General features: G+C 34.5%; 48 protein-coding genes and 2 riboswitches (1 of these 50 running past the window's edge). Of the genes, 31 read left to right on the top strand and 17 right to left on the bottom strand.

Annotation, left to right across the window (positions count from 1 at the left end):
• Positions 1–930, bottom strand: the 5' portion of a protein-coding gene (gene purH, locus ACNQGG_RS15280) for a bifunctional phosphoribosylaminoimidazolecarboxamide formyltransferase/IMP cyclohydrolase (RefSeq protein WP_417965388.1). The gene continues 597 nt to the left of window position 1, outside the view; the window shows 930 of its 1,527 coding nt (coding positions 1–930); its start codon is at positions 928–930; the stop codon falls past the left edge of the window.
• A 165-nt stretch (positions 931–1,095) separates the two neighbouring features.
• Here purH and ACNQGG_RS15275 point away from each other — a divergent pair, with 165 nt between their 5' ends.
• Positions 1,096–2,346 carry an ABC transporter permease gene (locus tag ACNQGG_RS15275; RefSeq protein WP_417965386.1) on the top strand — a complete coding sequence of 417 codons (1,251 nt, stop codon included), beginning with the start codon at positions 1,096–1,098 and terminating at the stop codon, positions 2,344–2,346.
• 134 nt (positions 2,347–2,480) lie between these two features.
• On the opposite strand, the gene accD is transcribed toward ACNQGG_RS15275, so the two are convergent.
• The 3 genes from accD to tamL form a co-directional block, all read right to left on the bottom strand.
• The gene (gene accD / locus ACNQGG_RS15270; protein ID WP_417965384.1) at positions 2,481–3,335 is read right to left on the bottom strand and encodes an acetyl-CoA carboxylase, carboxyltransferase subunit beta; all 855 of its coding nucleotides are present in this window, start codon (positions 3,333–3,335) and stop codon (positions 2,481–2,483) included.
• 103 nt (positions 3,336–3,438) lie between these two features.
• Complete coding sequence (gene fbaA, locus ACNQGG_RS15265; RefSeq protein ID WP_417965382.1) at positions 3,439–4,506, bottom strand: class II fructose-bisphosphate aldolase; 1,068 nt, start codon at positions 4,504–4,506, stop codon at positions 3,439–3,441.
• 59 nt (positions 4,507–4,565) lie between these two features.
• Positions 4,566–7,130 (bottom strand): translocation and assembly module lipoprotein TamL, encoded by a 2,565-nt coding sequence (gene tamL / locus ACNQGG_RS15260; RefSeq protein WP_417965380.1) that lies wholly within the window; start codon positions 7,128–7,130, stop codon positions 4,566–4,568.
• A 37-nt stretch (positions 7,131–7,167) separates the two neighbouring features.
• On the opposite strand from tamL, the gene ACNQGG_RS15255 reads away from it, so the two are divergent.
• Positions 7,168–7,899: a TrmH family RNA methyltransferase gene (locus ACNQGG_RS15255; protein ID WP_417965378.1), complete on the top strand. Its 732-nt coding sequence runs from the start codon at positions 7,168–7,170 to the stop codon at positions 7,897–7,899.
• A 19-nt stretch (positions 7,900–7,918) separates the two neighbouring features.
• On the opposite strand, the gene porT is transcribed toward ACNQGG_RS15255, so the two are convergent.
• On the bottom strand, positions 7,919–8,623 hold the full coding sequence (gene porT / locus ACNQGG_RS15250; RefSeq protein ID WP_417965376.1) for a type IX secretion/gliding motility protein PorT/SprT: 705 nt from the start codon (positions 8,621–8,623) through the stop codon (positions 7,919–7,921).
• A gap of 1 nt (position 8,624) precedes the next feature.
• A complete protein-coding gene (gene ubiE / locus ACNQGG_RS15245; protein WP_417965374.1) occupies positions 8,625–9,356 on the bottom strand; it encodes a bifunctional demethylmenaquinone methyltransferase/2-methoxy-6-polyprenyl-1,4-benzoquinol methylase UbiE in 732 nt (243 codons plus the stop codon).
• A 218-nt stretch (positions 9,357–9,574) separates the two neighbouring features.
• Between ubiE and ACNQGG_RS15240 the strand changes: the two genes are divergently transcribed.
• Entirely contained in the window at positions 9,575–9,892 is a 318-nt protein-coding gene (locus ACNQGG_RS15240; RefSeq protein WP_417965372.1) for a hypothetical protein, read from the top strand.
• A 52-nt stretch (positions 9,893–9,944) separates the two neighbouring features.
• On the opposite strand, the gene ACNQGG_RS15235 is transcribed toward ACNQGG_RS15240, so the two are convergent.
• Together ACNQGG_RS15235 and ACNQGG_RS15230 are read right to left on the bottom strand one after the other, a co-directional pair.
• Positions 9,945–10,427 (bottom strand): dihydrofolate reductase, encoded by a 483-nt coding sequence (locus ACNQGG_RS15235; RefSeq protein ID WP_417965370.1) that lies wholly within the window; start codon positions 10,425–10,427, stop codon positions 9,945–9,947.
• Positions 10,428–10,441: 14 nt separating this feature from the next.
• Positions 10,442–10,774 carry a 2TM domain-containing protein gene (locus ACNQGG_RS15230; RefSeq protein WP_417965368.1) on the bottom strand — a complete coding sequence of 111 codons (333 nt, stop codon included), beginning with the start codon at positions 10,772–10,774 and terminating at the stop codon, positions 10,442–10,444.
• Positions 10,775–11,010: 236 nt separating this feature from the next.
• On the opposite strand from ACNQGG_RS15230, the gene ACNQGG_RS15225 reads away from it, so the two are divergent.
• Positions 11,011–11,307 carry an isoamylase early set domain-containing protein gene (locus tag ACNQGG_RS15225; RefSeq protein WP_417965366.1) on the top strand — a complete coding sequence of 99 codons (297 nt, stop codon included), beginning with the start codon at positions 11,011–11,013 and terminating at the stop codon, positions 11,305–11,307.
• Between the two features lie 62 nt (positions 11,308–11,369).
• Here the strand turns inward: ACNQGG_RS15225 and ACNQGG_RS15220 are convergent, their stop codons facing one another.
• From ACNQGG_RS15220 to ACNQGG_RS15205, 4 genes are all read right to left on the bottom strand, one after another.
• Positions 11,370–12,194, bottom strand: coding sequence for a thymidylate synthase (locus tag ACNQGG_RS15220; RefSeq protein ID WP_417965364.1), 825 nt, complete (start codon positions 12,192–12,194; stop codon positions 11,370–11,372).
• 56 nt (positions 12,195–12,250) lie between these two features.
• Positions 12,251–12,880 carry a bifunctional nuclease domain-containing protein gene (locus ACNQGG_RS15215; protein ID WP_417965362.1) on the bottom strand — a complete coding sequence of 210 codons (630 nt, stop codon included), beginning with the start codon at positions 12,878–12,880 and terminating at the stop codon, positions 12,251–12,253.
• A gap of 138 nt (positions 12,881–13,018) precedes the next feature.
• On the bottom strand, positions 13,019–13,987 hold the full coding sequence (locus ACNQGG_RS15210) for an electron transfer flavoprotein subunit alpha/FixB family protein (RefSeq protein ID WP_417965360.1): 969 nt from the start codon (positions 13,985–13,987) through the stop codon (positions 13,019–13,021).
• Positions 13,988–14,048: 61 nt separating this feature from the next.
• Positions 14,049–14,795, bottom strand: a complete 747-nt coding sequence (locus ACNQGG_RS15205) for an electron transfer flavoprotein subunit beta/FixA family protein (protein ID WP_417965358.1) — start codon at positions 14,793–14,795, stop codon at positions 14,049–14,051.
• Positions 14,796–15,248: 453 nt separating this feature from the next.
• Between ACNQGG_RS15205 and ACNQGG_RS15200 the strand changes: the two genes are divergently transcribed.
• From ACNQGG_RS15200 to ACNQGG_RS15180, 5 genes are all read left to right on the top strand, one after another.
• Complete coding sequence (locus tag ACNQGG_RS15200) at positions 15,249–16,229, top strand: pyruvate dehydrogenase complex E1 component subunit beta (RefSeq protein WP_039110800.1); 981 nt, start codon at positions 15,249–15,251, stop codon at positions 16,227–16,229.
• Positions 16,230–16,362: 133 nt separating this feature from the next.
• Positions 16,363–18,849, top strand: a complete 2,487-nt coding sequence (locus ACNQGG_RS15195; protein ID WP_417965356.1) for a DUF5686 and carboxypeptidase-like regulatory domain-containing protein — start codon at positions 16,363–16,365, stop codon at positions 18,847–18,849.
• A 103-nt stretch (positions 18,850–18,952) separates the two neighbouring features.
• On the top strand, positions 18,953–19,603 hold the full coding sequence (locus ACNQGG_RS15190) for a DNA-3-methyladenine glycosylase family protein (RefSeq protein ID WP_417965354.1): 651 nt from the start codon (positions 18,953–18,955) through the stop codon (positions 19,601–19,603).
• A 106-nt stretch (positions 19,604–19,709) separates the two neighbouring features.
• Positions 19,710–20,240: an inorganic diphosphatase gene (locus tag ACNQGG_RS15185; RefSeq protein WP_417965352.1), complete on the top strand. Its 531-nt coding sequence runs from the start codon at positions 19,710–19,712 to the stop codon at positions 20,238–20,240.
• Positions 20,241–20,351: 111 nt separating this feature from the next.
• Positions 20,352–22,811: a sodium-translocating pyrophosphatase gene (locus tag ACNQGG_RS15180; protein WP_417965350.1), complete on the top strand. Its 2,460-nt coding sequence runs from the start codon at positions 20,352–20,354 to the stop codon at positions 22,809–22,811.
• A 107-nt stretch (positions 22,812–22,918) separates the two neighbouring features.
• Here the strand turns inward: ACNQGG_RS15180 and ACNQGG_RS15175 are convergent, their stop codons facing one another.
• The 3 genes from ACNQGG_RS15175 to metK all read right to left on the bottom strand — a co-directional run bounded on the left by ACNQGG_RS15175 (position 22,919) and on the right by metK (position 25,691).
• Complete coding sequence (locus ACNQGG_RS15175; RefSeq protein WP_417965348.1) at positions 22,919–23,533, bottom strand: deoxynucleoside kinase; 615 nt, start codon at positions 23,531–23,533, stop codon at positions 22,919–22,921.
• Entirely contained in the window at positions 23,533–24,324 is a 792-nt protein-coding gene (locus ACNQGG_RS15170; RefSeq protein ID WP_417965346.1) for a hypothetical protein, read from the bottom strand. The genes ACNQGG_RS15175 and ACNQGG_RS15170 overlap by 1 nt, the downstream gene beginning before the upstream one ends.
• Before the next feature lie 116 nt (positions 24,325–24,440).
• Entirely contained in the window at positions 24,441–25,691 is a 1,251-nt protein-coding gene (metK, locus tag ACNQGG_RS15165; RefSeq protein WP_417965344.1) for a methionine adenosyltransferase, read from the bottom strand.
• A gap of 1,188 nt (positions 25,692–26,879) precedes the next feature.
• Positions 26,880–26,988, top strand: a riboswitch (SAM riboswitch).
• Between the two features lie 79 nt (positions 26,989–27,067).
• On the opposite strand from metK, the gene ACNQGG_RS15160 reads away from it, so the two are divergent.
• From ACNQGG_RS15160 to ACNQGG_RS15140, 5 genes are all read left to right on the top strand, one after another.
• The gene (locus tag ACNQGG_RS15160; RefSeq protein WP_417965342.1) at positions 27,068–28,030 is read left to right on the top strand and encodes an alpha/beta fold hydrolase; all 963 of its coding nucleotides are present in this window, start codon (positions 27,068–27,070) and stop codon (positions 28,028–28,030) included.
• 27 nt (positions 28,031–28,057) lie between these two features.
• Positions 28,058–30,472 (top strand): bifunctional aspartate kinase/homoserine dehydrogenase I, encoded by a 2,415-nt coding sequence (gene thrA, locus ACNQGG_RS15155; RefSeq protein ID WP_417965340.1) that lies wholly within the window; start codon positions 28,058–28,060, stop codon positions 30,470–30,472.
• Between the two features lie 151 nt (positions 30,473–30,623).
• The gene (locus ACNQGG_RS15150; protein ID WP_417965338.1) at positions 30,624–31,049 is read left to right on the top strand and encodes an OsmC family protein; all 426 of its coding nucleotides are present in this window, start codon (positions 30,624–30,626) and stop codon (positions 31,047–31,049) included.
• A 72-nt stretch (positions 31,050–31,121) separates the two neighbouring features.
• A complete protein-coding gene (locus tag ACNQGG_RS15145) occupies positions 31,122–32,294 on the top strand; it encodes a trans-sulfuration enzyme family protein (RefSeq protein WP_416854381.1) in 1,173 nt (390 codons plus the stop codon).
• Positions 32,295–32,481: 187 nt separating this feature from the next.
• Positions 32,482–32,892 (top strand): RrF2 family transcriptional regulator, encoded by a 411-nt coding sequence (locus ACNQGG_RS15140; protein ID WP_417965441.1) that lies wholly within the window; start codon positions 32,482–32,484, stop codon positions 32,890–32,892.
• A gap of 160 nt (positions 32,893–33,052) precedes the next feature.
• Here the strand turns inward: ACNQGG_RS15140 and ACNQGG_RS15135 are convergent, their stop codons facing one another.
• The gene (locus tag ACNQGG_RS15135; protein WP_417965336.1) at positions 33,053–33,835 is read right to left on the bottom strand and encodes a sulfite exporter TauE/SafE family protein; all 783 of its coding nucleotides are present in this window, start codon (positions 33,833–33,835) and stop codon (positions 33,053–33,055) included.
• A 402-nt stretch (positions 33,836–34,237) separates the two neighbouring features.
• On the opposite strand from ACNQGG_RS15135, the gene ACNQGG_RS15130 reads away from it, so the two are divergent.
• The 11 genes from ACNQGG_RS15130 (at position 34,238) to metF (ending at position 48,692) form a co-directional block, all read left to right on the top strand.
• Positions 34,238–35,149 (top strand): sulfite exporter TauE/SafE family protein, encoded by a 912-nt coding sequence (locus tag ACNQGG_RS15130; protein WP_417965334.1) that lies wholly within the window; start codon positions 34,238–34,240, stop codon positions 35,147–35,149.
• A 15-nt stretch (positions 35,150–35,164) separates the two neighbouring features.
• Positions 35,165–35,866 carry a phosphoadenylyl-sulfate reductase gene (locus ACNQGG_RS15125; RefSeq protein WP_417965332.1) on the top strand — a complete coding sequence of 234 codons (702 nt, stop codon included), beginning with the start codon at positions 35,165–35,167 and terminating at the stop codon, positions 35,864–35,866.
• Between the two features lie 63 nt (positions 35,867–35,929).
• Positions 35,930–36,829: a sulfate adenylyltransferase subunit CysD gene (gene cysD, locus ACNQGG_RS15120; RefSeq protein WP_039110818.1), complete on the top strand. Its 900-nt coding sequence runs from the start codon at positions 35,930–35,932 to the stop codon at positions 36,827–36,829.
• A 120-nt stretch (positions 36,830–36,949) separates the two neighbouring features.
• Positions 36,950–38,194: a sulfate adenylyltransferase subunit 1 gene (locus tag ACNQGG_RS15115; RefSeq protein WP_282728313.1), complete on the top strand. Its 1,245-nt coding sequence runs from the start codon at positions 36,950–36,952 to the stop codon at positions 38,192–38,194.
• Positions 38,195–38,282: 88 nt separating this feature from the next.
• On the top strand, positions 38,283–40,373 hold the full coding sequence (locus tag ACNQGG_RS15110) for a nitrite reductase (protein ID WP_417965330.1): 2,091 nt from the start codon (positions 38,283–38,285) through the stop codon (positions 40,371–40,373).
• Positions 40,366–41,139 carry a uroporphyrinogen-III C-methyltransferase gene (gene cobA, locus ACNQGG_RS15105; protein WP_417965328.1) on the top strand — a complete coding sequence of 258 codons (774 nt, stop codon included), beginning with the start codon at positions 40,366–40,368 and terminating at the stop codon, positions 41,137–41,139. The genes ACNQGG_RS15110 and cobA overlap by 8 nt, the downstream gene beginning before the upstream one ends.
• A gap of 86 nt (positions 41,140–41,225) precedes the next feature.
• Positions 41,226–41,807, top strand: a complete 582-nt coding sequence (locus ACNQGG_RS15100) for a precorrin-2 dehydrogenase/sirohydrochlorin ferrochelatase family protein (RefSeq protein WP_417965326.1) — start codon at positions 41,226–41,228, stop codon at positions 41,805–41,807.
• 107 nt (positions 41,808–41,914) lie between these two features.
• Complete coding sequence (locus ACNQGG_RS15095) at positions 41,915–42,967, top strand: NAD(P)/FAD-dependent oxidoreductase (RefSeq protein ID WP_417965324.1); 1,053 nt, start codon at positions 41,915–41,917, stop codon at positions 42,965–42,967.
• Positions 42,968–43,047: 80 nt separating this feature from the next.
• Positions 43,048–43,165, top strand: a riboswitch (SAM riboswitch).
• A 277-nt stretch (positions 43,166–43,442) separates the two neighbouring features.
• Positions 43,443–44,444 (top strand): homocysteine S-methyltransferase family protein, encoded by a 1,002-nt coding sequence (locus tag ACNQGG_RS15090; protein ID WP_416855445.1) that lies wholly within the window; start codon positions 43,443–43,445, stop codon positions 44,442–44,444.
• Positions 44,445–44,957: 513 nt separating this feature from the next.
• The gene (gene metH / locus ACNQGG_RS15085; RefSeq protein ID WP_417965322.1) at positions 44,958–47,639 is read left to right on the top strand and encodes a methionine synthase; all 2,682 of its coding nucleotides are present in this window, start codon (positions 44,958–44,960) and stop codon (positions 47,637–47,639) included.
• Between the two features lie 96 nt (positions 47,640–47,735).
• A complete protein-coding gene (gene metF / locus ACNQGG_RS15080; protein ID WP_416848935.1) occupies positions 47,736–48,692 on the top strand; it encodes a methylenetetrahydrofolate reductase [NAD(P)H] in 957 nt (318 codons plus the stop codon).
• Between the two features lie 85 nt (positions 48,693–48,777).
• Here metF and gldA read toward each other — a convergent pair whose 3' ends face one another.
• The gene (gene gldA / locus ACNQGG_RS15075) at positions 48,778–49,674 is read right to left on the bottom strand and encodes a gliding motility-associated ABC transporter ATP-binding subunit GldA (RefSeq protein ID WP_417965319.1); all 897 of its coding nucleotides are present in this window, start codon (positions 49,672–49,674) and stop codon (positions 48,778–48,780) included.
• A 147-nt stretch (positions 49,675–49,821) separates the two neighbouring features.
• On the opposite strand from gldA, the gene ACNQGG_RS15070 reads away from it, so the two are divergent.
• From ACNQGG_RS15070 to ACNQGG_RS15045, 6 genes are all read left to right on the top strand, one after another.
• Positions 49,822–51,075, top strand: coding sequence for a dicarboxylate/amino acid:cation symporter (locus ACNQGG_RS15070; RefSeq protein WP_417965317.1), 1,254 nt, complete (start codon positions 49,822–49,824; stop codon positions 51,073–51,075).
• A gap of 439 nt (positions 51,076–51,514) precedes the next feature.
• Complete coding sequence (locus ACNQGG_RS15065) at positions 51,515–52,342, top strand: prephenate dehydratase (protein WP_416848938.1); 828 nt, start codon at positions 51,515–51,517, stop codon at positions 52,340–52,342.
• A complete protein-coding gene (locus ACNQGG_RS15060) occupies positions 52,339–53,487 on the top strand; it encodes an aminotransferase class I/II-fold pyridoxal phosphate-dependent enzyme (protein ID WP_417965315.1) in 1,149 nt (382 codons plus the stop codon). Before ACNQGG_RS15065 ends, ACNQGG_RS15060 begins: the two co-directional genes overlap by 4 nt.
• 209 nt (positions 53,488–53,696) lie before the next feature.
• Positions 53,697–54,554 carry a prephenate dehydrogenase gene (locus ACNQGG_RS15055; RefSeq protein WP_417965313.1) on the top strand — a complete coding sequence of 286 codons (858 nt, stop codon included), beginning with the start codon at positions 53,697–53,699 and terminating at the stop codon, positions 54,552–54,554.
• 146 nt (positions 54,555–54,700) lie between these two features.
• On the top strand, positions 54,701–55,783 hold the full coding sequence (locus tag ACNQGG_RS15050) for a chorismate mutase (protein ID WP_379857184.1): 1,083 nt from the start codon (positions 54,701–54,703) through the stop codon (positions 55,781–55,783).
• A gap of 98 nt (positions 55,784–55,881) precedes the next feature.
• A complete protein-coding gene (locus tag ACNQGG_RS15045; protein WP_417965310.1) occupies positions 55,882–57,534 on the top strand; it encodes a hypothetical protein in 1,653 nt (550 codons plus the stop codon).
• The last annotated feature ends 137 nt before the right edge of the window (positions 57,535–57,671 follow it).

The following is a 57,671-nucleotide window of genomic DNA, read 5'->3' as shown; positions in this document are numbered from 1 at the left end:
CACATCAATTTTAGTATTGGAAATCAAAACACCTCCAAAGGCTGAAGTCGGGTCACAAGCCAAGGCAACATTATAAGCCTCACTAATTGTTTTTCTTGTTGCTAAACCACAAGCATTATTGTGTTTTAATATGGCAAAAGTAGGGCCGTCATTTTTGAACTCATTAATCAAATTCACAGCAGCGTCTACGTCTAATAAGTTGTTGTAAGACAATTCTTTTCCGTGAATTTTTTTGAACATGGCATCAAAATCACCAAAGAAAAATCCTTTTTGATGTGGATTTTCTCCATATCTCAAGACTTGACCGTGAGCAATACTTTGTTTATAAACGGTTTCATCAGTATTGAAATAATTGAAAATTGCAGTATCATAATGAGAAGAAACATGAAATGCTTTTGTAGCCAATAATTTTCTGTTGGCAAGAGTAGTAGCTCCGTTTTGATCTGTAATCAAGTCTAAAAGTAAGCTGTATTCCTCTACCGAAGCTACGATTACAGTGTCTTTAAAGTTTTTTGCGGCAGCACGAATTAAAGAAATACCACCAATATCTATTTTTTCAATAATATCTGATTCACTTGCTCCTGAAGCAACTGTTTTTTCAAATGGATATAAATCAACTATCACTAAATCAATTTGCGGAATATTGAACTCTTGCATTTGTTGTACATCACTTTCATTGTCCTGACGGTTTAGGATTCCTCCAAAAACTTTTGGGTGCAATGTTTTTACTCTTCCGCCAAGAATAGAAGGATAAGAAGTTACGTCTTCCACAGGAACTACAGGAATTCCTAGATTTTTTATAAAATCTTCGGTTCCTCCGGTAGAGTAAAGTATAACATTTTGTTCATGCAGTTTTCTTACAATTGGTTCAAGACCATCTTTTGAGAATACCGAAATTAATGCAGATTGAATAGTTTTTGTTGTGTTCATTGTGTAGTTATAATTATAAAGTGCAAAAATAGTTTTTTTTTGATTATAAAATTCAATGAATTTGTGTAACATTATCTTAAAAAAATATACCAATTGGTAGGTGGATTTTTATTAGGTTTATGAAAAATATAATGTAGAATTTTACCTTAACGTAATAAAGATTTTATGATAGTCTATCTTCGGTTATTAAAAGAGAGTTTTGGTTTTGCAATGAATGCTTTGCGAAACAATAAATTGAGGACTTTGCTTTCTTTATTAGGGGTTACTATTGGTATTTTTTCAATAATAGCTGTGCTTGCTGCCGTAGATTCTTTAGACAGGAAAATTACCAAAGATTTAAGCAGTCTTGATAAAAACACTATTTATTTAATGAAATTTTCTTTTGGACCGTCAGATATTCCACAATGGAAAAGAGAACAATTTCCTAATGTAAAGTACGACGAATATAGCTACATGAAAGGGGTTATGACAAATACTGCCCAAATGGGGTATCAAATATTTACCAAAAGAGAATCTATAAAATACGATTCAAAAACAGTTAGTGATGTTAATATTGTCCCGGTTTCCCACGAATTTATTGATATTCAGGGATTAGAATTTGAAGAAGGGAGATTTTATAATGAATCTGAAGCTAATTCTGGATCTACCGTAATTGTTTTAGGGGATGAAATCGCCAAATCCTTGTTTGATAATATTGATCCTATAGGTAAAAATGTGCGATTGTATGGCAAAAGATTTACCGTCATCGGTGTTTTGAAAAAACAAGGAGCAGGATTATTTGGTGATAGTAATGACACTTCCGCTTTTATTCCTGTTAATTTTGTTCGTCAATTGTATGGCGATAATAACACTTCTTTGACAAACGTAATCATCTTTAAGCCGGAAAGAGGTGTAGATATGGATGCTTACAAAGGTGAAATTTCTCAAAAATTGAGGAGTTTTAGAGGTTTAAAAGCAGGGGAAATTGATGATTTTTTTATTAATGTGTTGTCAGGTTTTACTGATTTTATTGATGGTATTATTGGTCAAATGAATGTGGTTGGATGGGTTATCAGTGGATTTTCGTTACTTGTAGGAGGGTTTGGGATTGCTAATATTATGTTTGTTTCGGTAAAAGAGCGCACGAATTTAATTGGAATTCAGAAATCGTTAGGTGCCAAAAATAAATTTATATTATTTCAGTTTTTATTTGAAGCAATAATACTTTCCGTAATTGGCGGGGTAATTGGACTTTTATTAGTTTGGTTAATTTCAATGGTTTTAACAAAAGTATTAGAGTTTGAATTTGTGTTAGGTGTTGGGAATATTCTCTTAGGAACTGGCTTAGCAGCTTTAATTGGATTGATTTCAGGAATTCTTCCCGCCATTGCTGCTTCAAAACTAGATCCTGTCGAGGCTATTAGAACAGGAATGTAAACCGGAATACTTTCGAAAAAGAATCTGGATTTCAAACAAAAAGGCTTTCAAATATTTGAAAGCCTTTTTGTTTGAATCTTAAAATAATAAAATTTAAATCATAAACGAAAATCCCGATTGCTCGGGATTTTCGTTTATCTGATATTATTGTTTTGAATCAAATCGATGTACAAGTTAATCTTGTCTTTCAATTCTTTTCTTGGTGTTATAAAGTCTAAGAAACCATGCTCGAGAACAAATTCAGCAGTTTGAAAACCTTCGGGTAAATCTTTACCTGTGGTGTCGCGTACTACTCTTGGTCCTGCAAATCCAATTAATGCGCCTGGTTCAGAAATATTTATATCTCCCAGCATCGCGTAAGATGCCGTTGTTCCTCCAGTTGTTGGATCCGTACATAACGAAATGTAAGGTAATTTTGCTTCAGCAAGTTGAGCCAGTTTTACGGATGTTTTAGCTAGCTGCATCAAAGAATAAGCTGCTTCCATCATTCTTGCCCCACCTGATTTTGAAATCATCACAAAGGGCAATTTGTTTTGAATTGCGTGATCGATTCCTCTTGCGATTTTTTCTCCCACTACTGCTCCCATAGATCCACCAATAAAGGCAAAATCCATACAGCAAATTACTAATTCTTTTCCTTTGGATTTTCCAACTCCGGTGCGCACTGCATCCTTAAGTTTGGTTTTTTCCATAACATCTTTTAATCGGTCTGCATATTTTTTTGTGTCAATAAAATGCAAAGGATCTTTAGAGGTCATATTTTTATCTAATTCAACAAATTCATTGTTGTCAAATAAAATTTGGAAATATTCAGCACTTCCAATTCTAACATGAAAACCATCTTCAGGACTTACAAATAAGTTACGAGCTAGTTCATCGGCATCAATAATTTTTCCAGTTGGAGATTTGTACCAAAGCCCTTTTGGGATGTCCATCTTGTCTTCAGTAGCAGTAGTAATCCCTTTTTCTTTTCTTTTAAACCAAGCCATTTTTCTAGTGTTCAGTGTTCAGTAATCCGTTCCTGTAGTTTCTGGTTTAGATTTTAAATCCCGATGGTTACATCGGGATTTAAAAACTTTAAACTTAATTTTATTATAGTGTATTCACATTGTTTAAGTCAGCAAATGCTTGCTCAAGTCTTGTGTTGAAAGTAACTTCACTTTCACGTAACCATTTTCTTGGGTCGTAATATTTTTTGTTTGGAGCATCAGCACCTTCTGGATTTCCAATTTGAGTTTTCAAATAGTCAATATTTGTAACCATATAATCACGAATACCTTCCGTAAATGCAAATTGCAAGTCAGTATCAATATTCATTTTTATTACACCGTAGCTAATACCTTCTCTGATTTCTTCCAATGTAGAGCCTGAACCACCATGGAAAACGAAATCTACTGGATTAGATCCTGTGTTGAATTTGTTTTGTACGAAATCTTGAGAGTTTTTTAAAATTTTTGGAGTCAATTTTACATTTCCTGGTTTGTAAACACCGTGAACGTTACCAAAAGCCGCCGCAATTGTAAATCTAGGACTTACCTTTGAAAGTTCTTCGTATGCATAAGCAACTTCTTCGGGTTGCGTATATAATTTTGAGCTATCAACATCAGAGTTGTCAACACCATCTTCTTCACCACCTGTAATTCCAAGTTCGATTTCAAGTGTCATTCCCATTTTGCTCATTCTTTCTAAATAGCCTTTGCAAATTTCGATGTTTTCTTCGATAGGCTCTTCAGATAAATCAATCATGTGAGAAGAGAATAATGGTTTTCCAGTTTTAGCAAAATGTGCTTCTGAAGCATCTAATAAACCATCGATCCAAGGTAATAATTTTTTTGCACAATGGTCAGTATGTAAAATTACTGTTGCCCCGTAAGCTTCTGCCAAAGTGTGAATGTGTAATGCTCCTGCGATTCCACCAGCGATAGCTGCTTTTTCACCTGCATTCGAAAGTCCTTTTCCTGCATTAAACTGCGCTCCTCCATTAGAAAATTGAATGATAACTGGTGCGTTTAATTTAGCTGCAGTTTCAAGTACACCATTGATGGTATTTGATCCTGTAACATTTACAGCAGGTAATGCGAATCCTTTTTCTTTAGCATAGTTGAAAATTTCTTGAACCTGATCTCCCGTAGCTACGCCTGGTTTTATGTTGTGTGCCATTGTAATTCTTTTTAGTTGTTTTTTAGTTTTTAGTTTGCAAAAATAAGAATTAATTAGCATTAGAACGGATAATTTATTCCAAAATTTAAAACAGAGTGTCCAAAATTGTATTCGCGAAACCATCGTTTGTTAGTTTCATTGGCTGGATTGTAGGTTTTAAACCCTAAATCAAATCGAATTACAAAAAAGCTTAAATCGTATCGCAGCCCAAATCCGGAGCCTAAGGCTATGTCTTTTAAATCGCTTAGATTCTTAAATGTCGATTTTTCATCTGTCACATTATCAAGTACATTCCAGATGTTTCCGGCATCGGCAAAAAGAGCTCCTTTTAAACTCCCTAATACTTTAAATCTAAATTCGCCACTAATGGCAAGTTTCATATTTGCTTCGTTAAAATCATTTGAGGCACCACTGCTTCCAGGTCCTAAGCTATAGGGTTGCCATGCTCTGTTATCATTGGAACCGCCAGAAAAATAACTTCTTGAAAACGGGACGTTATCCGAATTGCCGAAAGGAACTGCTATTCCGAAAAAAGTTCTAACAGCAAATACTTTCTCTTTCGTTAAATCCCAGTGTTTGATATAGTCGAACTCTGTTTTTATATATTCTGAATATTCTAAATTGAATATTTCATAATTGTTATCTGCGTTTTTAGGTAGACTTGCTGTTTTCGAAATTAAGGATAATAAAGTTCCCGCAGATTCAATCTTTGTTCTAAAGAGATAAAAATTATTGTCCAGAACATCTGTTTTGGTAGTTTTGGAAAAACTATAACTTGTTGCCAGAATAAAATCATTTTCGGTCAGTCTAACTCTTCGTTCTTCAATGCTTTTTACGTTTTTATAATTTTCATCCGATGGTGTTAATGGAGTATTTCCGTTCAAAACATCATTAGTGAATCCTAATGTTCCATCTTCGATTATTAAATCTTTATCAATGATATTATTGAAATAGTCTGGATTTGTATTGTATGTTTTTCCAAGATCATTCAGTGCATTATAAGAAGATCTGTATACGTTGAAATAATTTTGTGGATTTAGATTGCGTACAAATTGTGCGTTGAAAAGATCAAAACGAGCGGTATTGTTTCTTTTTGGCGTCCAATTATAGGATAATGCTCCAGTGAAATTCTCTTTGTCCAAACCAATATTTCTTTGTTTTGCGAAACCTGCCGTAATTAGCGTGGAAGGAATCATGCTTTTAGGAATGATTTTTTCAGTTTCAAAAGGCATGAAAATTCTTGGGAAGGTAAGTTTTAAATCCAGTCCGTATTCTGAAACATTAAAAAAATTATTATTTGGATTTGCTAAATCTTTTGAAGATCCGATGTTTCCACGAGCAGCAATTTCTAATGTTTCGGCGCCGTTAAATATATTTCTGATAGTTTCTGAAGCGCTTAGTCCAATACCAATATCCTGTATGTTTGAATGTGTAACATCCAGTGTAGCCCCAAAACTATATTTTTTTCTGGGTGTTAGATATACTTTTGCAATCAATGACTGGGCTGTTGTATCTCTTTTGTCGACTTCGTATTGTATGGTTGGATAATTGAAAATTTTAAGATTATTCAGATATCGGGTTGTTAACACCGTTTTATAATCTGCAAATAATGTCCCTTTGTTGATAAAGATGGCATTTGTTATAGCGCGAGGTTTGTATTTAATTTTTTCACGGCCGTACAAATTGAAATTATTATAAGAAATACTGTCAGTTATTTTTTGGTTATTGCCATTTGGTAAATAATCAGTATAAATATTTACATCACTTATTTTATACAACTTGAAAGGTTCTGTTCTACTGGAGTCCTGTTGTTGATAAGAATAATTATTGATGATTAGATTTACATTTGCTTTATTTATTTTTTTAATGGTATCTAAATCAAAAGTGATATAGTTGGGTTGAAAATAATACGCACCATTGTTTCTAAAGTTGGTTGTAATTCTGTTTTTTTCATCCTCAAAATCGGCTGTTTTATATTGATTTCCTGACTTAATTAAAGTTTTAGACTTGTTTGTTTCGTACAATGAGTCTAATACTGGTGTTAAAATGGTTGTTCTTAATGAATCTAACAGATAAGGCTCCTGCGTAGTTATTGCATATTTAATTTTGGCTCTTTTAGTTTTTAAAGTATCGATTGTATAGGTGGCTTTAACATTAAAATAGCCATTGTTAAAGTAATAGTACTTTAGTCTTAATATTGATTTGTCTGTTTTAGTTTGGTCAATAATTACAGGCGCTTCGCCAGTTTTTTTTAGAAAATCATGAATTCCATGATATAAAAAAGATTTTCCAAGTCGATCCACTTGTTTTGCGGACAACCAGTTTGCTTGTCTTTTGTATTTTCCAGGATTATTTGTAAACTTAGCCTGGTAGGTGGAATCTGGATTCAGATTTGCCAAATTATATAAATTCAAACGCAAACGCAAGCCCAAAAATAAGGTGCTATTTGGTTTTTGATACAATTGATTAAAAATGATTTCTTCTTTGGTGTTCTTATTATTTACTAAAACTTCGTTTTTTGTAAGCAATAGTTTGCCTTCTGGAACTCTTTTTTCAGCGTTACATGCACATATTAATATTGCAATTAGAATAAATGCTGTTATTTTTGTGGAAATGTTTTTCAAGTGTTTCAAAATATTTAATTCAAAAGTACATTATTTTATGGTTAGTAAAAACCAAATAAAACTTATAACGAGTTTACAGCAAAAAAAATATAGATTGATCAATAAATTATTTTTTGCCGAAGGCGTGAAAGTAATTCAGGAGTTATTGCAGTCAAATTTTGAACTGGAGCATTTGTACACCACGCAAAATGATTTTGAAGAAGTTCCAAATGCAAAAAAGACGGGTATTGATGAAAATGAATTAAAAAAAATAAGCGCTCTTTCCTCGCCTAATTCTTGTTTGGCAGTTTTTAAAATGCCGGTTGAGAAAAAAATGATTGAATCCGGATTGATTCTCGCTCTTGATAGTATTCGAGATCCAGGGAATTTAGGGACTATATTGCGATTGTGTGACTGGTTTGGAATTCATCAATTACTTTGTTCTAAAGAAACGGTTGATATTTATAATCCAAAAGTAGTCCAGGCTACAATGGGTTCAATTGCAAGGGTAAATGTTACTTATATAGATTTGGATGCTTTTCTAGCACAAACCAAATTACCTGTTTTTGGGACTTTTATGGATGGAGAGAATATTTACAAAACCAGCTTGCCTCAGGAAGGAATCATCATCATGGGAAATGAAGCCAATGGGATTTCGTCAGCAATTGAAGAACGGATTGAAAATAGAATTACCATTCCTCGTTTTGGAGAAATTCAAAAGACGGAAAGTTTGAATGTGGCTACTGCAACGGCCATTATTCTTAGTGAATTTAGAAGAAATTCACAATAAAATTTAAGAATAATTGATTTTAATGAAACGTAAAATTGATAAAAACAGCTCTTGATTTTATTGACTCTATGTCGCCAGTCCAAGGACTATTGGGGTCTTTATCTCTAATAAGTTCGTCTTTAAGTCCAAAAACACCTCTTATAGAAGGGGAAAATATAAAATAAGGAGAAAAGAAATCGATCCCCAAACCCATTTCATAATTTGTTGTCCAAGGTTTAACTCTAAAACGTTGTGCTGAATTATCGTCTATTGATTTTGAATTGCTCGATAAGTTTAAAGTTGTAGACAATCCTCCTACAATATATGGACGAATATTCCCGGTTCTAAGTGATAAGAATTTTAATAGTAACGGGAAATGAATGTAAGTACTGTTTACTTCTCTCAGAGCATCAGTTTTTGATGTGAAACCAGGATAGAGCAAATCTCTTTTAGTGTAATATAAACCGGGTTCAAATCGTAAACTGATATATTCATGAAGTTTTAAATCACCGACAATTCCCACATTAAAGCCCGTTGTTTTCTTTGTTTGGATATCAGGACCAACGGTCTTATAGTCAATTTTAAAATCATAAGAATTGAAACCTAAAAAATATCCAAAATAGAGCTTTTTATTTTGAAAATTTTCCAAGTTAATGATAGGGTCCTTGCTAAACATGTTTTTATTAAACTGTGCGAATCCGTTGAGATTGATAGTTAATAAAACTAAAACAACTATTTTTTTCATCTTATTTTTTAGAAGCAGAATAAATTGTGGCTACACCAAAAGTTTGTGGCATCGCTATTACATCTATAAACCCAATTTTTCTCAAAATATTGTTCAATTTTTCACCGTATGGAAATGCAGCCGAAGATTCAGATAAATAACCATAAGCTACATTGTCTTTGGAGAATAATTTTCCTATGAGTGGCAGTATGTTTTTACTGTAAAAAGTATATCCTTGTTTATAAGGGGTTTTTTCAGGGACTGAGGTTTCTAAAATCACAAAAATACCATTTGGTTTCAAAACTCTTAAAATTTCTGACAAACCTTTTTCTAGTGTTTCAAAATTTCTAACTCCAAAAGCAACTGTAATAGCGTCAAAATAGTTGTCCTCAAACGGCATGTTTTCAGAGTCACCTAAAATCATTTCAATAGTGTCAGACATGTTCCTTGCGACAATTTTCTTCTTGCCTACTTCAAGCATACCTGCAGAAATATCTAATCCGATAATTTTTTCAGCATTGGTTTGTGCCATCAAAATAGCCAAGTCACCAGTTCCTGTTGCAATATCCAGAATTATTTTTGGATTGGATTTGGCAACAATTTTTAAAACATTTTTACGCCATTTGATGTCAATACCAAAAGAAATGACACGATTAAGGTTGTCATAATTTCCAGATATGGTATCAAACATTTTTGCAACTTGTTCTTTTTTTCCTAAAGTTGAATTTTTATAAGGTGTTATATTTTTTGACATTTTTTTAATTTCCACAAATATAAGACAAACTATACAAACTAAAAATCAGTTTCGGGATTAGCGGTAAACTTTCTTTTAGTTAGAAAAAAGGATTAATTTTTTTCTTTGGGATGATAATAAAATAATTACACTAAATCGTAAATATCACTAAAAGTGGGTATTGCAACAAATGTTTTTATTGTTCAATTTTACATTATAATATTTTAAAATATTTATCAATGATTAAAAGGGATTTAATGACCCAAATCAAATGGTTGTTTCTTGCGTTAACAATATCATTTGTTCTTGTGAGCAGTTTTGAAAGTGCTATTTTGCAAAATAGTAATGTATTTAAAGCGCAACACACGTTCTTAGGATTAAATTTGTTTTTGGAAATTTTGATTTTCTTTGTCTTTAGTACCTTCGTGGTATTTGGTATTAAAGGCTTTTTTGAAATGTACGCTCAAAAATTGTCAAATATTATTATCTCCATCTCTGGAGTGTTACTGGTATTTGTGATTTTTATTTTGAGTTATCAAATATTGTTTCAAGAATAGGTCATTCCCTTGTCATTGTTAAATAAAAAACATCCCATTTCGGGGTGTTTTTTTATTTTCGGGAAAAAGTTTGATACGTATAGTCGTAAAGGTGTTTTTCGTCTTTTTTATTAAATTCATATGCTGTAATTTCCCATTCTTTAAGATCGATTTCAGGAAAAAAAGCATCTGCTTTAAAATTATTATGAACCCTTGTGATTTCAATCTTATCAGTAAAAGGAAGTCCAAGAGTATAAATTTCCCCCCCTCCAATTATATAAGAGGTCTCGTTTTCTGGGCAAATTGCCAAGGCCTTTTCCATGCTATCTACCACAATACAGCCTTCTGGGCGGTATTCCTTCTGTCTGGATATCACGATATGAGTTCGATTGGGCAATGGTTTTGGGAAACTCTCAAAAGTTTTTCGCCCCATTATAATATGACGTCCGGAAGTAAGTGTTTTAAACCTTTTGAAATCATTTGGAAGATGCCAAACCAATTTATTATTTTCTCCAAGCGCATTGTTTTCGGCAATTGCCGCAATCATTATTATCATAATTCTCTTAATTTTTAGTTAGAGGATTCTTCGTTAATTTTTGTTTCTAATTGGTCAATCTTTTTTTTCTGAAGTGTAACCAGCCGATCTATTTGCTCTCTTTCCCAATTTTTATTCATAAAACGATCTGTAATATATATTTTTATAAAGTGCAAAATAAAAATAAAAAGCCATATTGTAATTCCCCAAATATACCAATCAGAATCTACGCCAATTCCAAAAAACTTATTGGATATAAATAGAGAGAAACTCCCTAAAAGGAGTAAAACAAAATGAAAATACAGTCTTTTTTTTTGCTTAATTCTTCTTCTAGCATACTCATATTGTTCGTGTTGATGTTTTTCCATAGATTAAATTTTGGTTATAAAGATAAATTTTATTTTGCAAAGGCACTATTTTGATTGGTTATTATTTAGTAAGAAAACGTTTTCTTATTTAGGATAAGAAAATTAAAGCTCAGATAATTAGGAATTTATTTAAAAATTAACATTGTTTATGTCATTCTGTTAAAACTTCATGTGCTTTGTCGAAAGTTCATTTGAATTTATTTTCTTTGTCTCATAATTCTAAAAATGAAATAGTTATGTCAATTAAGAAACAATTTGTAAAAACAAAACCAGTTTGTAAAGTTACATTTTCAGTAGAAGCGAAGCAAGCTACATCAGCAGCTGTGGTTGGTGATTTTAATAATTGGAATTTAGCCGAAGGTGCTTTAAGTAAATTGAAAAATGGAACTTTCAAAGCAACTTACGACGTAAACAAAGATGCGTCTTATGAGTTTAAATATGTAATAGATGGAGAGTTCGTTAATGAACCAGAAGCAGATTCATTTGTATGGAATGATTTCGCAGGTGCTGAGAATAGTGTTTTATCAGTTTAATAAAATATAAAAAATCCGCTTCACAGCGGATTTTTTTATTTTATCGGGTATCAGTTGTTGTTTTACACTGCAACACTTCCTTTTATGAGAGCGTGTGGTTCATAACCTTCAAGTGTGAAATCTTCAAAATCAAAATCGAAAATATTTTTAATCTCTGGATTTAAAATCATTTTTGGTAATGGTTTTGGTTCCCGTGTCAATTGTAATTCCAGCTGTTCAAAATGATTGTTATAAATATGGGCATCACCAAAGGTATGAATAAATTCACCTGCTTCTAATTTACAAACTTGCGCAATCATCATTGTTAACAATGCGTAGGAAGCAATGTTAAATGGAACGCCTAAGAAAATATCGGCACTTCGTTGGTATAATTGGCAGGATAATTTGCCGTCGGAAACATAAAACTGAAAAAAGGCATGGCATGGCGGTAGTGCAGCTTTGTTATTGGCTACATTTTCGTCAAAAGATTTTTTCGTATCTGGAAGTACAGAAGGATTCCAGGCTGAAACAAGCATTCTACGGCTGTTTGGGTTGGTTTTTAGTTCTGTAATAAGTTCACTGATTTGATCTATTTCTTCGCTATTCCAGTTCCGCCATTGATGGCCATAGACAGGACCCAAATCTCCGTTGGCATCCGCCCAGGCATCCCAAATTTTCACTCCATTTTCTTGAAGGTACTTGATATTTGTGTCACCTTTCAGGAACCAAAGCAATTCATAGATAATAGATTTTAGGTGTAATTTTTTAGTGGTAACCATTGGGAAACCTTCACTTAAATCAAAACGCATTTGATAACCAAACACACTTTTTGTCCCTGTTCCGGTTCGATCCCCTTTTTGACAACCGTTTTCCATTACGTGCTGCACTAAATCTAAATATTGCTTCATTCTGGGTTATGTTTGTAGTTTCTTTTTACAGTTCTCTAAAAGACTGGGAATGAATACTAAAGCTCTCTTTTTGAAATTTCGTCTCTAATCTTAGCTGCTTTTTCGTAATCTTCATGTGCTACAGCTTGATCCAGCAATTCGTTTAATTCCTGTAAACTGTGTTTCGAATAAGTATGTCCGGATTGATTCGTTTCTTCTTCATGACCAAAGGTGTCCGGATTAGACAGTACATCATCTATTTCCTGTGAATCTTTATTGGCTTCCAAAGGATTTGCTTTCAAATAAATTCCAGCTTTATCCAGGATGTTTTTATACGTATAAATTGGGGCGTTGAAACGCAATGCTAAAGCAATAGCATCGGATGTTCTGGCGTCTATTATTTCTTCAATTTTATCTCTTTCACAAATGATACTGGAATAAAAAACACCATCTACCAGTTTGTGAATAATAACTTGTTTTACAACGATATCAAAACGCTCAGCAAAATTTTTGAATAAATCATGTGTCAAAGGACGAGGTGGCTTGATCTCTTTCTCTAAAGCAATAGCAATAGATTGGGCTTCAAAAGCGCCTATGACAATAGGCAATTTTCGTTCACCGTCAACTTCATTCAAAATCAAAGCGTAGGCTCCGTTTTGGGTTTGACTGTACGAAATCCCTTTAATGGATAATTTAACTAAGCTCATAGTTGTTAAAATGGGAAAGTACGATGTACTTATTTTTTAATAAATTAGGTGCGATTTTTTATTCAAAAAAAATGCTGCCCAGAAGCAAAGATACAAATATCTTATTTTTTAGGCAGCAATTTGAAGAGATTTATTGAATTATGACTGTTGTGCTTTAAAAGCTTTAAATTTTTCGATTAATTTAGGAACAATTTCAAAAGCATCTCCTACAATTCCGTAATCCGCTACTTTGAAGAATGGAGCCTCGGGATCGCTATTGATGACTACTTTTACTTTAGAAGAATTGATTCCTGCAATGTGTTGAATGGCTCCCGAAATTCCGATTGCAATATACAAGTTTGTGGCAACGGGTTTTCCTGTTTGTCCTACGTGTTCCCCATGAGGTCTCCAACCTAAATCTGAAACTGGTTTTGAACAAGCAGTTGCAGCACCAAGTACCGCAGCTAATCCTTCAATCATTCCCCAGTTTTCAGGTCCTTTTAATCCACGTCCGCCAGAAACTACGATATCCGCATCGGCAATGGAAACTTTTCCAGATCCTTTTTCTACGGATTCTACTTTTACACCAAAATCATTGTCTCCAATTGTTGGATTGAAATCTTCTTGGGTTAATGTAGAAGCATTTTCAAAAACACCATACGAGTTTTTAGCAAGACCAAGTACTTTTACATCCGTAGCAATTTCGGTAATATTGAACGCTTTGTTTGAAAAAGCATTTCTTTTTACTTGAAAAGGAGCTGTACTTACAGGTAAACCTACCACATTCGACGCAAATCCAGCTTCCAGGGCTACTGCCACAAGTGAGGAAAGATAAATACTGTCTGTTGTGGAGGAAAGTAAAATTAATTTGGCACTTTCTTTTTGAGCGGCTTGTTTGATTACATCAGCGTAGGCTTTTGCTGTAAAACCGGATAATTTATCGTTGTTTACTTTTAATACTTTATCTACTCCGTATTTTGATAATTCCGAAACATCTCCAGCATTTACGGTTACGGCTGTAACTGTAGTTCCTAGTGATTCGGCTACTTTTTTTGCATAAGATGCTAATTCGAAAGCTACTTTCTTGAATTTTCCTTCTGCGTATTCTGCATATATTAATATTGACATAATGATTTTAGATTTTAGATTTTAGATCTCAGATTTTTAAAACTGAGCTAAAGACTGATTACTAGATTACTTTCGCTTCGTTGTGTAATAAATTGATTAATTCATCTAAATTGTCAGGTGAAATTAATTTCACTGCAGATTTAGGTGCTGGTTTTTCAAATTTCACCGCTTTAGTGTTTACTGAAGCTTCAACAGGTTCAAGGATAGTCAACACTTTGGTTCTTGCTGTCATAATTCCTCTCATGTTAGGAATACGCAAGTCTTTTTCTTCAACTAATCCTTTTTGCCCGCCAATGATTAAAGGTAGAGTAGTGCTTACTGTTTCTTTTCCACCGTCAATCTCACGAACTGCTTTTGCATTAGTCCCATCAACAGTAAGGCTAGTGCAAGAATTTAGGAAGTTATACCCTAAGATTCCGGCAATCATTCCAGGAACCATTCCGCCATTATAATCAAGGGATTCTTTTCCGGCTATGATAACGTCGTATGCCCCATTTTTAATTACTTCGGCAAGTTGTTTGGCAACAAAAAAACCGTCTGTAGGAGTAGCGTTTACACGAATAGCTTCGTTTGCGCCTATTGCTAATGCTTTTCTTAAAGTTGGTTCGGTTTCTGGCCCTCCAACATTGACAACCGTAACGGTTGCGCCTTGTTGTTCTTGAAACCAAATAGCACGTGTCAAACCAAATTCATCATTTGGATTAATTACGTATTGTACGCCGTTAGTGTCAAATTCAGAATCACCATTGACGAAGTTAATCTTTGAAGTAGTATCAGGAACGTGACTGATGCAAACTAATATTTTCATAAGTATTGATTTTATTATTCGAAATTTGTTGTACAAAATTAGAATAATAATTTGAATAATTTACTATGCACGCATAATATTTTTTAATACTATTACGTTTTCGTTATTTCGTAATAAAAAGTAATCTTTTTTTTAATTAGCGATTGATTGTTTATTAATTTGAATGAATTAATGAAAAAAATCCAACAAAAAGAAATCAAATTGTTGCTTTCGGCTTGCCGATTAAGATCTATAAATTGAGGAGAAGTTGCTTGAAATGTGCAAATTCTTGGCACTATATCGATTTCGTAGCCCGGATAGCAGCGGTATCCTTCCTGTGGTTCCTTTAACCACAGGAAGATATAGCGTATAGCCGGAAATTGCTCCAAATTATTTTAAAGTAATTTATGCTTTTAAGTGGTTTAAAATATTTATTTTTGCTTTTCGAAAATTACACACATACAACATACAACTATGAGAACTATACAATTTAGAGAGGCCATTTGCGAAGCGATGAGCGAAGAAATGCGTCGCGATGAGTCCATATACTTAATGGGTGAAGAAGTTGCAGAATATAATGGAGCATACAAAGCATCTAAAGGAATGCTAGCTGAATTTGGCGAAAAAAGAGTAATTGACACTCCAATTGCGGAACTTGGTTTTACCGGTATTGCAGTAGGTTCAGCAATGAACGGCTGTAGACCAATTGTTGAATATATGACTTTCAATTTCTGTTTAGTGGGGATTGACCAAATAATAAATAACGCTGCTAAAATGCGTCAGATGACAGGTGGACAATTCAATGTGCCTATCGTTTTTCGTGGACCAACCGCTTCGGCAGGACAATTAGGAGCGACACACTCTCAAGCACTTGAAAACTGGTTTGCGAATACTCCAGGTCTTAAAGTAGTAGTTCCATCAAATGTTTACGATGCTAAAGGATTATTGAAATCAGCTATTCGTGATAATGATCCTGTGATTTTCATGGAATCAGAACAAATGTATGGTGATAAAGGGGAAGTTCCAGATGGTGAATATACTATTCCAATTGGTGTTGCCGATATTAAACGTGAAGGGACTGATGTAACTATCGTCTCTTTTGGAAAAATCATCAAAGAAGCGTATATCGCTGCTGATGAATTGGCAAAAGAAGGGATCTCCTGTGAAATTATCGATTTAAGAACGGTTCGTCCTTTGGATTTTGAAACGATTTTGACTTCGGTTAAAAAAACAAACAGATTGGTGATTCTTGAAGAAGCTTGGCCATTTGCAAGTGTTTCTTCTGAGATTACTTATTTAGTTCAAGAACGTGCTTTCGATTTTCTTGATGCGCCTATTCAACGTATCACTACTGCTGATACTCCAGCGCCGTACTCTCCAGTATTGCTTAAAGAGTGGTTGCCTAATGCAGGTGATGTTGTAAAAGCAGTTAAAAAAGTATTGTATAAAAAATAGATTTTTTTAAGAATTTGTTTTTTAAATAAAATTTAACAGTCAACAGTGAATTTTAGAATAATCTAGATTTCTAAATACCTATATTTGAAACTTCATCAATTGTTTATTTGATGAAGTTTTTTTTTGAATGATTATGAAAAAGCGTTTCTTATTTATCTTATTTTTTTTGTTTGCTTCAGCAAATGTTCTTTTTGCACAAACAAAAGTTAGCGGAATTGTTGTAGACAAAACAAATCAGCCCATTCCTTTTGCCAATGTTGTTTTTAAAGATTCGAATGAAGGTGTAGTTTCGAATGAAGATGGGCGCTTTTACATCGAATCTGCCAAAACGTATACGGTCATCGTAATATCTTCGGTAGGGTTTTCTGAGAAGGAAATTACTTTAAATAAGCTGGTGAATTATAATTTTAAAATTCAATTAAACGAAGCCGAGAGCCTCAAGGAAGTAGTGATTTTTACTGGTAAAACTTCTAAAAAGAACAATCCTGCACTTGATATTCTTAGAAAAATTTGGGAACACAAGCGTAAAAACGGCTTGAATTTATTTGCGCAATACCAAATGGAAAAGTATGAAAAGGTAGAGTTTGACATGAATACCATTGATAGTGCTTTTATGAAAAGTAAGCTTTTCAAAGGCATGGAATTTATTTTTAATCAAGTAGATACTTCCAAGATTACAGGGAAAACCTATTTGCCTATTTTTATAAATGAATCTTTGTATGATGTGTATGGGGATACTAAATTGAAGAAGGTAAAAGAGAAAATGAAAGCCAATAAAACGTCCGGTTTTGAAGGGAATCAACAAATTTTGACTTTTGTGAAAGATTTGTATTCTGATTATAATATTTATGAAAATCATCTTACGTTTTTTGATAAAAGTTTTACCAGTCCGCTATCTACTACTGGGGTTGATGTTTATAATTATGTGTTAAGAGACAGTGCGGTTGTTGATAAAAAATGGTGTTACAATATTATTTTTTATCCAAGACGTAAAAACGAATTGACTTTTAAAGGTGATTTTTGGGTAAATGATTCCACATTTGCTATCAAAAAAATCAACATGGCCGTTACAAAAAGTGCCAACATCAACTGGATAAAAGATATTTATTTAGAGCAGGAATTCGAAGTATTGAATGATTCTATTTTTCTTTTGACTCGTGATTATATGATGTCGGACTTTGCTTTAAACAAAAAAGAAAAATCAAAAGGACTTTATGGAAAGAGAACCTCTTTCTACAGAAACCACGAATTCAATAAAGAGAAGCCGGTTTCGTTTTATAAAGAGGAGGTTAATTATGTTGATAAATCGGTTTACGATAAATCGGATGATTTTTGGCATGAAAATCGTTTCGAAAATTTGAGTAAAGATGAGTTAGGCGTTTATAAAATGCTTGACACCTTGAAGACCGTTAGAAAATTTAAACAAATATCAAGTTCAGTAATGGTGCTGGCCAGTGGTTATGTACAATTTGGTCATGTCGATTATGGCCCTATTTTTTCGACATTTGGATACAATGAGGTAGAGGGTGTTCGTTTGCGTAGCGGAGCAAGAACTTATTTTGGCACAGCTGATACCTGGCGCTTACAAGGATATACCGCTTATGGCTTTAAAGATGATAAATTTAAATATGGATTTTCTGGAAAATGGATGGTAGATAAGAAAAACCGACTTATTTTATCTGGAGGAAACAGGCGTGATATAGAGCAAATAGGTTCGAGTTTGACCTCCTCAACAGATGTCTTGGGCCGAAGTAATGCTTCCTCAACGATTTTTTCTTCGGGGAGCAATGGAAAATTGACTAACATTAATTTAAGTACCGTTGCTTTAGAAATAGAACCTGTTAAAAATCTAACGTTTCAAACTGGGTTTTCATATCGAACTTTAGCCTCTGCTTCACCCACATTTAGTTTAGATTACTATACAAATGCAGCTCAGACAATGATTAAAAGCGATGTGAAACAATCGGAATTTAATCTTCGGGTAGATTATACGCCAAAACGGAAGACCATTGGTTTTGCAGTAGAAAGAGATCTTGTAGACAGTCCTTTTAGTCAGGTTTATGTCAATTACAGCCATGGATTTAAAGGCTTGTTGAACAGTGATTTTAAATATGAAAAGATTCAATTGTATTACAAGCAACCTATAATAATAGGGCCTTTAGGACGTTCGAATATTATTCTTGAAGTGGGGAAAACCTTTGGCACCATTCCTTTGGGGTTGATGAGTGTTATTCCAGGGAATCAAACTTTTTTCTCTAACGAAAGCACGTTTAGCAACCTCAATTATTATGAGTTTATATCAGATCAATATACAACGTTACAATGGAATCATAATTTTCAAGGGAGATTTTTTTCTAGAATCCCATTTATGAGAAAGCTTAATTGGAGGGAAATTATTGGAGTAAAAGGAGTTTATGGGACAATCTCAGATGCTAACAGAGCGATTAATGCTTCTGGATTAATTTACAATGCACCCGAAAAAGTGTACTGGGAATATAGCGCAGGAATCGGAAATATCTTCAAAGTACTGCGTATTGATTTCGCTTGGAGAGGCAGTTATTTAAATACACCGGATACCAATCGTTTTTCTGTAAAAGGATCATTTGGATTCTTTTTCTAATGGGAACTTGTTCCAGATTCGATTATACTTTTTTTATTTGAAGCTAATTCCAGCTATACACTATATACTTTTATAAGGCGAAAAAAATCGCCTTATAAAAAGGATGCCGTTTCTTCCCGAAACTTCGGGATGGGCTAAAAAAAATAAAACGATGCAAAAAGCCATTGAATATCTTTTAGAAAAAGACACCATTTTCAAGTCAATCATTGAACAATATGGGATGCCAACAATTCCCATAAGACCCCAAGGATTTGAAACTTTGGTGTTGTTAATCTTAGAACAACAAGTCTCGATAGATTCAGCAAAAGCGACTTTTTTAAAGTTAAAGACCAAAGAAAACAACTTTGAACCTGCGGTGCTTCTTAATTTATCGGATGAAGAGTTTAGGAATCTTGGCGTAAGCCGTCAAAAAACGTCCTATATCAAAGCGTTGTCAACTACGATACTGAATAAAGATATTGATTTGGAAAGTTTGCCAACCAAAACTGCGGAGCAAGTTAGAGCAGAACTCATCAAGATCAAAGGGATAGGAAACTGGACCATTGATATCTATTTAATGTTTTGCCTTCAAGCACCAGATTTACTTCCATTGGGAGATATTGCGGTAGTAAATACGATAAAAGAATTGTTGGATATTCACAATAAAGAAGATATGGAAGTCCATACTATAAAATGGAGCCCGTATCGTTCCGTGGCGACCTATCTTTTGTGGCATCATTATTTGAACAAAAGAAATCGAACGGTGGTTTACTAAAGTGCTGTTTGTTAAAATTTAATACACAGATAACCTAAATTTTTCATTGTTGAAAGGGATTCTTTACTTATTTTTGCACCCATAAATATAGAAAAGAAAAACTAAAATGACTGCAGACAAAATAAACACTTTCGATGTTCTTATCGAAATTCCAAGAGGAAGTAGAAATAAGTATGAGTACGATTTCGAAATAAAAAGAATGCGTTTTGATAGAATGTTATTCTCTTCAATGATGTATCCGGCTGATTACGGATTTATTCCTGAAACTTTAGCTTTAGATGGAGATCCATTGGATGTTTTGGTATTGATAAATGAACCAACTTTTCCTGGATGTGTTATAGAAGTGAAACCAATTGGGGTTTTCCACATGGCAGATGATAAAGGGCCGGATGAGAAAATTATTTGTGTACCGGTTTCTGATCCAATTTGGAATTCATTAAACGATTTATCAGATATCAATCCACACTTATTAAAAGAAATTGAGCATTTCTTCCAAGTATACAAAGACCTTGAAAACAAACAAGTGGATGTAGAAGGTTGGGGAGATTTGAGTGAAGCAAAAGCCATTATTAAAGAATGTACAGAGCGTTTTAATCAAATTGAGAATAAACCAGAAGGATTATTTAGTATTAAATAATTTCTCCCTATAATTTTTACAAAAAAAGCAATATTCCGTTAGGAGTATTGCTTTTTTGTTTAAATTCGTTTCGTAACATTACTAATACTAACCAAAAACCAAAAGAAATTTATGAATACAATAATGATTTACTTGCCAATAGTTATGGCAATTGTAGGACTTCTGTTCATGTGGGTTAAAAGAGCTTGGGTATTAAAACAAGACGCCGGAGATGGTAAGATGAAAGAGATTTCAGATTATATTTACGAAGGTGCATTGGCTTTCCTTAAAGCAGAATATAGGTTATTAGCTTTCTTCGTTGTTGGTGCAAGTATTGTTTTAGCCGGAATGTCTTTCTTGTTCCAAACGACAAATATATTAATAGTAGTAGCGTTTATTTTTGGTGCTTTTTTCTCCGCTTTCGCAGGAAATATGGGAATGAAAATAGCAACAAAAACTAATGTGAGAACCACTCAAGCTGCCCGTACTAGTTTGCCACAAGCCTTAAAAGTTTCTTTTGGCGGTGGAACAGTAATGGGATTAGGTGTTGCCGGTTTAGCCGTTCTGGGTTTAACAGGATTCTTTATTGTTTTTTTTAACCTTTTTATGGGTGGGGTTTGGACTTCATCTGAAGATATGACCAAAGTGTTGGAGACGTTAGCAGGTTTTTCTCTTGGAGCGGAATCTATTGCCTTGTTTGCTCGTGTTGGTGGTGGAATTTACACAAAAGCTGCCGATGTAGGTGCAGATTTAGTAGGTAAAGTAGAAGCCGGAATTCCAGAAGATGACCCTCGTAATCCTGCTACAATTGCTGATAATGTGGGCGATAATGTGGGTGACGTTGCTGGAATGGGTGCCGATTTATTTGGGTCTTATGTAGCGACAGTTTTGGCAGCTATGGTTCTGGGTAATTATGTTATTAAAGATATGGGCGGAAGAATTGATGATGCTTTTGGTGGAATCGGACCTATTTTATTACCAATGGCAATCGCCGGTTTTGGGATATTATTTTCTATTATCGGTATGATGCTGGTAAAAATTACAGATGAAAATGCAAAAGAAAAACAAGTGCAAAAAGCATTAAATATTGGAAACTGGGTTTCTATCTTATTAACTGCTGTGGCTTGTTTCTTTTTAGTACAATATATGCTGCCTACAACTATGAAAATGGAATTTTTTGGAGAAGGAATACAGGATATCTCCTCCATGAGAGTTTTCTATGCAACTATCGTAGGATTGGTAGTTGGGGCCACAATTTCATCTGTTACGGAATATTACACGGGATTAGGTACAAGCCCAGTAATGGCAATTGTACAAAAATCCAGTACTGGAGCAGGAACAAACGTAATTGCAGGTTTGGCCACTGGGATGATTTCTACCTTTCCAACCGTTTTATTATTTGCTGCTGCCATTTGGACTTCTTATGCTTTTGCAGGATTTTATGGTGTGGCATTAGCGGCTTCAGCCATGATGGCAACAACGGCCATGCAGTTAGCAATCGATGCTTTTGGACCCATATCGGATAACGCAGGTGGAATTGCCGAAATGAGTGAATTACCTAAAGAAGTGCGTACAAGAACGGATATTTTGGATTCTGTTGGAAACACAACAGCTGCAACCGGGAAAGGTTTTGCTATTGCTTCGGCTGCATTGACTTCATTAGCTTTATTTGCTGCGTATGTAACTTTTACAGGAATTGACGGTATCAATATTTTTAAAGCACCAGTTTTAGCGATGCTGTTTGTGGGCGGAATGATACCTGTAGTTTTCTCGGCTTTAGCCATGAATTCTGTTGGAAAAGCAGCTATGGACATGGTGTACGAAGTGCGTCGTCAGTTCAGGGAGATCCCAGGAATTATGGAAGGAACCGGAAAACCGGAGTATGCTAAATGTGTTGATATTTCTACTAAAGCAGCTTTACGAGAAATGATGTTGCCGGGAATTTTAACCATCGGTTTTCCAATTGCAATTGTTTTACTTGGGAAATTAGTTTATCGAGATAACAACCAGTTAATCGCTGAAATGTTGGGAGGCTATATGGCTGGAGTAACTGTATCTGGTGTGCTTTGGGCAGTTTTTCAAAACAATGCGGGTGGTGCATGGGATAATGCCAAGAAATCTTTTGAAGCAGGAGTGTTAATTAACGGTGAAATGACATACAAAGGTTCTGATGCACATAAAGCAGCAGTGACTGGAGATACTGTTGGGGATCCGTTTAAAGATACTTCTGGACCGTCAATGAATATTTTGATTAAATTAACTTGTTTGATCGGTCTAGTAATTGCTCCAATTTTAGGTAACGGAAGTCATACCATTTCTGATAAAGCTTCTTGTTGTGCTGCTTCAGGAAAATGCACCTCAATGTCAGCAGAAGAATGTAAAGCAAAAGGCTGTGCAAATAAAACCTGTGAACATATGAATACAGCAACAATGCCAAATCACATGATGTCTAAAGAAGTTTCAATTCAAAAAACAAATGTTGGTGGTAAAGTAAAAGCTACGATTAAAACAACCATAAACGGTAAAGTGGATATTCAAAATTTTGAAGGAACTGATGAAGAAGTCCAAGCAAAAATTGATGCTTTGAAATAAATTGATAAAAAAGTTATGTAAACAAAATGCCTCGAAATTGCGAGGCATTTTTTATTTTTAAATGATAAATTTTCAACCAGTTTATGTTCTCTTTCTTTCGAGGAGGATTAAAATAATCCATGTAACTCTGCATCAATCCGATTGAAAATAGTTCCTAAATCTTCAGGGTTATCAACAAAGTTAATATTGTCAACATCAATAATTAATAATTTTCCTTTGCTGTATGTGTGAATCCAAGCTTCATAACGTTCATTCAGTCGGCTTAAATAATCAATTGAAATCGAGTTCTCATATTCCCGTCCACGCTTGTGAATTTGTCCCACTAAGTTAGGAATAGAACTTCTTAGATAAATTAGTAAATCAGGGGCTTTAACAGTTGATTCCATTAATTCAAAGAGAGAGGAATAGTTCTGAAAATCACGATTTGTCATTAAGCCCATTGAATAAAGATTGGGTGCAAAAATATGTGCATCTTCATAAATAGTTCGGTCTTGAATAATTTTCTTGCCGCTTTCGCGAATTTGCATCACTTGACGGAATCGGCTATTCAAGAAATAAATTTGTAAATTAAATGACCAACGCTCCATTTGATGATAGAAATCATCTAAATAAGGATTATCGACTACGTCTTCAAAATGAGGTTCCCATTTGAAGTGTTTTGCCAATAAGCTTGTCAAAGTTGTTTTTCCTGATCCAATGTTTCCTGCTACTGCTATGTGCATTACGGTATTATGATTTTATAATTTGTAATTCCTTCTGATGTAAAAATAGATAAAATTTGGTCTTTGTAGCAGAATTTTTTAAACGTTTTTTCTAAAATCTCAATTTCAAATTTTTGACTCTTTTCAATATCTTCTATAAGGAGAATTGAGTCCTTAGAAACGATAAATTGATGATCGTTGATGATTACTATCGAATCAAAATCGGAGATTTCCCCCTTCTTTGTTATTTTTCCAAAAATGTCACAAGAGAACCAATTATTTTTTTTATCAATCCAATAAAAAGTATTAAAATCAGATTGATAATAGTTGATGCTTTCCGGAAATGAGGTAGAGATGGCTTTATAATCATTTTTTAAATAATCGTATAGTCCAATTTGCTGATTCAAACTATTGTAAACCCATAATTGATTTTGAGAAGCTATTCCAGTAGCGGTCACAATAATTGGGATTATGTGTTCTGAAAAGTTAATCTTTTGAATTTCGTTCAGTTGATTGTCAAGTAAGATAACGGTATTGAAATTTTCGTAGAATAAAATAATTTTCAAAGGATTTTTCAAATCTACTTTTGTAATTTTTCCTAAAGAAATGTTTTTATATTCTATAGATTCGTTGTCTTTCGTTTTAGAAAAAACATTGTTTTTAATGGTGTAATAAAAACCAAATTTATCGTATCCCAAAAGCTGTTCGGCATCAATAGTTATGTGATTTATCTTTGTAGCAGGTAGTTTTTGGTTTTGCCCGGATGCAATCGAGGTTAAGGTGAAAAAAAATACTATAATAAGGTTTTTCATAATTCAAGCAAATTACAAAAAAGAATTATGTTTTGTTCTTTGCAAATGTCCAAAAAGCATAAAAAAAACCATTCGCACTTGTCGAATGGTTTTGTCTATAAAGTAATTTCAGATAATTACAGTCCGAAAGCTATTTTTACTTGGGTAACAAAGTCTAATTTTTCCCAAGTAAACAATTCAACAGTAACTGTTTTTACATTTCCACCTGGAGCAGAGAATGTCTTAGTAACTGTTTCCGGAGTACGTCCCATATGCCCGTACGCAGCTGTTTCGCTGTAAATAGGATTTCTTAATTTCAAACGTTGCTCGATAAAGTAAGGACGCATGTCAAAAATAGCTTCTACTTTCTTTGCAATTTCACCATTGGTCAAATTCACTTTTGACGTTCCGTACGTATCGATATAAATACCCATTGGTTTTGCAACGCCAATTGCATAAGAAACCTGTACTAAAATTTCATCTGCAACACCAGCTGCAACTAAGTTTTTAGCGATATGACGTGTAGCATAAGCAGCACTTCTATCTACTTTACTTGGGTCTTTTCCAGAGAATGCACCACCACCATGAGCACCTTTTCCACCGTAAGTATCCACAATAATTTTTCTTCCTGTAAGTCCAGTATCTCCGTGTGGTCCTCCAATTACGAATTTCCCTGTTGGATTAATATGGTATTGGATTGTATCATTGAATAAATGAGCATGTGCAGGATTTTTAGTAATAATCCTTGGAATCAAAATTTCAACGATGTCTTTTTTGATTTTTGCAAGCATTGTAGCTTCTTCGTCAAAATCATCATGTTGTGTTGAGATTACAATAGCATCAATACGAGTTGGCTTATTGTCATCACTATATTCTAAAGTTACTTGAGATTTTGCATCAGGACGTAAATAAGTTATTTCGTTGTTTTCACGTCTTAAAATAGCTAATTCCTGTAATAATTTATGTGATAAATCAAGTGCCAATGGCATGTAATTATCAGTTTCATTAGTAGCGTAACCAAACATCATTCCTTGGTCTCCAGCTCCTTGATCCTCAGGATTTGCTCTGTCAACTCCTTGGTTGATGTCAGCTGACTGTTCGTGTATGGCAGAAAGAATTCCACAAGAATTGGCTTCAAACATGTATTCGCTTTTGGTGTAACCAATTTTCTTGATTACGTCACGAGCGATTTGTTGTACGTCTAAATAAGTGTTTGATTTTACTTCACCAGCCAAAATTACTTGACCAGTCGTTACTAAAGTTTCGCAAGCTACTTTTGAGTCAGCATCAAATGCTAAAAAGTTATCGATTAACGCATCCGAAATTTGATCTGCAATTTTGTCTGGATGTCCTTCGCTCACAGATTCTGACGTAAATAAATAGGCCATAATAATTATTAGTTTAAAATTAAGCGAGAAAAAATAATTGCTGAAAAGGACTAAAGGAGAGTTTCTGCTTTAGCATTTTTTCTACTGAAAAATTTTCAGCATCCATAATGAATTCGTTTCATTATGAAGAGGTTGCAATCAGTTCAAATTTTTCCTCTTGTATTCGGGTGCAAATGTATGAAACCATTTTGAATTGCAAATTAATCTTAACTTTTTTTTGCTGTTAAAATATTTCCTGCTTTTTTGATCCATAAAAAAGAAAACATTTAATCGGATTTTTTTTAAAAATTATTTGGATATTTAAATTATAGTTTGCAAATTTGCTACAAGAAAAAAAACAAAGATGAAATTTAATGTGTGCAATATGTCAAAAGCCATTCAGGAAGAATCCTGCGGGTCGCTCATTGCTTAAATTTAAATTAAAAATTTATATAGCAAAAGCCTCCCAGATAACGGGAGGCTTTTTTTTTGAAATGCATCTGTCGTAATTTTTTAAACATAAAAAAACAAGAAATAAAATGAATACGCTAAATCAACAGAAAACAATTAATTCGAAGGTCAAAAATAGGTTTTGTGCCAATGCCATTATGTGTATTCGCGTCTGTTGATTCCAAAAGTATAAGTTTGTAACACAACTTAAAACCCTTTTGGATACGTGTCTAAAAGGGTTTTTTTATTTATTCTGAATTTGTTTCAGAATCTATAATTAATTAAAAAGAAAAAAATAATAGCTAATATCTTAAAATTATGAGAACATTAAAATATTTCCCAAGAACCTTTCGGTTGCTAAAAAACTTTAGTTTCAGGAACAAAACAGAAAACAGTAGTGATTCAAAAAATGAATTGATCCATCCAAGATTTGAAATATCAAAAAATGATCCTTCAGCGCAAAAATTGGTGCCAAATTCTTTGCTTTTTCTAATGTATTCAAAAGAAAACGAAGAACTTTTTATTTAAAAAATCGAATTTCAATAATGGTTTTGATTCCTTGATGCTGTTACTCAGAGTTGTTCTTTCGGCGAAGTAGAAAATCCAAATGATGGTACTATTCTTTCGTCGAAAAGACAATTGTGAGTTGCTTTTCCAGATTGTTTTTCAATGAAACAATTAGAATCAATTCGTATAAAAATTTGTTTCTTAAAAAAAATAGTAGTTAATTTGTGCCTTTAAGTTCAGAACTGTATTGAAATGTTATAAAGAAAGGCAGAGGGATTAGACCCGATGAAGCCTTAGCAACCCTTCGATTTATCGAAGAAGGTGCTGCATTCTACCACATCATAATGTGGAAAGATAACACTAAGAATTCTCCTAGTTTACTTCTGGCTTTCTTTCTAATATTTCCAGACACAAATCAAAAAATCATAAAAGATTTGAAATTGGAAAATAAACCAACACCTATTACATTACAAAATTTCACCACCGAAAGTGGGGCTTTTTATGCTACCTTAAACTTAAGTTTTCAAGTTTTTGGTCCAGCTTTACATACAGCTCCAATAGTTTTGGTAAATCATGCATTGACTGGAAATTCTCAAGTTGTGGGAGAGAACGGTTGGTGGAATGATTTAATTGGGGAAAGCAAAACCATAGATACAAATAAATATACGATACTGGCTTTTAACGTTCCTGGAAATGGTTTTGATAATACGATCATTGAAAATTATTTGGATTTTACCGCCAGAGATACCGCCAGAATTTTTATTGAAGGGATTCATTTTCTTAAAATAAAACAACTGTATGCTATTATTGGTGGATCAGTTGGTGGCGGAATTGCTTGGGAAATAGCAGCTTTGGAACCAAAAATCACACAACATTTAATTCCTATTGCAACCGATTGGAAATCGACGGACTGGCTAATTGCCAATTGCTTTTTGCAGGAGCAGATTCTGAATAATTCTTCAAAGCCTATTGAAGATGCTCGAATTCATGCGATGCTTTGTTATAGAACTCCAGAATCGTTCAAGTCAAAATTTGGTAGAACTACTAATGCCGAATTAGCCATTTTTAACATTGAAAGCTGGTTGTGTCATCACGGTGAAAAACTCCAAAAACGATTCCAACTTTCGTCTTATAAAATGATGAATCAATTGCTTAAAACGATAGATATTACCCGAAATAGCGGGTCATTTGAAGAAATAGCTTCCAAAATTGAAGCTGACATTCACATCATTGGAATCGATTCAGATTTGTTTTTTACGGTAAGTGAAAATAGAGCGACGTATCAGGAATTAAAAAAATATAAAAATAATGTCACCTATCAAGAAATTGTTTCCATTCACGGACATGATGCTTTTTTGATAGAATACAAACAATTAGACAATTTGCTTGCCTCCATTTTTTAGGGGTGACACCATATAAAAACGTACACAATGAAAATATTAAAATTTGGAGGTAAATCTTTATCGAATGGCGAGGGAATAAATAAAGTAGTCGCTATTATTACTGATAAAGTAAATCAAGGAGAAAAAATTGCAATAGTAGTTTCAGCAAGAGGAAATGCTACAGATGAATTGGAAGAAATTTTAGGGGTTGCCTCTAAAAATGGTAATTATAAAGAATTATTTGAAAACTTTAAAAAATACCAGCAAGACGATTATGATGAAGTTGATTTATCAGAAGAATTTAATGTCCTTGAAAAACTTTTTGAAGGTGTAAGTTTGATTGGGGATTACAGTAATAAAATTAAAGACCAAATACTTTCAAAAGGAGAGTTGCTTTCTGCAAAATTACTGACGGCTATTTTAATTAAAAATGGAGTAAATGCGCGTTTTGCAGATACAAGAGAATTAATTAAAACGGATTCGAAATTTGGAGATGCACAACCTTTGGAACAACTTTCTAAGAAAAACGTAATCAATTATTTCAAACAAAATAACGGGACAACCGTAAATGTGGTTACCGGTTTTATAGGTTCAAATAGTAAGAACGACACTACGACTTTAGGTAGAAACGGGAGTAACTATACTGCTTCATTGATTGCTAATTATATCGATGCCGAAGAACTGCAGAATTATACGCATGTTGACGGAATTTACACAGCCAACCCGGATTTAGTTCCTGATGCTAAAAAAATAGACCATTTGACTTTTAACGAAGCTAATGAATTGGCTAATTTTGGAGCAACAATACTGCACGCCAAAACGATTATTCCTTTATTGGAAAAAAACATTCCGCTTCGTATTTTAAATACATTCAATCACGAAAATAAAGGAACATTAATTACTTCTAATTCTAACAAAGAAGGAATTAAAACACTTTCGGTACTTGAAAATGTGTCGTTGGTAAATCTGGAAGGAAGAGGGTTATTAGGAAAAACTGGCGTTGATGCCCGTATTTTCAGAGTGATGGGCGATAATGATATCAGCGTAAGTATTATTTCTCAAGGTTCTTCTGAAAGAGGAATTGGATTGGTTGTTGATGCTGATAAAGCGACAAAAGCAATGATTGAACTGGAGAAAGAATTCGAAAATGATTTCTACTCGAAAGATGTGAATAAAATTACGGTTACTGATAATGTTTCGGTAATTTCTATAATTGGTCAGGATTTGAGTACATTTCATAAGCCTTACACAGCATTGATAAAAAATAAAATTGTCCCTATACTTTTCAACAACACGGTTACGGGTAAAAACGTGAGTTTGGTGGTGAAAAAATCGCAACTTCACAAAGCATTAAATGTGATTCACGGGGAGATTTTCGGGGTTTCCAAGAAAATTAATATTGCCATTTTTGGACATGGATTAGTAGGTGGGACTTTAATTAACCAAATCCTGGAATCAGCAGCAACTATTGAGAAAAGAAAAGACATAAAACTAAATGTTTTTGCAATTGCAAATTCTAAAAATGTTCTTTTAAATAAAAATAGCGTCACTCCAAATTGGAAAAATGAAATCCAGAATAATGGGTTTTCGTATACAATTGATGATGTTATCGCCTACGCAAATGAGCATCACTTAGAGAATTTAATTGCTATTGATAACACGGCAAGTGCTGTATTTGTAGAAAATTATATTCCTTTGATAGAGAATGGTTTCGATTTGATTTCTTCTAATAAAGTGGCAAATACATTAAGCTATAGCTTTTATAAAAAATTGCGAAAAGTATTAGCGGACAATCAAAAGAGTTATTTGTATGAAACCAATGTAGGAGCTGGATTACCATTGATAGATACGATAAAATTACTGCATCTTTCTGGCGAAAATATCACAAAAATCAAAGGTGTTTTTTCAGGTACATTGAGTTATTTGTTCAATAATTTTTCTGCTAAAGAGGTGCCGTTTAGCGAAATATTGAAAGAAGCGATTGATAACGGATATACAGAACCGGACCCAAGAGAAGATTTGTGTGGGAACGATGTTGGTAGAAAATTATTGATTTTGGCAAGAGAATTAGATTTGCAAAATGAATTTGAAGAAATCAACATTCAGAATTTAATTCCGGAACATTTACGGGAAGGTGATGTTTCCGATTTTCTGAATAAATTGAAGGAGTTTGATCCTATTTATGATAAAATTAAAGCGGAACAAAAACCAAATCACGTGTTGCGATACATAGGTGAATTATCAGGTGATTTACAAAACGACAAAGGAAATCTTGAAGTAAAATTAGTTTCGGTACCTTCGGATACTGCTTTAGGGGGATTGAAAGGTTCTGACTCTTTCTTCGAAATTTATACGGAATCGTATGGTGACAGACCCATTGTAATTCAAGGCGCAGGAGCAGGATCAGCCGTGACGGCGAGAGGCGTTTTTGGGGATATTTTGAGATTGTCGGATAAAGGGTAATGATTTAGATTGCAGATTGCTTCGCCTGTTCGCTCTTTCAGGCTCGGGTAACGGTTTTTGATTTAAGATTTAAAAAAATTAAACAGTAATAATTCTCCAGTTTCGGCTCCCTCTCCTTTGGAGAGGGTCGGGGAGAGGAAAATAGATAACAATGAAAATAACATTAGACAGAGTAAACGACAATTTCCACTTTGAATTAAAAAACGAACGTGGACATATGGTAAATGTTGATAGCCGTCCTGAATTTGGCGGGAATGATATGGGTGCAAGTCCAATGGAATTAGTATTAATGGGTGTTGCAGGTTGTAGCGCAATTGATATGATTTCGATACTTAAAAAACAAAGACAAGAAATTACTTCTTTCAAAGCTGAGGTTGTAGGAGAGCGCGTTCAAGTAGGAGAGGCAAAACCATTCAAGGATATTCATGTTGTGTTTTATCTGGAAGGTCCAATTAATGAAGAAAAAGCAGCAAGAGCTGCGCAACTTTCTTTCGAGAAATATTGTTCGGTTTCAAAAACATTAGAACCAAACGCAACGATACATTATAAAGTAGTTTTGAATAATAAATCATTATAGTTTAAATAAAAGGTATTGGTGTTTTTCGATTCCAACAACTTTAAAACTTAAACTTTAAACTAAAAAATAAAAATGAACGAACAAGATTTTGGTTTTGAAACCCAAGCCATCCGTACCCAATTAGAAAGATCACAATATCAGGAGCATTCCGTGCCTTTATATTTATCATCCAGTTTTGTATTTGAAGATGCCGAAGACATGCGTGCCTCTTTTACAGAAGAAAAAGAACGCAATATTTACAGTCGTTTCAGTAATCCCAACACCACTGAGTTTGTTGATAAAATTTGCAAAATGGAAGGAGCCGAAGCTGGTTATGCTTTTGCAACAGGAATGGCAGCGGTATATTCTACTTTTGCAGCTTTGTTAAATTCAGGGGATCATATTGTTTCTGCTAGTAGTGTTTTTGGTTCTACACACGCTTTGTTTATGACTTATTTTCCGAAATGGAATATCGAAACCTCGTATTTTGATATTAATAAGCCAGAAACTATTGAGAGTTTCATTAAACCAAATACCAAAATATTGTATGCCGAGTCGCCTACAAATCCTGCTGTAGATATCATAGATCTTGAATTGTTAGGTGCAATAGCCAAGAAACACAATTTGATTTTAATCATCGACAATTGTTTTGCAACGCCTTATATTCAGCAACCTATAAAATGGGGAGCGCATTTAGTGGTGCATTCAGCTACCAAATTAATTGATGGACAAGGAAGAGTTTTGGGCGGAGTAACTGTAGGAAGTGAAGATTTGATTCGTCAAATTTATTTGTTTTCTAGAAATACAGGGCCCGCATTATCCCCATTCAATGCTTGGATTTTATCTAAAAGTTTAGAAACATTGGTAGTTCGTGTCGAAAAACATTGCGAAAATGCTTTGAAAGTAGCTGAGTTTCTAGAAAATAATCCGAATGTGAACAGCGTGAAATATCCGTTTTTGAAATCACATCCAAAATATGAAATAGCCAAAAAACAAATGCTTTTGGGAGGTAATATTATTGCTTTTGAAATCAAAGGTGGAATAGAAGCAGGACGACAATTTTTGGATAAAATAAAACTCTGTTCCCTTTCGGCAAATATTGGTGATACGAGAACAATTGTAACGCACCCAGCCTCTACAACACACAGTAAACTATCTGTTGAAGAACGTTTAGCAGTGAGTATTACTGATGGACTAGTACGTGTTTCAGTAGGTTTAGAAACAGTAAAAGATGTAATTGCTGATTTGGAGCAAGCGCTTTCGTAAAATTTCTGAATGGAGATTAACGATTTTTGATTGCAGATTTAGTACATGTTTAAAATCGTTAATCTCTATTTCTTATTCTTAAATCTAAAAGTATATTTTTGTTGTTACAATAAAAGACATGTTGATTTCGGATTACTTTAAAATTTGAAATCAACAATCCTCAATGAACATCTTAATTCACTTAAATATGCTTTCAAAGAAAACTAAATACGGTATAAAAGCTTTGACTTTTTTGGCTCGCCAAGAGAATCAAACTCCTGTTGCTATTGCAGATATTGCAAAGGCAGAACAAATTTCAATTAAGTTTTTAGAAAGTATTTTGTTGCTTTTACGTCATTCTGGTTTTCTTGGAGCGAAGAAAGGGAAAGGCGGTGGGTACTATCTTATCAAAGATCCAAAGGATATTAATATGGCAAAAGTGTACCGAATTCTAGAAGGTCCCATTGCTTTATTACCTTGTGCCAGTCATAACTTTTACGAAAAATGTGAGGATTGTAAAGATGAATCCTTGTGTGCCGTTCGGAAATTAATGATGGAAGTTCGGGACAATACCTTAATGATATTAGAAAACAATACCTTGGCTGACATTGCATTTTAGGCTATCCTCTTCTAAATAAAACAAGTGGTATAAAAAAATACCATTTCATTGAATTAACCCAATGGAATGGACTTTTTTTTGTAAAAAATAATGTGGTCAAAAATGGATTATAGAACCATTTTTATATGTCAATTTCAATTAAAATATTTCGTCATAAAAGCTAAAAAACCAATTTATATCCCACGAAAAATAACATTATCGCAATAGCATTTCTAAGAAACAAATCAGGTACTTTTCCACTCAACATACTTCCTATAAAAATTCCAGGAAATGATCCTATTAATAACTGGCCTAATAGCCCTAAATCTAAATTTCCCATTGAGGCATGTCCTATTCCTGCAACAAGAGTTAAAGGGACGGCATGGGCAATTTCTGTTCCTACTAATCTCGGAGTTGGTAAAAGTGGGTACAGGAAAAATAAAGTAACGGTACCTAAAGCACCAGCTCCTATCGAAGTAAGGGTCACAGTTGCGCCCAGCATTACGCCAATAGCGATAGTTAATACATTTTGAGTTTTACTCTGACTATGGAATTTATCACCAGCATGTTTTTGAGAAAAAACTAAGAGTTTCTTTTTGAACAAAATGGCTATCGAAGTAAAAAGTAGCGCCCAACCCAAACTGTATTTTATTACAGCATTTATAGTTGAAATGTCTGTTTTAATACTGTTTAATATCCATAAAGTTAGTAAAGCTGCAGGAACACTGCCTAAAGTAAGCCAGCCGGTGATGGACCAATTTATATTGCCTTTTTTATGATGTACAAACACACCACCTAATTTAGTAAAAGCCGCATACAATAAATCGGTTCCAACGGCAGTAGTTGGTGGAATACCAAACCATAATAAAATTGGAGTCATTAGAGATCCTCCTCCCACACCTGTTAAGCCTACTATAAAACCAACTACTAAACCCGCAACGATTAACCCTAATTGAAAATCCATGAAATAATTTTTTTGACAAAATAACAACTAATTTTATAATTGTCCTATAGATAAGGTAGAGTTTGTGAAATATATTTTAAAAAGTAAAAATAAATCAATCTTCTCCTTAATAATGTGCAATTAAATAAGTTTACCATCCCATTGAGTTTGGTGGAAGTTTAATATGTTTTAAGTTCGTAGTGATAGAATGAAGTCGGTTACTTGTATCGCGAATGGATTGGTTCTTAGTAAATGACAAATAAGTATTGATACTAATTGATTTTAATTATTGAGTTTTTAGGATGCTTTTTTAATGTGAAAAATCCAAATATTATTTTGTTATTTATAAATAAGTAGTACCTTTGCGGAGTAATCTACTAAGCCGATAGGGTAATAGACATGGTTGAGTCAAATTAGTTTTACATGGAAAATATGAATAAAGAATTGAAAATAAACCGTGAGGCATTAAAACCGGAAGTTTCGTTTACAAAACGTTTGTGGGTTATTATTCCTGTTGTTTTGTTAGTAGGGTTATTGTCAACATTGGTGTATAATCATTATGCTGAATTTTCTTGGAATGGTTTTGTAGCCGGGTTTAACCAAGAGTTTTTAATATTTGTCTTGATTGGGATTTTTGCTCAATTAGTGGATGGGACTTTAGGCATGGGTTATGGAGCTACATCAACATCTTTTTTGTTAGCGTATGGAGTTTCACCAGTCATTAGCAGTGCTGGAGTACACGTTGCTGAAATGTTTACAACGGGAGCCTCGGCTATTTCTCATCATCGATTTGGAAACATAAATAAAAAGTTAGTCAAAAACCTTTTAATTCCAGGGGTGATTGGTTCTGTTGTTGGAGCTTATTTATTGTCGGATGTGATTGATGGTGATGTGATTAAGCCTTTTATTGCGGTATATATGATTGCTTTGGCTGTTATAATTATTAGAAAAGCCATGAAAAAGAATATTATCAAAAAGAAAACAAAACGCTTAGGTATTTTGGCTACTTTTGGGGGTTTTATGGATGCTGTTGGTGGAGGCGGATGGGGGCCGATTGTGACTTCAACATTACTTGGGCGAGGTAGAAATCCTCGTTACACTATTGGTTCTGTGAATGCTGCTGAATTTGCCGTTTCTTTTGCAAGTGGAATTACTTTTATGCTTTTTGGTGGGATACACGGTTGGCAGGTGATTGTAGGATTGATTGTAGGAGGGGTTGCTGCGGCACCACTTGCGGCTTATTTGGTTAATAAAATTCAAAGAAAGCCAATGATGATTGCAGTTGGAATATTGATAATTGTTTTGAGTTTAAAAACATTATCTAAATTTTTATAAAATAGAAACGAGATTATGAGTAGAGCTATAGTAAATACTTTATTAGAAAAAACAAAAGATTTTTCCATTGAGGAAACGCTTGCTTTTTTAGCTGATGAATATAAGAATAAAGTTGTTTTTTCAACTTCTTTCGGGCAGGAAGACCAAGTGATAACGGCTTTAATTGCCAAAAATGATTTGCCGATTACCATTTTTACTTTGGATACAGGAAGAATGTTCCAAGAAACTTACGATGTTTTTCATAAGACATTGAAAAAATATAAAATAGATATTAAAACCTATTTTCCGGAAGCAACCGCGGTTGAAGAATTGTTAAACAAAAAAGGACCAAACAGTTTCTACGAATCAGTGGAGAATAGAAAAGAATGTTGTTTTATTCGAAAAGTGGCTCCGTTGACCAAAGCTTTAAAAGGAAATGAAATTTGGATTACCGGTTTGCGTGCGGAACAATCAGAAAACAGAAATGATTTGGCAGCCTTTGAATACGATGCTCATTTCAACATCATAAAATTCAATCCGTTATTGAAATGGACTTTAGCCGAGGTTCAAAAATATATTGATGATAATAATGTGCCACAAAACGCTTTACACAAAAAAGGGTTTGTAAGCATTGGTTGCGCGCCTTGTACGAGAGCCATAGCCGAAGGCGAAGACATCAGAGCAGGAAGATGGTCATGGGAATCGAGTCATAAAGAATGTGGTTTACACCAAAAATAAAAGTTTAATCGTTTAAACGAAAACTGATTAACAAAAAATAAATTACCAAAAAAACAAAGAATGATGAGTTCAATATTAAAAACAAACGCTTTAGAAAGCGAAGCGATATACATTTTTAGAGAAGTTATTTCTCAATTTGACAAACCGGTTTTGCTTTTCTCTGGTGGAAAAGATTCAATTACATTGGTGCGTTTAGCGCAGAAAGCTTTTTTCCCTGCTAAAATTCCTTTCCCATTGTTACATGTTGATACAGGACATAACTTTCCTGAAACTATTGCGTTTAGAGATAAATTGGTAGCTGAATTAGGATTGGAATTAATCGTTCGTAATGTACAGGATGCAATAGATGAAGGTAAAGTAGTAGAAGAGTCTGGGAAATATTCTAGTAGAAACAGTTTGCAAACAACAACACTTTTGGATGCTATTGAAGAATTCAAATTTGACGCTTGTATTGGTGGTGCGCGTAGAGATGAAGAAAAAGCAAGAGCTAAAGAACGTATTTTTTCTGTTCGTGATGATTTTGGTCAATGGGATGAAAAAAATCAGCGTCCTGAATTATTTGATCTTTTGAATGGGAAAATTGAAAACGGTCAAAACGTTCGTGTTTTTCCAATTTCGAACTGGACTGAATTGGATGTTTGGAGTTATATCGAACAAGAGCAAATAGAAATTCCATCGATTTACTTTTCGCATAAGCGTAAAGTATTTATAAGAGATGGTATGATTTGGTCGCATTCTCCTTTTGTATACCAAGAAGAAGATGAAGAAATCGAGGAAAGGATTGTTCGTTTTAGAACTGTTGGAGATATGAGTTGTACTGCTGCCGTTGATTCTTATGCAGCAACTATTCAAGAAGTGGTTGGTGAAATTAGATCTTCAACTATTTCTGAAAGAGGAGCCAGAATTGATGATAAACGTTCTGAAGCTGCAATGGAAAAAAGAAAACAACAAGGGTATTTTTAGAAAATTATTTTAAATTATAAATTCTAAATGTTTGAATTATTTCGGAAGCATTTAAAATTTAAAATTCGACACTTAAAATAAAATTTAAAATTCAATATTTAAAATAAAAAATAAAAACTGATGGAAGTTTTAAAAATAGCAACAGCAGGAAGTGTAGATGACGGAAAAAGTACATTAATCGGAAGATTATTGTACGATACAAAATCGTTGACTACAGATAAGATTGAAGCGATAGAAAAAAGCAGTAAGCAAAAAGGGTACGATTATTTAGATTTCTCATTGGCTACTGATGGTTTGGTTGCCGAAAGAGAACAAGGAATCACGATTGATGTGGCTCATATTTATTTTTCGACTGCCAAAAAAAGTTACATTATTGCCGATACTCCAGGTCACGTAGAATATACGCGTAACATGGTTACCGGAGCTTCGACTTCACAAGTTTCAATCATTTTGATTGATGCTCGTAAAGGAGTTATTGAGCAAACGTACCGTCACTTTTTTATCAATAATTTATTGAGAGTAAAAGATGTAATTGTTGCGGTAAACAAAATGGATTTAGTTGATTATTCAGAAGAAGTATACAATAAAATCAAAGCAGACTTTCAGGCATTAAATGCAAAAAGCGCTTTCAAAGAACAAAATGTAAGTTACATTCCGTTAAGTGCAATCAATGGTGGTAATGTTGCCGATAAATCGGAGAATATGCCTTGGTACACCGGACAGACGGTTTTGGAACATTTGGAATCTTTAGAGCCAAATGATATCTATGAAAACGGAATCGCACGTTTCCCTGTTCAAACAGTAATCCGACCAAAAACTGAGGAATATCACGATTTTAGAGGGTATGCCGGAAAATTATACGGGAACACTATTAAAGTAGGGGATGCCGTAACAGTACTTCCTTCTTTAACAGAATCTACAGTAACGAATATTCACTTTTTTGATAAACAATTTGACGAAGCTACGGCTGGTTCTTCTATCACTATCGAATTAGATAATGACATCAATGTAACCAGAGGTGATATGATTGTAAAATCTAATGAACTTCCTAAAATTGAAAAAGACATCACAACAACTGTTTGTTGGATGGACAGTAAAAAATTAGTGGCAGGTGCAAAATATTATGTACAACACAATAGCAATAGAGTTTTGGCGAAAATTGATAGTGTAAAAAACGTAATCGCAACCGATTATTCTGGAACAACTCCAGCGACTCAATTAGCTATAAATGAAATTGGAGAAGTAACTATTAAATTGAGCAAAGCCATTTATTTTGATGCTTACACTGATAATAAATCTAACGGAGCTTTCATCTTAATAGATGCTGCAACCAATACAACAGCAGGAGTTGGTTTTATAAAATAATTTTTAGCTTTTGCTAAAAAAATAAATAAGTTTAAAGATATAGATTAACAGCTAAAAGCCCAAAGCCAATAGCTAAAAGCTAAAAAAGATGCAAAGTTTTAGAACCGAAATAGAAGACCCGATTGTTCAAAAAGAGATTATCGATTTAGAGAAAAAAATTCATTCATTCCGAAGTGGACAAATTGACGATGAGCGTTTTCGCAGTCTTCGTTTGGCACGTGGTATTTACGGTCAACGTCAAGAAGGAGTGCAAATGATTCGTATTAAATTGCCATACGGAAAAGTGACCAGCGAGCAATTGAAGAGAATTACTGAAGTATCAGATGAATATTCAACGGGACGTTTGCACATTACAACCCGTCAGGATATTCAAATTCACTATGTGAGTTTAGATAGAACTCCTGAACTATGGTCTGAGTTAGCCAAAGATGATATCACTTTGAGAGAAGCTTGTGGAAACACGGTGCGTAATATTACAGGAAGTGAATTAGCAGGTGTAGATGTTGACGAACCTTTTGATGTATCGCCTTATGCGCATGGTTTGTTTCAATATTTATTGCGTAACCCAATTTGTCAAGAAATGGGACGTAAGTTCAAAATATCATTCTCCTCTTCTGATAAAGATACCGCTTTGAGTTATTTACACGATTTAGGATTTATTCCAAAAATTGTAAATGGCGAAAAAGGGTTCAAAATAATGTTTGCCGGTGGTTTAGGTTCTCAACCAAGTCACGCCGAATTGCTTTCAGAATTTGTACCGGTTAACCAAATTATTCCAACTGCCGAAGGTATAATTAGAGTTTTTGACCGTTACGGAGAAAGAGCAAAACGTTTGAAAGCACGTATGAAGTTTTTAATCAAAGACTTAGGTCGTGAGGAGTTTTTGCGTTTGGTTGACGAAGAGAAAAAAGCCCTTCCGTTTCATACCTACGAAATAGACACTACTGCATTTGAAGGAGCAATTACAGAACCATTGTTGGCAGTACCATCAGTAACGATTGTTGATGTTGAAGCTTTTGAAGCTTGGAAAAAATCGAATGTGATTGCGCAAAAACAAGCAGGATATGTTGCTATTGGTATTAAAGTACTTTTAGGAGATTTTTATACAGATAAAGCAAGATTATTAGCGGATTTGATTAAAAATTATGGTGCTAATGAATTGCGTTTTTCATTAAGACAAAACATCGTTTTACGTAATATTAAAGAAGAAAATCTAGCATTCTTTTACCAAGAATTAGCCAAATTGGATTTTGTTGCTTTAGGATATGATACTATCGGAGATATCACGGCTTGCCCGGGAACAGATACTTGTAATTTAGGAATCGCAAGCAGTACTGGTATTGCAGATGAATTAGAAAGAGTATTAAAAGCTGAATATCCACAATATAGCAATAATCAAGAAATCGCAATTAAAATTAGCGGTTGTATGAATGCTTGCGGACAACACAATATGTCCGAAATTGGTTTCCAAGGAATGTCAATTAATGCAGGAAAACTAGTTGCTCCAGCGCTTCAAGTATTATTAGGCGGAGGGAATTTAGGTAACGGAAACGGAAGATTTTCGGATAAAGTAATCAAAATTCCAAGTAGAAGAGGACCAGATGCGTTGCGTTATATCTTAAATGATTTTGAAGCGAACGGAAACGGACAATCATTCTTGAATTATTATGATACCAAAGGAGAGAAATATTTCTACGAATTCTTGAAACCATTAGCTGATTTGACTAATCTTACCGAAGCTGATTTTGTAGATTGGGGTAATGCCGATAACTATGTAAAAGCAGTTGGAGTTGGAGAATGTGCAGGTGTAGTTATTGATTTAGTGGCTACATTACTATTGGAAGCCAAAGACAAATTAACTTTTGCACAGGAAGCTTTCGAAGATAAAAAATGGGCAGATGCGATTTATTTAGCCTACGCAGGTTTTGTAAATGGAGCCAAAGCAATATTATTGGCCGAAAATCAAAAAACAAATCACCACGCTGGAATCATTGATTTGTTTGATACGGTTTTTATCGAAAGCAAAAAAATCGAATTGGATTCAAGCTTCAAAGATTTGGTTTATCAAATCAAAGCGAATGAGCCTTCTGCGGAATTTGCACAAAAATACATTCAAGAAGGAGTCGCATTTTTTGATAAAATAGAAAAATACAGAGCCAAAGATTTAGCTGATGCATAATACAATACAACCAAAAGTAACTTTAGTAGGTGCTGGTCCCGGCGACCCAGATTTGCTTACTCTGAAAGGAGTAAAAGCACTTGCTGAAGCGAATGTGGTTTTGTATGATGCGCTGGCCAATGAAGAAATAATGAATCACGCGCCAAAAACTGCCATAAAAATATTTGTAGGTAAAAGAATTGGAGCACATGAATATTCGCAGGACCAAATCAATCAGTTGATTGTAGATAATGCGCTTACGTATGGAAATGTGGTTCGGTTAAAAGGTGGAGATCCATTTATTTTTGGTCGTGGAAGCGAAGAAATAGAATATGCCGAAAGTTTTGGAATCCCTACATTTGTGGTGCCCGGAATTTCATCAGCTATTGCAGTTCCCGCTTACCAAGGCATTTCTTTGACAAAAAGAGGCGTTTCCGAAAGTTTTTGGATAATCACAGGCACAACTTCCGACAGGAATTTGTCAGATGATGTAGCTCTCGCAGCGCAATCATCAGCAACAGTAGTGATTTTGATGGGAATGAGTAAGCTATCGCAAATTGTGTCTTTATTCCAAAAAGAATCCAAAGGAGAAACTCCAATTGCGATTATTCAAAACGGAACTACTCCACAAGAAAAAGTGGGTGTTGGAACGGTTAACACTATTCAAGAAGTTGTGGCGAAGAACAAGTTAAGTTCACCAGCGATAATTGTTATTGGAGAAACGGTAAAAGAAAGTAGCAAGTTAAAAGGATTTTACGAAGAATTCATTTTAAGTAAAATTGCATAAAAAATAAGTATAAATTATTCAAGCTCTGGCTCCCTCTCCTTCGGAGAGTCCCGAAGTTTCGGGAGGGGAGAGAAAATAAGATAATAATGGAAAGGAACGAATTATATCCAATATTTTTAAAATTACACAACCTCAATGTACTTATTGTAGGCGGAGGTAATGTGGGTTTAGAAAAGTTATCGTTTATGCTAAAATCTAGCCCCAATGCAAATGTTGAGGTGGTAGCCCCAAAGTTTTTGCCTGAACTGGAGGAGTTGGTTGAAAAGCATCCTTCGGTGAAATTGACTAAAGCCAAGTTCAAGAAAAAGATGTTGAAGAAACGGCACATGGTTATTGCTTGTACCGATGATTTGAAAGTCAATAAACGAGTGTTTGACTTGTCACGAAAAAGATATTTGATTTGCAACATTGCCGATACACCACCATTATGTGATTATTATTTGGGAGGAATTGTAACCAAAGGAAATGTCAAAATAGCCATTTCAACAAACGGGAAATCACCGACAACAGCCAAAAGATTGCGCGAATTTTTCGAAGAAATAATTCCGGACGATATCAATAAAATGGTCGAAAACCTAAATGAATATCGCAAAACGCTGAAAGGAAATTTTGAGGAAAAAGTTCAAAAAATGAATGAAATTACCGAAGCGTTAAAAAATAAAGAATAAAAGAGCCCATAAATAACGAATGATATTTATCATTTAAAACAGTAAAAATCAATCGTTAATTTGCAGTAAAATAGTTTAGCATAATTACACACATAAAGAATAAAAAAATGGTTAAAACAGACATATTAATTATAGGAGCCGGACCAACAGGTTTATTTGCAGTTTTTGAAGCAGGATTGTTAAAGCTAAAATGTCATATTTTAGACGCACTGCCACAAGCGGGCGGACAACTTTCAGAATTGTATCCAAAAAAACCTATTTATGATATTCCAGGTTTTCCTGAAGTATTAGCGGGTGATTTAGTTGATAATTTGATGGAACAAATCAAACAATTCGAACCAGGTTTTACGTTGGGCGAACGTGCAGAAACTATAGAAAAGCAAGAAGACGGAAGTTTTATTGTAACCTCAAATAAAGGAAAGAAATTTCATGCTTCGGTTGTGGCTATTGCTGGTGGATTAGGAAGTTTTGAACCAAGAAAACCACTTATCGAAGACATTGAATTTTACGAAGATAAAGGGATAAAATATTTCATCAAAAACCCAGAGAAATTCAGAGACAAAAGAGTTGTAATTGCCGGTGGTGGTGATTCTGCTTTGGACTGGAGTATTTTCTTGTCTAAAATTGCTTCAGAGGTGACTTTGATTCACCGTAGAAATGAATTTAGAGGAGCTTTAGATTCTGTTGAAAAAGTACAAGAATTGAAAGATTTAGGGAAAATAAGAATGATCACGCCAGCAGAAGTAATTGGTTTGAACGGAGCCGAACATTTAGAATCAATTGATATTGAAGAAAATGGAGCGCATAGAAACATTCCTACGGATTATTTCATTCCTCTTTTTGGATTAACGCCAAAATTAGGTCCTATCGGAGACTGGGGATTAGATATTGAAAAAAATGCCATTAAAGTAAATAATGCATTGGATTACCAAACGAATATCCCTGGAATTTTTGCCATTGGGGACGTAAACACGTATCCAGGAAAATTAAAATTGATTCTTTGTGGATTTCACGAAGCAACTTTAATGTGTCAGGCAGCCTACCAAATCATCAATCCAGGTAAGAAATATGTATTGAAATACACTACCGTTTCTGGTGTTGACGGATTTGATGGAACCCGTAAAGAGGCTCCAAAAGCTGTGGTAAAAGCCATAGTATAAAACTAGTAAAAAAATATAGCGTTAATACTTGCAAGTATTAACGCTATGTCTTTACTTTGCAGTGTTCCTATTTTTATTGAAAGTTATCACGAAAGGCGGAGGGAAAGACCCGATGAAACCTTAGCAACCCTTTATCTTTAAAGAAGGTGCTACATTCTACTTTATACTGGATTATTCAGCATTTAAGATAGATAACACAAGAATGCTTCCACAGTATTTCTCAAACCTTTTCTTGACAAACATATCGATTTTACTTGCTGAATTTATTTCAGTATCAGGAGCGAATCATTGGCGCAATTTTTGCCGTCATTGTTCCCGCTTTACGTTACAATCTTTCTAGTCCTGAACTTGTTTCAGGATCCTGAAACAAGTTCAGGACTAGAAAGGATTTACACTGCAATCGGGGCTAAAGAGTAAAAATTTGTGTTTTTTTGGTTTTATTTCAGCCATCAAAACACAGCAATAAAAAAATAAAATGTCAAGTATTCAAGAAGCCATTAAAAAAAACATACTCATACTCGATGGAGCTATGGGAACGATGTTACAACGTTACAATTTTTCGGAAGAAGATTTTCGTGGAGAACGTTTCAAAGATTTTCCACATTCTTTAAAAGGGAACAACGATTTATTGTCCATCACGCAGCCGCAAGCTATTCGTGCTGTTCACGCAGCCTATTATGAAGCGGGAGCCGATATCGTGGAAACCAATACGTTTTCAAGTACCACCATCGGAATGGCAGATTATCATCTCGAAGATATTGTTTACGAATTAAACTATGAATCGGCACGAATTGCGCGTGAAGTAGCCGATGAATTTACAGCCAAAAATCCAGATAAACCTCGTTTTGTAGCCGGTTCAATAGGACCAACAAACAGAACGGCAAGCATGTCGCCAGATGTAAACGACCCAGGTTATAGAGCCGTAACTTTTGATGATTTGCGTATTGCCTACAAACAACAAGTGGAAGCCTTGATTGACGGAGGAAGTGATTTGCTTTTGGTGGAAACTATTTTCGATACGTTAAATGCTAAAGCCGCACTTTTCGCCATTGAAGAAGTCAAAGACGAACGCAATATCGACATTCCAATCATGGTTTCCGGAACAATTACCGATGCATCAGGAAGAACGCTTTCAGGTCAGACCGTGGAGGCTTTTTTGGTTTCAGTTTCGCACATTCCATTGTTGAGTGTAGGATTCAATTGCGCCTTGGGTGCCGATTTACTTAAACCGTATCTACAAACCTTGGCACATAATACTTCATTCAATGTATCGGCACATCCTAATGCAGGATTGCCAAATGCTTTTGGAGAGTACGATGAAACACCTGAACAAATGCAAGCCTTCATCAAAGAATATTTAGACGATAATTTAGTAAATATCATAGGCGGCTGTTGCGGAACAACCCCAGAACATATCAAGTTGATTGCTGATATCGCAAAGGATTATAAGCCTAGAGTATCAACAGCAACAATGTAAAACGTAGAGACGCGATTTATCGCGTCTAACTAAACCCCTGCTAGCGCGAGCATCCCGCTCGTGCCCACAAACAAAGGCAGGTCAAGAATATTTTGAACAATAGAATTATAATTTAGAATAGGCACGAGCGGGATGCTCGCCCTAGCGAAGTACGAGTTCGGTACGAACGATATATTTTGTAGCAACGGAATTTATTCCGTTGTATATATGTGGTAATGATAACGGAATTTGTTCCCGTTGAATGAAAAGGAAATAGGATTACGAGGATATTCTGTTGATGATAGATGATGTTAGTGTCAAATATCCGCGTGAGGGATAGCAGTGAAAAGCCCACAGACAAATGAAGCGAAAGCGAAATTAGTCGAGGACTTGTAACGGATAGCCCGACCCTTGGGTCACGCCCAAAATAAAAAGAAACAAAACGAACTACACGTTTTTAAAAAAGGTAGAAATAAATAAAAAAAGCTAGACTTACACGGTTTTTGAAACGGTGCAAGGATTAAATAAAACAAAATGGCACACGCAGAAAAGAGAAGAAACCTTGTATTGTCGGGATTAGAACCTTTAATTATTACACCACAAAGCGTTTTTGTAAATATTGGTGAACGAACCAATGTTACAGGTTCTAGAAAATTCCTTCGATTAATTAAGGAAGAGAAATACGAAGAAGCACTCAGTATTGCTAAAGAACAAGTGGAAGGTGGCGCGCAAATCATCGATATTAATATGGATGAAGGAATGCTTGATGGTGAATATGCCATGACAAAATTCCTAAATTTAATCGCAGCCGAACCTGATATTTCTAGAGTTCCAATCATGATTGATAGCTCGAAATGGGATATTATCGAGGCGGGTCTGAAAGTAGTTCAAGGTAAAAGTGTCGTGAATTCTATTTCTTTGAAGGAAGGCGAAGAACAATTTATTCATCACGCCAAATTGATTAAGCGCTACGGCGCTGCAGCAATTATTATGGCTTTTGATGAAACTGGACAAGCTGATAATTACGAACGCCGGGTAGAAATTTGCCAACGTTCGTATGATATATTAGTGAATAAAGTTGGTTTTCCTCCGCAGGATATTATTTTCGATTTGAATATATTTCCAGTTGCGACAGGAATGGAAGAACACCGCCTGAATGCATTGGATTTCTTTAGAGGAACCAAATGGGTTCGAGAAAATTTGCCACACGCACACATTAGTGGTGGTGTGAGTAATGTTTCGTTTTCGTTTAGAGGAAATGATACGGTTCGGGAAGCGATGCACTCGGTATTTTTATATCATGCGATTCAGCATGGTATGACGATGGGAATTGTAAACCCAGAGATGCTTTCCATTTATGACGAAATTCCAAAGGATTTATTAGAACACGTTGAAGATGTAATTCTAAACCGTCGTGATGATGCGACCGAAAGATTATTGGATTTTGCAGAGAATGTAAAAGGAGATGTAAAGAGTAATGAAAAAGCGGTTCAAGAATGGCGTTCGGGAACCGTTCAAGAACGAATTACACACTCACTTGTAAAAGGGGTCGATGCCTTTATAGAACTAGATGTTGAAGAAGCTCGATTGGCAGCTACAAAACCTATTGAAGTTATCGAAATTAACTTGATGACGGGAATGAATGTTGTGGGTGATTTATTTGGTTCCGGTAAAATGTTTTTGCCACAAGTAGTAAAATCAGCACGAGTAATGAAAAAAGCCGTAGCCTATTTGTTGCCTTACATAGAAGCTAGCAAACAAGCGGGTGACAAGCAAGGAAATGGAAAAATCCTGATGGCAACCGTAAAAGGCGATGTACATGATATTGGTAAAAATATTGTTTCGGTTGTATTGGCTTGTAACAATTATGAGATTGTAGATTTGGGCGTAATGGTACCACCTGAAAAAATTATTGCAGCTGCCATTGAGCACAACGTAGATATTATTGGATTAAGCGGATTAATCACGCCGTCACTGGACGAAATGGTATATCTGGCCAAAGAATTAGATAAAAGAGGGATGAAAATCCCGGTAATGATTGGTGGAGCAACGACTTCCAGAGCCCATACAGCCGTGAAAATTGCACCTCAATATAGAGAAACGGTAATTCACGTAAACGATGCTTCGAGAGCGGTGACAGTGGCGGGGAGTTTATTGAATAAGGATAGAAAGATATACGCAAGCGACATTAGAGCCGAATATGATGCGTTTAGAGAAACATTTTTAAATCGTTCGCGTGATAAAAATTTCCTAACCATTGAGCAAGCACGTAAAAATAAATTGCAGTTGGATTGGGAGAATTTTACTCCTGTAAAACCAAATGTAATTGGAGAGCAAACTATCGAAGTCGATTTAGATGTTTTGGTTCCGTATATTGACTGGACTCCATTTTTTAGAACATGGGAATTGTTCGGAAAATATCCGGCGATTTTAACGGACGAGGTAGTAGGAGAACAAGCAACGTCTGTTTTTGCAGATGCACAAGAAATGTTGGAAGTCATTTTGAGAGAAAAGAAACTAACCGCTAAAGGAATTTACGGAATTTTCCCTGCCAATCAAGTGAACGATGATGATATTGAATTGAGTGATGAAAACGGAAAACCGTTGCAGACATTCTTGACTTTACGTCAGCAATCACAAAAAACAAAAGGAGCTCCAAATATCGCCTTATCTGATTTTATTGCTCCGAAAGACAGCGGTAAAACGGATTATATGGGAGCATTTTGTGTAACCACCGGTTTTGGTGTCGATGAATGGGCGGCTGAATTCGAAAGAGATTTAGACGATTACAATTCAATTATGGTGAAAGCATTGGCGGATCGTTTTGCAGAAGCTTTCGCCGAATATTTGCACGAAAAAATCCGGAAAGAAATTTGGGGTTATTCATCCGATGAAGCTTTGAGTACAGAGGCAATGATTGCCGAAGATTATAAAGGAATTCGTCCGGCACCGGGGTATCCAGCTTGTCCTGACCATTTAGAAAAACCTACGATTTGGAAATTACTAAATGTAGAAAAAGAAATAGGAGTGACTTTAACTGAAAGTATGGCGATGTGGCCGGCTTCATCGGTTTCAGGATACTATTTTGGAAACCCGGAAAGTAAGTACTTCGGACTTGGAAAAATAAAAGACGACCAAGTTATTGATTATGCCAAACGTAGAAGCGTTTCGACAGAAGTAGCCATGAAGTGGTTGAATCCAAATATAGCAGATTAGAAAATAGTTTAAAGTTGAAATTTTGTTTAAAGTTTAAAGTTTAAAGTTGTTCGAGAGAACCTTAAACCTTAAACCTTAAACTTCAAACTAAAAAAAATGAAAGTAACACAACATATAGAAGACGCAAAAGGTAGCACCTTATTCTCGTTTGAGATTATTCCGCCTCAAAAAGGCAAAAGCATTCAGGAATTATACGATAATATTGATCCGTTGATGGAGTTCAAACCGCCTTTTATAGACGTAACCACTTCTCGCGAAGAGTATATTTACATAGATAAAGGCAACGGTTTATTAGACAAAAAGCTAACCAGAATGCGACCTGGAACTCTTGGTATTTGTGCTTCCATAAAACACAAATATACTGTAGATACTGTTCCTCACTTACTTTGCGGTGGCTTTACCAAAGAAGAAACCGAGTATATGTTAGTGGATTGTCATTATCTGGGAATTGATAATGTGATGGCATTGCGTGGTGATGCGATGAAACACGAGCAGTCTTTTGTTCCGAAAGAAGGAGGGAATAATTTCGCCGTAGATTTGGTCAAACAAATCAACGAATTGAATTGCGGAAAGTACTTGCATGATGTGATGGATATTGACAACAAAGCTAATTTTTGTATCGGAGTGGCAGGTTATCCTGAAAAACATTTGGAATCTCCTTCCTTAATTTCAGATTTAAAAAGACTGAAAGAAAAGGTAGAAGCAGGGGCTGATTATGTAGTAACCCAAATGTTTTTTGACAATGCAAAATATTTTGAATTTGTTGCCAAAGCCAGAGAAATGGGAATTACTGTTCCTATTATTCCGGGTATCAAACCTATTGCTGTGGAAAGACACTTACAAGTATTGCCACAAATTTTTAGAATCGACTTACCGGAAGATTTGATTCATGCGGTTGATCAATGTAAAAATAATGCTGACATCAGACAAGTAGGAATCGAATGGGCGATTCAACAATCATTAGAATTGAAAGCGGCCGGAGTTCCGGTGTTGCATTATTATTCTATGGGGAAATCAGAAAATATCCGACAAATAGCGAGTAAGGTTTTTTAATTTCCAATCATATTTCATAAAAAAAGCTCGTTTAAAATTGGTTTAAGCGAGCTTTTTTTATCTACAAAAACTAAAAACTGACCACTTATTTCGTAATCTCCCTAAAAACGGCTTCTAGATTTTTATTTTTTTGGTTGAGTTGCAAGGTTTTCAAGCCATTTGCATTCGCAAAATCAAAAACGGCCGGGCGCATGTCTTTATCGGTTGTAAAGGTTAATTCCCAGATCATGTCGTGGGTATTTTTATAGGAAGTAAGGTTTTCGATTTTAGCAATGGCTTGTTCTTCTATTTTATAATCAAATTCCACTTCAATCACTTGTTCCTTATCTTCAGAAATTAAGTTGTCCAGTTTTTTATCGGCAACGATTTTGCCATTATTGATAATGATCACGCGGTCGCAAATGGCTTCTACTTCTTGCATAATGTGCGTAGATAGAAAAACGGTTTTGTCTTTTCCTACGTTTTTAATAACGTTACGTATTTCGATTAATTGGTTTGGGTCTAAACCCGTTGTTGGTTCATCCAAAATCAAAACATCGGGATTGTGCAATAAAGCATTGGCAAGGCCTACACGTTGGCGGTATCCTTTAGATAATTGACCTATCTTTTTATGACTTTCAGAACTTAAACCGGTCAGTTGAATTACTTCTTCGATTCGAGATTTAGCCACTTTATAAACATCGGCATTAAAAGCCAAATATTCCCTCACATACAAATCCAAATACAATGGATTATGTTCCGGTAAATAGCCAATAGAAAGTTGCACTGCTTTTTGTTGGGCGTTTACATCATGCCCATTTACTAATGCTGAGCCGTCATCGGCATTGATGTACGTTGTCAATATTTTCATCAAGGTCGATTTTCCGGCTCCATTTGGACCTAAAAAACCAACGATTTCTCCTTTATTTACAGAAAATGAAATGTTATCCAGCGCTTTTTGTGCACCATAACTTTTAGATATATTAGTTACTTCTATCGACATGGAATTTTATTTGTTGCAAAAGTAAACAGAATAATCATTGATTTATTGTTTTTTGTAGCTCAATAAGTGAAAAGACCTTTATCAAAGTTTACTAAGCAGGACGATATTCTCTTTTAGATTTATATATTTACCATATACTATATAGATATGAATTTAAAAAATACACAATCAGGCAGTTTTTTGAAAAACTACAAAAGTATTTTATTGCTACTTGGAGGAATTCTGGTAGGGAGTATATTGGGTTTAGTTTTTGGAAAAGGGGTAGAAGCTATTAAACCTTTGGGCGATATATTTCTGAATTTATTGTTTACTGCAATCATTCCATTGATTTTTTTTACGATTGCATCCTCGATAGCCAGTTTAGAAAAGTCAGAGAAACTAGGAAAATTATTTGTAATTGTAATTGGGGTGTTTTTAAGCACCGTATTGATATCAGCTATTTTGATGATTTTTGGTGTATTGCTGTTTCCAATTCAGCAAGATATTATTATTTCAAAAATTCCATTAGAATCTATTCAAGCAAGTTCTGCAGGTTCTCAAATTACGCAATTGCTTACCGCTAATGATTTCTTCGAATTGTTATCTCGTAAGAATATGTTAGCACTTATTATATTTTCTTTTTTAATAGGATTTGCCAGTTTACATTCAGGTGAAAAAGGGAAAGATTTTTGTCGGTTCTTGAATTCAGGTAACGAAGTGATGAAACAATTGTTACATATGATTATGAAAACGGCCCCAATAGGTTTGGGTGCTTATTTTGCGTATCAAGTTGGGATTTTTGGACCACAATTATTTGGTGCATATGCAAAACCTTTAGGTCTTTATTATGCAGTTTGTGCTTTTTACTTTGTCGTATTTTTTAGTTTGTATGCTTTTATTGCTGGAGGAAGAAAAGGATTGAATGTGTTTTGGAAAAATAACATCACTCCATCATTAACTGCATTAGGAACTTGCAGCAGTATTGCGACAATTCCTGCCAATCTGGAGGGAGCGGAACGCATGAATATTCCTAGTCATATAAGAAATGTAGTCATTCCATTGGGCGCGCCTTTGCATAAAGATGGTTCGAGTATGTCATCTATTATAAAAATCGCTGTTGTTTTTGCCATGTTTGGTAAAGATTTTACGGATCCATATACCTTGCTTACCGCTATTGGGATTACGGTAATTGTTTCAGTTGTCGAAGGCGGAATTCCGAATGGTGGTTATATAGGAGAAATTCTGGCGATAACCGTTTATGGATTTCCAATGGAGCAGGCTCTACCGGCGGCGATGATTGTGGGGACCTTGGTAGATCCTATGGCAACTTTATTGAATGCTAATGGCGATTTAGTTTCGGCGATGTTAATAACCCGAATTGCGGAGGGGAAAAAATGGCTTTCGGTAAATTTAGCTGCATAAATTGTTTTTTGCATTGGTATTGCGTACGGCTGCATTTTGAAATCGGTAATAATTAATAGTTTGAGAGTGTGTTTTTTATGTATTTTGTAATATAAAGCAGGTTTAACAAAGAATTCTTTTTTTGTTACATAAAATTAAATATTTTTTTTGGTTGACTTGAAATAAGTCATACATTTGCATAGAAATTATTAAAAAACAGAGAATACAATGTCTAATAACCGTTTTTACTTTAGCAACACTTATTATTTCTTCTTTAGGAAGTAAGGGATTGTGCTATGGTTATTTGAAAAACAACAAACAAATAAAACTAATATACAATCCTGATGAAAATCAGGATTTTTTTTTGAGTATATATGAAATAAGCATGATGTGAAATTGATGGAACACAAACCATGATTTTTGTAAATTTCATTTCAAATAAAATAAATAATAACTTAGAATGAGAACTAAGATTGCAATACAAGGTATAAAAGGCTCTTTCCATCATCAGGTGGCACAAGATTATTACTATCAGAATGTTGAAGTAGATGAGTGTTTGTCTTTTGAAGAATTGGTGGATAGTTTATTGTCTGGGAAATCAGACCAGGCAGTTATGGCTATAGAGAATTCTATTGCGGGACCAATTATTCCGAATTATGCCTTGATTGACAAAAATAATTTGCACATCATAGGAGAGCATTATTTGGATATTCATCAAAATTTAATGGCGTTGAAAGGTCAAAAAATTGAAGATATTCAGGAAGTACATTCTCATCCAATGGCATTGTTACAGTGTATGGAATTTTTGAAAAAATATCCAAACATAAAATTAGTTGAAGATAAAGATACGGCTGAAACGGCCAGAAGAATACACCAAAATCAGTTGAAAGGGATTGCGGCAATTGCGAGTAAAACAGCTTCTGAAATGTATGAATTAGAAATTTTGGCTCCAGAAATTCAGACTATAAATAATAACATGACGCGATTTGTTATTATTAAAAAGGAGAATTCATTTGTTGAAGAAAACGAAATAAACAGAGCTTCTATCAAATTTGAATTGGATCACAAACGCGGGAGTTTAGCAGCGGTTTTGAATGTAATGAGTGATTGTAAATTGAATTTAACTAAAATACAATCGTTACCAAAAATTGAAACTCCTTGGAAATATTCCTTTTTTGTGGATGTTACTTTCGAAAAATACGAAGATTATGCTAAGGCAAAAGCGTTATTGACCATTATGGCAGAATACTTTAAAGTTTTAGGCGAATATAAAAATACAAAACCATGATTACTACAGCAAAACGTCTGGATATAATTGAAGAATATTATTTCTCCTCAAAATTGAGAGAAGTAAGGCAACTGGCATCCGAAGGGAAACCGATAATCAATATGGGAATTGGAAGTCCAGATTTACAGCCTTCGCAAGCAGTTGTTGATGCGGTAGTTTTGGCAATGCAAGAAGAAAGTGCCCATCAATACCAAAGTTATCAAGGGTTGCCGGAACTGAGAAATGGAATGGCTGATTTTTATCAGAACAACTTTCAGGTAGCGTTGAATCCGAATACGGAAATTTTGCCTTTGATGGGTTCGAAAGAAGGGATTATGCATATTTCACTGGCTTTCTTGAATGAAGGAGATCAGGTGCTGATTCCAAATCCTGGATATCCAACGTATACTTCGGTGACGAATTTAGTAGGGGCTATACCCGCTTATTATGACTTAAAAGAAGTAAATAACTGGGAGCCTGATTTTGAAGCTTTGGAAAAATTGGATTTATCGAAAGTGAAAATCATGTGGATTGGTTATCCGCACATGCCAACAGGAGCAAGAGGAAGTTTACAGTTGTTTGAAAAATTGGTGGCTTTCGCCAAAAAACATCAGATATTATTAGTCAACGACAATCCGTATAGTTTTGTTTTGAATGACAATCCAATGAGTTTGTTGCAAGTAGAAGGCGCAAAAGACGTGGCATTAGAATTGAATTCTTTGAGTAAGACTTTCAATATGGCGGGCTGGAGAGTTGGAATGGTTTTAGGAAATGCAGCTTGTATTGATGCCGTACTAAAAGTAAAAAGCAACATGGATAGCGGTATGTTTTACGGGATTCAAAAAGGAGCTATTGAAGCTTTGAAAAGTGACAAGACTTGGTTTGAATCGATGAATGCGATTTATAGAAAACGCAGAATTCTTACCGAACAACTGGCTGAGAAATTAGGATGTAAAGTATACAAAGAAGGAGTTGGATTATTTGTTTGGGCAAAATTGCCTGACGGAATTACATCGGCAGAGAAATTTATTGATGAAATTTTATATGACAAATCTATTTTCATTACTCCGGGAACAATTTTTGGTTCTAATGGAGAAGGATACATCCGATTTGCCCTTTGTGTAAAAGAAGAAAAAGTACAAGAAGCGATTGACAGATTTGCGTAACGTAGAGAGGCGATTTATCGCGTCTAACTATAGGTTTTGAAAAAATAGATACGTTTAAAGAAAATCAAAAAGTTCTAAAAAACGAGATGCCTTAGCCCTGATAGCAGTGGAAATCCTTTCTAGTCCTGAACTTGTTTCAGGATCCTGAAACAAGTTCAGGACTAGAAAGATTGAAACGAATAGCAGGATTAGCTACAAAAAAATAAGAAATGAAAGTATACGTAATAGGAATAGGATTGATTGGTGGTTCGATGGTGTTGGACATCAAGACTTTGCATCCGGAAGCCAAAATTTATGGGATTGATAATAACGAAAGTCATTTGGCGGAAGCCATTGCTTTAGGAGTTGTTGATGCTGGTGCGACTTTTGATGAGTTAAAAGATGCAGATTTTGTAATCGTTTCTGTTCCGGTTGATGTTGCATTGACTGTTTTGCCAAAAGTGTTGGATGTTATTGGTGATGCTACGATTGTCTTTGAAGTGGGTTCGACAAAAACACCTATTTGCGAAGCGGTTGCAAATCATCCTAAGAGAAGAAATTTTATAGCAACACATCCTATTGCAGGAACGGAGTTTTCAGGACCTTCGGCAGCGATAAAAGGATTGTTTCAAGGGAAAACGAATATTATTTGTGAGGTGGAGAAAACGACTTTCAAATTACAGGAAAAAGCATTGCAACTTTTTACTGCTATGGGAATGAGAATTCGTTATATGGATCCGAAATCGCATGACAAACACATTGCTTATGTGTCGCATTTATCGCATATCAGTGCATTTATGCTAGGGAAAACGGTAATCAATAAGGAGAAAGACGAACAAGATATTTTTGATATGGCCGGTTCTGGTTTTGAAAGCACCGTTCGTTTGGCCAAAAGTTCACCAGCAATGTGGACGCCTATTTTTAAACAAAACAGGAAGCAAGTAGTAAAAACATTGGACGAATACATTTCTAATTTATCAAAGTTTAAGGAATTATTAGAAAAAGAAGATTACGATGCGATTTACAATGAAATGCAAAGTGTGAATAAAATAAAAGAAATATTAAACGGAATAAATGTAAAAAAGTAATCAGCATTTATCCTGAAACTTAGGGAGCAGGTTACAGTTAAAGAGAACAACACAGAATAAAATAATTAATAAACATTAACAACAATCATCCATTTACGGCTCCCTCTCCTTAGGGGAGGGCTGGGGTGGGGAAAAAATTAGAAAAGATGGAAAACAAGAAAGAAATGAGAAATTGGTTGAATGAATTCAATTTGACTCATCCATTTGTGATCGCAGGACCTTGTAGTGCTGAAACAGAAGAACAAGTATTGAAAATTGCACATGAATTGAAAGATTCAGATGTGAGTGTTTTTAGAGCAGGAATTTGGAAACCAAGAACGCGTCCGGGAGGATTTGAAGGTGTAGGGGAAATAGGATTGAAATGGTTGCAAAAAGCAAAAGCGGAAACGGGTTTACTTATGGGAACTGAAGTTGCAACTGCAGCGCATTGTAAATTGGCTTTGGAACATGATATTGATGTATTATGGGTTGGTGCTCGTACAACTGCAAATCCATTTGCGGTTCAAGAGATTGCTGATACATTGAAAGGTACTGATAAAATTGTATTGATTAAAAATCCTGTAAATCCAGATATGGCTTTATGGCTAGGTGGAGTAGAGCGTTTATATGCTGCCGGAATCAAGAATTTAGGAGTTATTCATAGAGGTTTTTCTACATACGAAAAAACAAAATACAGAAACATTCCAGAATGGCAGATTGCTATTGAATTGCAAAGCAAATTCCCTGATTTGCCATTAATCATTGATCCATCTCATATTACAGGAAACCGTGAGATGATTCTTGAAGTGACTCAAGAAGCATTGGACTTGAATTATGACGGTATGATTATCGAAACGCATACTGATCCAGACAATGCTTGGAGTGATGCTGCGCAACAAGTGACACCAGACGCTTTGAAACAAATTTTCAAAGATTTGAAAGTGAGAAAGCATGATGATGCATCGGATGAATTTACCAATAAAATGACAAAATTGAGAGCTAATATCGATGTTTTGGATGCTAATTTATTGGAATTGTTAGGAAAACGTATGAAAGTTGCTGACGAAATTGGTCAAGTGAAAAAAGACGCTAACGTTGCAGTATTGCAAAACAATCGTTGGAATGAAATCCAAGAGAAAATGATTTTGGAAGGTGGAAAAAAAGGATTGACAGAAGAATTTATAGTTAAATTATTCAAAAACATTCACCAAGAAAGTATTGGTCACCAAGAAAAAATATTAAACTCTTAATTGACTAAATAAAATAATTTTTTTATTAAAACCTACAATTTATTTGTAGGTTTTTTTGTAGTATTGTGTGAAATTTTAACAATCTAACTTTTAATTTTATGAAAAAACAATTACTACTTTTTTTTGCATTTTTTATGTTTTGCCTAACTGGCTATTCTCAATACAAAATTGAAAACATTGGGGTTTCTTATGGAGAGGAAATCACTGAGGAAAAGGGGAAGATTATTAAAATTATTGGTGAAGCCAATAACAAGATTTACGCTTTAGGTTTGAAAGGGAAAAAAGACTATTTCTTGAAAATTTTTTCATCAAAGGAAATGAAGTTGTTATCTAATAAGCCAATAGTTTTACCTGAAATAGATGATAAAGAAATAGGTTTTGAGGAAATAACAATTTTAAATAATAGGGTATATGTTATTGGAAGTGTTTATCAACGAAAAGAAAAAATTTTCAATCTGGTCGGAATTGAGTTTTCTGAAGATGGTGTTTTGAGTAGTAAAATGGTAACTATGTTTGAATCTCAGGTGGCAAAAAGTTCAGACAGAGGTGGTTTCTATTTTAAACAATCTCCAGATGAAAATAAATTATTGGTTATGCATACTGCATTATTCGAAAAGGAGGATGCGATGAAATATGAAATTAAATTGTTTGACGATTCTTTAAATGTAAATTTTGCTACAGAAAATAAAGTGTCTTATGATGATTCCAAAAAAGATTACCAGTTTACAATTTCTGATTTTGATGTAAATTTTAAAAATGATGTGTTTTTGATCGTTAATGAAGGATATAGAGACAACAAAAAGAAAGAAAAGATTGAAAAATTTGAACTTCATATTTTTAAAAATCAAAATAAATATAAGAAAGAGGTTGTAAATATTGATGTAAAGGACAAGGAAATCATCAATTGTAAAATGTTGTCAACCAATAAAAACACATTGCAAATAGTTGGATTTTATTCCAGTGTTAGAGAGAATGGTAAAGCGAATAAAGAGTTGAAAGGGGTATATAATGCTACTATAAATTTGGCGACTAATGTAAATGATAATCTTAAATTCAATGAATTTGACTATGAAACCAAAGTTAAATTGCTTGGAGAGCGAAGAGCTAAAAAAGGGAAAGATGTTAAGCCTTTGTACGAGATTCATTCGATAATCGAAAAAAATGACGGTGGACTCATTGTTTTATCGGAATATAGAATGGTTATTGTGGGGCAAACGCAAGGTTTCGGTCCATTAGGCTTTACTCCAATTACTTATGTTACCAACGAAATGATTGTGACATGTCTAAAACCTGATGGATCTCTAGATTGGAGTAATGTGGTTGCAAAAGATCAGTCAGCAGCAGTTACAGTATTGTCTTTAGGCTTTTTTGGGACTGGTGGAAACGGGAATTTTAATGTAAGCGCGGGTGTTTCTATTCCATTAACTGTTATGGGAAAAGGGCCTGAATATTTAAGTGGAATTCCAATTTATAAAGATGGGCAATTGAATATTATTTTTAACGATAATAAAAAAAATAAAGGAATTACTGATATCGAAGAAATCAAATCATTAGGAAATTATAATAACTCAGTACCAACACTTTTTGTTTTTGATGATAAAGGGCTAATAACAAGGAAGGATCCGGAAGAAGCCATAAAAAATGAATTGGTTATGAGGCCTGGAATTTTCTATCGGAAAAATGAAAAAGAATTTTTAATTTATGCTTCAAGAAAGTCTGAGGACAAATTAGGAAGAATGATTTTAAATTAAAGAAAAGCTGCCTGAAAATCAACTGCCCCCAAATAATTAGACATTATCTGGGGGTATTTTTATGGAAAGAAAAGTCAGTTACAATTATGAATTTAAACTTCGCTGTGTAAATGAAGTTTTAAAAAATCGTCAATCAC

The organism is Flavobacterium esculini (assembly GCF_048284325.1).
GTDB lineage: Bacteria > Bacteroidota > Bacteroidia > Flavobacteriales > Flavobacteriaceae > Flavobacterium.
The sequence above is the reverse complement of the archived record's forward strand: the minus strand, read 5'-3'. Positions and strand labels throughout refer to the sequence as shown.

Coding starts and splice junctions, on each gene's coding strand:
- ACNQGG_RS15200 (WP_039110800.1), top strand. CDS start 15,249: ATGAGAACTATACAATTTAGAGAGGCCATTTGCGAAGCGATGAGCGAA.
- ACNQGG_RS15215 (WP_417965362.1), bottom strand. CDS start 12,880: ATGAGCTTAGTTAAATTATCCATTAAAGGGATTTCGTACAGTCAAACC.
- ACNQGG_RS15255 (WP_417965378.1), top strand. CDS start 7,168: ATGGTTAGTAAAAACCAAATAAAACTTATAACGAGTTTACAGCAAAAA.
- thrA (WP_417965340.1), top strand. CDS start 28,058: ATGAAAATATTAAAATTTGGAGGTAAATCTTTATCGAATGGCGAGGGA.
- cysD (WP_039110818.1), top strand. CDS start 35,930: ATGAGTTCAATATTAAAAACAAACGCTTTAGAAAGCGAAGCGATATAC.
- ACNQGG_RS15175 (WP_417965348.1), bottom strand. CDS start 23,533: ATGCACATAGCAGTAGCAGGAAACATTGGATCAGGAAAAACAACTTTG.
- ACNQGG_RS15045 (WP_417965310.1), top strand. CDS start 55,882: ATGAAAAAACAATTACTACTTTTTTTTGCATTTTTTATGTTTTGCCTA.
- fbaA (WP_417965382.1), bottom strand. CDS start 4,506: ATGGCACACAACATAAAACCAGGCGTAGCTACGGGAGATCAGGTTCAA.
- ACNQGG_RS15205 (WP_417965358.1), bottom strand. CDS start 14,795: ATGAAAATATTAGTTTGCATCAGTCACGTTCCTGATACTACTTCAAAG.
- ACNQGG_RS15150 (WP_417965338.1), top strand. CDS start 30,624: ATGAAAATAACATTAGACAGAGTAAACGACAATTTCCACTTTGAATTA.
- ACNQGG_RS15090 (WP_416855445.1), top strand. CDS start 43,443: ATGTCAAGTATTCAAGAAGCCATTAAAAAAAACATACTCATACTCGAT.
- ACNQGG_RS15125 (WP_417965332.1), top strand. CDS start 35,165: ATGAGTAGAGCTATAGTAAATACTTTATTAGAAAAAACAAAAGATTTT.
- ACNQGG_RS15225 (WP_417965366.1), top strand. CDS start 11,011: ATGTCAATTAAGAAACAATTTGTAAAAACAAAACCAGTTTGTAAAGTT.
- ACNQGG_RS15135 (WP_417965336.1), bottom strand. CDS start 33,835: ATGGATTTTCAATTAGGGTTAATCGTTGCGGGTTTAGTAGTTGGTTTT.
- ACNQGG_RS15170 (WP_417965346.1), bottom strand. CDS start 24,324: ATGAAAAACCTTATTATAGTATTTTTTTTCACCTTAACCTCGATTGCA.
- metH (WP_417965322.1), top strand. CDS start 44,958: ATGGCACACGCAGAAAAGAGAAGAAACCTTGTATTGTCGGGATTAGAA.
- porT (WP_417965376.1), bottom strand. CDS start 8,623: ATGAAAAAAATAGTTGTTTTAGTTTTATTAACTATCAATCTCAACGGA.
- ACNQGG_RS15145 (WP_416854381.1), top strand. CDS start 31,122: ATGAACGAACAAGATTTTGGTTTTGAAACCCAAGCCATCCGTACCCAA.
- ACNQGG_RS15050 (WP_379857184.1), top strand. CDS start 54,701: ATGGAAAACAAGAAAGAAATGAGAAATTGGTTGAATGAATTCAATTTG.
- ACNQGG_RS15180 (WP_417965350.1), top strand. CDS start 20,352: ATGAATACAATAATGATTTACTTGCCAATAGTTATGGCAATTGTAGGA.
- ACNQGG_RS15140 (WP_417965441.1), top strand. CDS start 32,482: ATGCTTTCAAAGAAAACTAAATACGGTATAAAAGCTTTGACTTTTTTG.
- ACNQGG_RS15185 (WP_417965352.1), top strand. CDS start 19,710: ATGACTGCAGACAAAATAAACACTTTCGATGTTCTTATCGAAATTCCA.
- ACNQGG_RS15210 (WP_417965360.1), bottom strand. CDS start 13,987: ATGTCAATATTAATATATGCAGAATACGCAGAAGGAAAATTCAAGAAA.
- ACNQGG_RS15065 (WP_416848938.1), top strand. CDS start 51,515: ATGAGAACTAAGATTGCAATACAAGGTATAAAAGGCTCTTTCCATCAT.
- gldA (WP_417965319.1), bottom strand. CDS start 49,674: ATGTCGATAGAAGTAACTAATATATCTAAAAGTTATGGTGCACAAAAA.
- ACNQGG_RS15095 (WP_417965324.1), top strand. CDS start 41,915: ATGGTTAAAACAGACATATTAATTATAGGAGCCGGACCAACAGGTTTA.
- ACNQGG_RS15195 (WP_417965356.1), top strand. CDS start 16,363: ATGAAAAAGCGTTTCTTATTTATCTTATTTTTTTTGTTTGCTTCAGCA.
- metK (WP_417965344.1), bottom strand. CDS start 25,691: ATGGCCTATTTATTTACGTCAGAATCTGTGAGCGAAGGACATCCAGAC.
- ACNQGG_RS15190 (WP_417965354.1), top strand. CDS start 18,953: ATGCCGTTTCTTCCCGAAACTTCGGGATGGGCTAAAAAAAATAAAACG.
- ACNQGG_RS15060 (WP_417965315.1), top strand. CDS start 52,339: ATGATTACTACAGCAAAACGTCTGGATATAATTGAAGAATATTATTTC.
- ubiE (WP_417965374.1), bottom strand. CDS start 9,356: ATGTCAAAAAATATAACACCTTATAAAAATTCAACTTTAGGAAAAAAA.
- ACNQGG_RS15130 (WP_417965334.1), top strand. CDS start 34,238: ATGGAAAATATGAATAAAGAATTGAAAATAAACCGTGAGGCATTAAAA.
- ACNQGG_RS15220 (WP_417965364.1), bottom strand. CDS start 12,194: ATGAAGCAATATTTAGATTTAGTGCAGCACGTAATGGAAAACGGTTGT.
- ACNQGG_RS15235 (WP_417965370.1), bottom strand. CDS start 10,427: ATGATAATAATGATTGCGGCAATTGCCGAAAACAATGCGCTTGGAGAA.
- cobA (WP_417965328.1), top strand. CDS start 40,366: ATGCATAATACAATACAACCAAAAGTAACTTTAGTAGGTGCTGGTCCC.
- ACNQGG_RS15110 (WP_417965330.1), top strand. CDS start 38,283: ATGCAAAGTTTTAGAACCGAAATAGAAGACCCGATTGTTCAAAAAGAG.
- metF (WP_416848935.1), top strand. CDS start 47,736: ATGAAAGTAACACAACATATAGAAGACGCAAAAGGTAGCACCTTATTC.
- ACNQGG_RS15070 (WP_417965317.1), top strand. CDS start 49,822: ATGAATTTAAAAAATACACAATCAGGCAGTTTTTTGAAAAACTACAAA.
- ACNQGG_RS15100 (WP_417965326.1), top strand. CDS start 41,226: ATGGAAAGGAACGAATTATATCCAATATTTTTAAAATTACACAACCTC.
- ACNQGG_RS15275 (WP_417965386.1), top strand. CDS start 1,096: ATGATAGTCTATCTTCGGTTATTAAAAGAGAGTTTTGGTTTTGCAATG.
- ACNQGG_RS15230 (WP_417965368.1), bottom strand. CDS start 10,774: ATGGAAAAACATCAACACGAACAATATGAGTATGCTAGAAGAAGAATT.
- ACNQGG_RS15055 (WP_417965313.1), top strand. CDS start 53,697: ATGAAAGTATACGTAATAGGAATAGGATTGATTGGTGGTTCGATGGTG.
- ACNQGG_RS15115 (WP_282728313.1), top strand. CDS start 36,950: ATGGAAGTTTTAAAAATAGCAACAGCAGGAAGTGTAGATGACGGAAAA.
- ACNQGG_RS15240 (WP_417965372.1), top strand. CDS start 9,575: ATGATTAAAAGGGATTTAATGACCCAAATCAAATGGTTGTTTCTTGCG.
- accD (WP_417965384.1), bottom strand. CDS start 3,335: ATGGCTTGGTTTAAAAGAAAAGAAAAAGGGATTACTACTGCTACTGAA.